A 45,599-nucleotide genomic window follows, 5' to 3' on the forward strand; every position below is an offset into this window, starting at 1 on the left:
AAGGTCTCGCCAAGGAGCTCCGGTGTGGAGTATCCAGAGAATGCCATCGAGCACTTGGCGCGGTTCACGGGTAGGGCGCCCGATCAGGCTTCGAGAAGGAAACTGGGGCTCGATAAGCCCCCATTGTGCATCAGTCAGCTGATAACGGCGGGACACGGAATGGATCTTAAGCTGTTGAGAAGATGTGAGATTATATCCTCATCACTTTAAGAACACAGCCTAATGTGAGGTCATCATGAATACCCGACCCGCCCTATGCCTCCTCTGCAGCCTGGGTGGCATCGCCTCTCCGCTGCTGGCAGCACCGGACCCGCTGGCCCATCTGTCAGACCACTTTGCGCCCGAACTGGCGGACGGGGAGCTGGCCCACCTGCGCGGCCGCTATGTCAGCAGCCATGGCATCAGCTACTTCGGCATCGAGTTCATCTCGTCACTGACCACGGCCCAGGCCCAGCAGACGGCGGCCATGAACCTGGCGCTGAGCATTGTGCAAAACAAACCCAAGCTGGATGTGCGCGTCAAGGATGAGGTCAAGCCCGCGGCCACACCCGCCAAGGAGGCCCAGGTGCAGGGGGCCGGGCTGGTGCAGGTCGTTCAACTGGAGGGGAGCGGCAACAGCTCGGTCAACCAGACCGGTATTGAACTGACCACCCCGACCATGACGGGACACCTGGTTCAGGCGGGCAGCTACGAGCACCAGGGCGATCTTGGCACCGCCACTTATCGGGTCTCGGGGAATTATGCCGGCTTGCAACTACACTCTTCCGACGGCCGGGTCCTGCTGGAGCAGAGCCTGCGCGGTACCGACTTCAGCCGAGGGCTGCTGCAGTTCAACAAGGTCAGGGGGGACGGTTTGCAGACGCTCAATCAGACCCGCATCTGGTTTTCGCGCTGAGCACCGGTGAGCCCGGGGGCTGAACCATCAGAAAGGATGATAAACAACAAGGACGTATCCCGATGAAACAGTCTCGCATGCTGTTGATTGCCCTCGCCCCCTTCGCCTGCTGGGGGGCCACGGCCGAGGAGGAGGCCCTGCAACAACAGCTGGATCTCCTGCGCCAGCAACTGATCCAGCAAAATCAGGCCCTTCATCAGCTCCAGGCCCGCCTGGAGGCCGTCAAGGCCGCCGGTGCCACGACGGCAACCGCCGGGGTCGGAGCCGGGGCCGCCGTCGCCTCCACCCAGCAGGACGCCTCACGGCGCACGCCGGAAGTCGGCCGCAGTACCGAAGACCTGATGATCGAACAGCACAATGTGTTCGACCGCGCCCTGACCGTCGATGTGGGCCTCTCCTACCAGCACTACAACCGCAAGGATCTCGCCCTGCGCGGCTTCCTCGCCCTGGACGCCATCTTCCTTGGCGAAATCAACCTGGATCGGGTGCGCTCCGATCAGTGGACGGCGGATGTCATCACCCGCTACACCCTCAACGATCGCTGGCAACTGGAGCTGGCCCTCCCCTACATGTTCCGCAACACCAACTACCAGAGCACCGGCAAGGAGAACTCCAGCCGCGACTTCGAGGAGCAGAGCGTCAGCGATGGCGGTCTGGGGGATCTCAGCCTCGCCATCTACTACAGGGTCATGGCAGAGAGCGAGGATTGGCCGGATCTGGTGTGGAACTTCCGGGCCAAGGCGCCGACCGGCAAGGATCCTTACGGCATCGAGATCAACACCTCGGAATCGGGCAACCTGGTGACCCCCAAGGAGCTCGCCACCGGCAACGGGCTCTGGCAGCTCTCTACCGGCTTCTCCCTGGTCAAGACCATGGATCCCGCCATCCTGTTTGCCAGCCTCAACTATGGCCACAGCCTCAAGCAGGACTTTGACGATATCTCCTACCAGCCCGGCAACCAGCCCGGCAGTATCCAGCTGGGGGACTGGTATGAATATGGCCTGGGGGTCGCATTCGCCCTCAACGAACGCTTCAGCCTCTCCTTCAACATCAACCAGCGCGTCACCATGGAGTCCGAGCAGGGGTCCGAAGGCTTTTCCATGGAGAAGGTCACCGGCTCCGATGCCAACGCCGCCAGCTTTGGCATGGGGTCGACCTGGGCCATTACCGACAACCTCTCCATGGCGGTCAACTGGTCTGCCGGGCTCACCACGGACGCACCGGACTACACCATCGGGATCCGCTTCCCCTACCGCTTCTAGCCCCGTCAGGGCCCGGGCAGGTTGACGACAAAAAAACGAGGGAGGCATAACGCCTCCCTCTTCTTGTTGTCGCAGTCGACCTGGCTCGCCCCCTTGAACCCTACTTGCCGCCGCGCTCATGGGACGATGGCATCGGAGGGCGCCCCGCACCATACCACCCTGGCGGGCCACCGGTGTCATCACACCCCCAGGCGATCGCGCAGGGTGTACCAGGCGGCGCCGGCGGCGGTGAAGGGGATGCGCAGCAGGCGGCCCCCCGGGAAGGGGTAGTGCGGCAGCCTGGCGAACGCATCGAAGCGCTCCGCCTGACCGCTCAGCACCTCGGAGAGCAGCTTGCCCGCCAGATGGGTACAGGTGACGCCGTGGCCGCTGTAGCCCTGCATGTAGTAGATGTTGTGACCGATGCGGCCAAACTGCGGCAGCCGCGACAGGGTGAGCAGGAAGTTGCCGGTCCAGGTGTACTCCACCTTGACGTCTTTGAGCTGGGGGAAGGTCTTGAGCATCTTGGGGATGATCAGCCGCTCGATGTCCGCCGGATCTCGCGCCCCGTAGACCACGCCGCCGCCATAGATGAGCCGGTGATCGCCGGAGGTGCGGTAGTAGTCGAGCAGGTAGTTGCAATCCTCCAGGCAGTAGTTTTGCGGCAGCAGCGAGCGGGCCCGCTCCTCCCCCAGCACCTCGGTGGCGATCACCTGGGTGCCGCAGGGCATGCTCTTGCCGGCGAGCTCGGGCACCAGGTTGCCGAGATAGGCGTTGCCCGCCACCACCACGAAGCGCGCCTTCACCGCCCCCTTGGCGGTCTTGACCAGGGCGGGTTGACCCGGCGTGATGCTGGTGACGGCGGACTGCTCGAAGATAAGCCCCCCCTGCATGCGGATGGCTTCCGCCTCCCCCAGCGCCAGGTTGAGGGGATGGATATGGCCGCCGCTCTTGTCCAGCAGGGCGCCGACGTAACGATCGCTCGCGACCACCTCGCGCACCCCGTCGGCATCGAGCAGCTCCAGCTGGTCGTTGCCCCACTTCTCCCAGCGCGCCTTCTGCGCCTTGAGTTCGTGAAGCTGCTTCTCGGTCTCGGCGGCAAAGACCCCGCCCTCCTGCAGATCGCACTGGATGTTGTAGCGTTTGATCCGCTCGCGGTTGATCTGGCCCCCCTCAAACAACATGGAGCCGAGCAGCCTGGCCTGATCCGGCGGGCAGTTCGCTTCGATGGTGTCGATGTCGCGGCTGTAGGAGTTGACGATCTGGCCGCCGTTGCGGCCGCTGGCGCCAAAGCCGACTCGCGCGGCCTCCAGCACCACCACCTTGTACCCCTTCTCCACCAGATGCAGCGCACTGGAGAGGCCGGTGTAGCCTGCGCCTATGACGCAGACGTCGCACTCCAGCTGCTCGGTGAGCGTGGGATAGGGCGCGTGTTTGTTGGCACTGGCTGCGTAGTAACTCTTTACATGTTCGGTCATGATCCCTGTTTCCTTACCGGTTCGTTTCCAACACAACGGGTTGTTCACATTAAAAGCTGGCCGGGGTGTGGGCGCTGACGATGCGGCAGACCTGCCCCGAGGGATTGCTGAAACTGTGGGGCTCGCCGGTGTCGATGACATAACTGTCCCCGGCGCACAGTTCATAGGTCTGGCCGGCCAGGGTCAGCAACACCGACCCTTCCAGCACGGTGCCCACCTCCTCCCCCTGATGCTTCACCACGCCGCCGGTGTCGGTGCCGGGGGCATAGGTCTCCAGCATGAAGCCGAGCTGGCGCCGATTGTTGCCGTTGTGCACCAGCTTCATGGAGACCCCCTGGCTGCCAAGCTCGATGAGCTGCTCCGCCTTGATCACCACGCTGGGCGTGCTCGCCACCTCCTCTTCGGCGAAGAAGCGCGACAACGGCAGCTCGTAGACGCTCAGCAGCTTTTGCAGGGAGGCCACCGAGGGGCTCACCTTGTTCTGCTCTATCATGCAGATGGCGCCGTGGGTCAGGCCGCTCAGCTCCGCCACCCGGCGCTGGGAAAGCCCGAGCTCCCTGCGGATCCGGGCGAGCCGCTCCCCCATGTTTCTCTCGTGCTCCGCCAGGGGGTTGTCCGTCATGGTCCGCCACCGGACCTCGCCACGGGATTGCTCCATCGCCCACCTCCTTCCATGGTCATTCGAATACCTGGGGCCGACTGGTCAATATAGTAAGTCAGGCACGTCAGCCCCGTTCACTATCCTGCACAACCCAGGGCGTTCATTATTTTGCACACCCTGCGCAATGAAAACCGCTACAATCGCGCTCGCAGCCCCATTTCTAGCATGTAACGCCCAGTTCACTCAAATATATTTAACACTTGAAAAACATTTCGGCTCATTTTATGGTCGTTACGTGCTTATTATTCTATACGGCGGTGCCCACATAAACGCGCCACCCAGACCCACTATCGAGGCCCCTTACTTATGTCAGCATCACAACCTGCTCTCTCCCTGATCAAATCCCTGGCCTATGTCGACGGCCGCTGGTGCGAGTCCCTGGGCGGGCGCCGGTTCGAGGTCCTGAACCCGGCCACCGGCCAGATCATCACCCAGGTGCCCGACATGGACGGGGAGGATACCCGCCTCGCCATCGCGGCGGCCCACGCGGCGCAACCCGCCTGGGCGGCCCTCACCGCCAAGGAGCGCAGCAGCAAACTCTACGCCTGGTTCGAGCGCATCATGGCCAACCAGGAGGAGCTCGCCCGTATCATGACCTGCGAGCAGGGCAAGCCGCTGGCGGAAGCCAAAGGAGAGGTGGCCTACGGCGCCAGCTTCATCCAGTGGTTCGCGGAAGAGGGCAAGCGTGCCTATGGCCGCACCATCCCCGGCTTCTCCGCCGATCGGCGCCTGGCCACCATCAAGCAGCCGGTGGGGGTCGTGGCCGCCATCACCCCCTGGAACTTCCCCATCGCCATGATCACCCGCAAAGCGGGTCCGGCGCTGGCCGCCGGTTGCACCATCGTCATCAAGCCCGCCGCCGAAACGCCCCTCTGCGCCCTGGCGCTGGCGGTACTGGCGGAGCAGGCGGGCATTCCCGCTGGGGTCATCAACATCGTCACCTCCCATCAGGCGAGCGCGGTGGGCAACGAGCTGTGCAGCAACCCCGTGGTGCGCAAGCTCTCCTTCACCGGCTCCACCCGCATCGGCAAACTGCTGATGCGCCAGTGCGCCGACACCATGAAGCGCCTCTCCCTGGAGCTTGGCGGCAACGCGCCCTTCATCGTCTTTGACGACGCCGACCTCGACGCCGCCGTGGCCGGGGCCCTGGCGTCCAAATACCGCAACGCCGGCCAGACCTGCGTCTGCGCCAACCGCATCCTGGTGCAGGCCAGCGTCTATGACGCCTTCGCCGAGAAGCTCGCCGCCGCGGTCAAAGCCTTCAAGGTCGGGGACGGCATGGGCGAGGGCGTCCAGATCGGGCCCCTCATCAACCCGGCCGCCGCCAGCAAGGTGGCCGAGCTGGTGCAGCAATCGGTCGCCGCCGGTGCCCGGGTGCTGGTGGGGGGCGACGCCCACCCCGCCGGTCCCCTCTTCTATCACCCCACCATCCTGACCGGGGTCACCCGGGGCAACCCCATTCTGGACGAGGAGATCTTCGGGCCCGTCGCCCCTCTGGTGCGCTTCGAGACGGAAGCCGAGGCCATTGCGCTTGCCAACGACACCCCCTATGGCCTGGCCGCCTACTTCTATGGCCGCGACATCGCCCGGGTGTGGCGGGTGGCCGAGGGGCTCGAATACGGCATGGTGGGGATCAACGAGGGGATCATCTCCACCGAACTGGCCCCCTTTGGCGGGATCAAGGAGTCGGGACTGGGCCGGGAAGGGGCGGCCGAAGGGCTGGAGGAGTACCTGGAGACCAAATACCTCTGCTTTGGCGGCATTCGCTGAGGGGAGTGAAGGGGCAATCGCATCGTTAAAACAGATGCGTTATGACACAGCCCATCGCTTTTACAGATAGAAAGAGGGGGCCGCCGGTCACGACCGAGCGCCTTGTGGGCCCTGAGGGCACATCGGGGGCCCCCTTTTGCGAACAGGCCGCCCTGCCCGAGGGCAGTTGGCGGCACACATATGGCCAGATGGCACAGGAACAGCGGGGGCCCATGCCCCTCAGGGAGGAAAGATGAGTCATTCAAGCAACAACCAGCAGTGGCAGGCCCGCCGCGAAGCGGCCGTGGTCCAGGGGGTCGGCACCCTGCTGCCGGTCTTCATCGACCGGGCGCACAACGCCGAGCTGTGGGACGTGGAGGGCAACCGCTACATCGACTTTGCCTCCGGCATCGCCGTGCTCAACACCGGCCACAACCACCCCAAGGTGGTGGCGGCGGTGCGCGAGCAGCTCGAGAAGTTCAGCCACACCTGCTTCCAGGTCACCCCCTACTCCGGCTATATCGAGCTGGCGGAAAAATTGAATGCCCTGGTGCCCGGCCCCACCCCCAAGCGCACCCTCTTCCTCTCCACCGGCGCCGAGGCGGTGGAGAACGCCATCAAGATCGCCCGCGCCCACACCGGTCGCAGCGGCACCATCGCCTTCAAGGGGGGCTTCCACGGCCGCACCATGATGGGCATGGCCCTCACCGGCAAGGTGGTGCCCTACAAGACCGGCTTCGGCCCCTTCCCGGGGGAGGTATATCACCTCCCCTTCCCCGCCGACTACCTGGGAGTGAGTGAAGACGATGCCCTGGCCGCGCTGGACCTCTGCTTCAGCGCCGACATCGAACCCACCCGGGTGGCCGCCATCATCATCGAGCCGGTGCAGGGGGAAGGGGGCTTCTACCCCGCCTCCGCCAGCTTCATGCAGCGCCTGCGCCAGGTGTGCGACCAGCACGGCATCCTGCTCATCTGCGACGAGATCCAGACCGGTTTCTGTCGCACCGGCAAGACCTTCGCCACCGAATACAGCGGTGTCGAACCCGACATCATGACGCTGGCCAAGAGCCTGGCCGGCGGCTTCCCGCTCTCTGCCGTGGTGGGCAAGAGCGAAGTGATGAACGCCGCCAAGCCCGGTGGCCTGGGGGGCACCTACGCCGGCTCCCCCATCGCCTGCGCCGCCGCCCTGGCGGTGCTGGAGGTGATCGAGGAGGAGCGCCTGAACCAGAAGGCCCTGGCCCAGGGGGAGCAGATCAAGGCTCGCCTGCACCAGCTGGCGACACGGTTTGACTGCATCGGCAACATCCGCGGCCCCGGCGCCATGGTGGCCATGGAGCTGGTGAAGGAGGGAGATGCCGCCAGACCGGACCCGGATCTCACCAAGCGGCTGGTGGCCGAGGCGGGCAAGCGGGGGCTGGTGCTGCTGGCCTGCGGCGTGCGTGGCAACGTGATCCGTTTCCTCGCTCCCCTGACCGCCCCGGCAGCCATCGTCGACGAGGGACTCGACCTGCTGGAGCAGGCCCTGTCCGCCTCCCTGGCCTGATCCGGAAGACCGCGTTCGCCCACGTGCAAAAAAATGCGTTTTTGCTCCCTTGATATGCTTGTCAAGGGGGCATCACGAATGCACAATGCGCCGCCGTATTCAAGGACCGTCCGCTCATCGGAGCCCGGTTCTTTTTTTGCGCCAAACAAATCCATAACGAGGCCGGAACAGACCGGAAATGATAACGAGGTGGCACGCCATCTCACGACACCCGCTTCTTAGTGAGGAACTCCATGGGGCATATCATCGCTTTCCTGCCGGCCCGCGCCGGTCTGCGCCATCCGTCCGCATCCCGGACTGGCGCCCCCACCGTGCAGGATGACCTCACCGTCAGCCTGATCCCGTCAGCCTGCCTGCGGGGGATCGCCTGATGCACCCGCACCCCGCCGGTCTGAAAAAAAGCCTGAAACTCTGGCACGTGGTCATCATGGGGCTGGCCTATCTCACCCCCATGGCGGTGTTCGACACCTTCGGCATCGTCACCGAAATCACCGAAGGCCATGTGCCGACCGCCTACCTGCTCGCCCTCATCGGCATGCTGTTCACCGCCATGAGCTACGGCCACCTGGTGCGCAAGTTCCCCTCGGCAGGCTCCGCCTACACCTATGCCCAGAAGGTGTTCCACCCCTATGTGGGTTTCATGGTGGGCTGGGTCTCCCTGCTCGACTACATGTTCATGCCCATGATCAACATGCTGCTGGCCAAGATCTACATGGAGGCTCTCTTCCCCGGCGTGGCCCCCTGGACCTACATCCTGGCCCTGGCCGCCGTCATGACCTTCCTGAACCTGCGGGGCATCAAGCTGGTGGCGAACTTCAACAGCCTGATCGTCATCATGCAGTTCAGCATCATCGCCGTCTTCATCGGCCTCATCGCCTGGGGCGTGAGCCACGGCGAGGGCCTCGGCACGGTGGCGAGCAGCCGCCCCTTCTTCTCCGAGCAGATGCACATCCATCCCCTGCTGACCGGCGCCTCCATCCTCTGCCTGTCGTTCCTCGGGTTTGACGCCATCACCACCCTGTCGGAGGAGACCCCGAACGCGGATCGGGTGATCCCCCGGGCCATCGTGCTCACCGCCCTCATCGGCGGCGTGCTCTTCATCTCGGTCTCTTACTTCCTGCAGCTCTTCTTCCCGGACATCTCCCGCTTCCAGCAGCCGGATGCGGTGCTGCCGGAGATCGCTCTCTATGTGGGTGGCAAGCTGTTCCAGGCGGTGGTGCTGGTCTGCACCACGGTGGCGGTGCTCGCCTCGGGGCTCGCCTCCCACGCCGGGGTGTCGCGCCTGCTCTACGTGATGGGCCGGGATCGCGCCCTGCCGAGCCGCGTCTTCGGCTACATCCACCCCACCTGGCAGACCCCGGCTCTCAACGTGCTGCTGGTGGGCATGCTGGCCCTCTCGGCGGTGGTCTTCGATCTGGAGATGGCGCTGGCGCTGATCAACTTCGGCGCCCTGGTGGCCTTCACCTTCGTCAACCTGGCGGTGATTGCCCACTTCTATCTCAGGCTGGGTCACAACAAGACCCTGAAGGATCACCTGCTGTTCCTCGCCTTGCCCCTGTGCGGCGCCGCCTGCATCGGGGTGCTCTGGCTCAACCTGGAGCCCGCCTCCTTCGAGCTGGGGCTGATCTGGGCCGCCCTCGGCGCCATCTACCTGCTGCTGCGCCTCACCGTGTTCCGGGTCCGCCTCGGCCGCCCCGAGCAGGACGCCTCCTGAGCGAAACCGGCGCCCCCAGGGCGCCGGTTTCACATGGCGGCAAAGCAGGGTCCCGCCTGATGACAAGGTTGTCATCGACTTTCCGGCAGCGGTGGCGAAGTGATCGCTCACGGGGGGAACAAATTCCCCGCTGGCGGCCTTTTTCGCTTGTCTCCTCCCCCCCCCTGAGGGCACAATACGGCGCCCCTTGAGAGCCGATGTTTCAACAACATCGGTTCTTTGCTTTTCTGGGGCACACCACCATTCACCAAGAGGCCGGCCATGTGCCGGAATTGATACCCAGATTGCCAAGCAATCTCCCGACGTTGTGAGGAAAAACATGGGGCATTTCACTGCTTTCCTGCCGGTCCCCGCCGGCGTGCGCCACGCATCTGTGCCACAGATGGGCGCCCCCTGTGTCCAGCGACGCGTTTCCGCGTCCCTGATCCCGTCCCATCTCGCCCACGGGGCCTGTGCAGAGGAGAAAGCGTGATGGCCGGTGCCAAGCTGCTCAAGACCCTCACCCTGTTCCAGGTCGTGGTGATGGGTCTGGCTTACCTCACGCCCATGGCGGTATTCGATACCTTCGCCATCGTCGGTGACATCACGGATGGTCGCGTGGCCACCGCCTACCTGCTGGCGCTCGGCGGCATCCTGCTGACCGCGTTCAGCTACGGCCACCTGGTGCGCCGCTTCCCGTCCGCAGGCTCCGCCTATACCTATGCCCAGAAGGTGTTTCACCCCTATGTGGGCTTCATGGTGGGCTGGTCTTCCCTGCTGGACTACATGTTCATGCCGATGATCAACATCCTGCTGGCCAAGATCTACCTGACCGCCATGTTCCCCACCGTGGAGCCCTGGATCTTCATCTTCGGTCTGGTGACCGTGATGACCTTCCTGAACCTGCGCGGCATCAAGCTGGTGGCGAACCTCAACGGCTTCATCGTCTTCATCCAGATCGCCATCATCGTCACCTTCCTCGGCCTCATCGCCTGGGGCCTGAGTCACGGTGAAGGGGCCGGCACCCTGATGAGCAGCCGTCCGTTCCATGTGGAGTCTGCCAGCATGCTGCCGCTGTTTACCGGCGCCACCATCCTCTGCTTCTCGTTCCTGGGCTTCGACGGCCTGAGCTCCCTCTCCGAAGAGACCCCGAATGCCGGCAAGGTGATCCCCCGCGCCATCGTGCTGACGGCCCTCATCGGCGGCATCATCTTCGTCACCGTCTCCTACAGCCTGCAGCTGTTCTTCCCGGATCTGGCCCGCTTCAAGGAGCCGGACGCCGTGCTGCCGGAGATCGCCCTCTACGTGGGTGGCACCCTGTTCCAGAGCGTGGTGCTGGTGTGCACCACCGCGGCCGTGCTCGCCTCCGGCATGGCGGCCCACGCCGGCGTGTCGCGCATCCTCTACGTGATGGGGCGCGATCGCATGATCCCGGAGCGGGTGTTCGGCTATATCCACCCCACCTGGCGCACCCCGGCCATCAACGTGCTGCTGGTGGGGGCCCTGGCCCTCTCCGCGGTCTCCTTCGATCTGGACATGGCCCTGGCCCTGGTGAACTTCGGCGCCCTGGTGGCCTTCACCTTCGTCAACCTCTCGGTGATCGGCCAGTTCTGGGTGCGCGAGAAGCGCAACAAGAGCCTCAAGGAGCACCTGCTGTTCCTGGTGCTGCCGCTGCTGGGGGCCGCCACCATCGGCGCCCTCTGGATCAACCTGGAGCAGAGCTCCCTGGAGCTTGGCCTCATCTGGGCGGGGATCGGGGTCACCTACCTCTTCCTGCGCCTCGCCGTGTTCCGCATCCCCTTCCGTCAGTACGAGGAAGCGGCCGACGGCCAGTAAGGCGGCACACACGCCCAAACAGAAGGGGAGCCCATGGCTCCCCTTCTTGCATTCAGACGTCCGGTGCGCGGACCCTCACCCCTGATTGAGCACGGCCGTGGCGGCCGCCTTGACCGGATCCCTGGTCACGGCGTTGACATCCTTGCGGGTCTGGTTGACCTTGTCCTGCGCCTGCTTCACACCGGCACTCTGCTTGTTCAGGGCCGCATTGGTGTGCTGCCTGGTCTCTTTCAGTCCCGCCGTCTTCTTGTCCAGCACGTCCGTGGTGTGTTTCTTCACCTCGGCATTGGCCTTCTCCTTCTGCTTGCGCACCAGCTTGTCGGCATCGCAGTTGCCCTTGACCCCCAGGGTGGCGTTCATCGCCTCGTTCCTGACCGCCTTGTCGAGGTTGCACTCGGACTTGAACACGCTGGCCTGCGCACCGGCAGACAGCAGACCCAGGGAGAGGCACAAAACCCATGCACGCATCATCACTTCCTCAGTTTCAAGACAGGAAAGTCCGGCAGCATATAACCCTGGGATCCCAGTGCAAGGGCGGGGGCCGGTGATGAGCCGGATGGCGTCATATCGGCGTTTGCTCCGACACCTTTTGTCTGCGACGCCCCCTGCCGCCCTGTCACCAAAGCATCATAAAAGTGTCACGTTGTCATATTTCTGTCATGGAGCCTTGTTGTAATGCGCCCGTCCATTTTCAACGCAGAACGACCCCAAGAGGCCATATGCACAGCACCGCATCTTCCGCACCCCAGCAGATCCGTCGTCCCGGCCCCCTGTTCAACTGGCTCGCGGTGATCACGCTGATCTACCTGATCCTGGTCGCCGTTGGCGCCGTCTCCCACGGCTTCAAGGGCTTCTCCGGCGGCGCCGAGGGCGCGGCCCAGATCTTCGCCTTTGCCAACAACCCCTTCGTCGCGCTGCTGCTCGGCATCCTGGCCACCGCCCTGGTGCAATCCTCCAGCACCGTCACCTCGGTGATCGTCGGCCTGGTGGCAGGGGGCCTGCCCATGGCCATGGCCATCCCAATGGTGATGGGGGCCAACCTCGGCACCACCATCACCAACACCATCGTCTCCCTGGGGCACATCCGGGACAGAGGCGAGTTTCGCCGCGCCTTCGCCGCCGCCACCGTGCACGACTTCTTCAACCTGCTGGCGGTCTTCATCTTCCTGCCCCTGGAGCTGATGTTCGGTCTGCTGCAAAAGAGTGCGGAAGGGATTGCCAGCCTGCTGCTGGGCTCCGCCGACATGTCGATGAAGGGGATGGATTTCATGAAGCCCCTCATCTCCCCGTCCCTGGAACTCATCGACGGTGCCGTCGCCTTCCTGCCGGGCAAGGGGGGCGCCATCGCCACCATTCTCATCGGGATTCTGCTCATCCTGTTCTGCGTCACCGCCCTTGGCAAGGTGCTGCAACAGGTCATGGTGGGCCGTGCCAAGGAGCTGCTGCACAAGGCCCTGGGCCGTGGCCCGCTCACCGGCATCGCCTCCGGCACCCTGGTCACCGTGATGGTGCAGTCCTCCTCCACCACCACCAGCCTGATGATCCCCCTGGCGGGAGGCGGCGTGTTCAGCACCCGCCAGCTCTATCCCTTCACCCTGGGGGCCAACATCGGCACCACCATCACCGCCCTGCTGGCCGCCACCGCCATCAGCGGTGCCGGTGCCCAGCTCGCCCTGACCATCGCCCTGGTCCACGTGCTGTTCAACCTCTTCGCCGTGGTGCTCATCTACGGGGTGCCCTTCCTGCGGGAGCTGCCCATCAAGGCCGCCGAAGCCCTGGCCCGGGTCGGCAGCGAGAACAAGCTGCTGGCGCTGGGTTACGTGGCCGGGCTCTTCTTCGCCCTGCCCGCCCTGATGATGGTGGCCGTCAAGTAACCCCGCGGCGGGGGCACTCAGCTGCCCCCGCCCCCTTGCCCGCCAGGTCACATCCCGGGGCGCCTCCCCTCGCCCTCTCCCCCTGGCTGGGATAAGATGCCCCCTCACTCGCACTCTGATTTCAAGGAACAGGAAAACCCGATGAAATTCATTCTGATAGCCCTGCTGATCGCCGGCGCCGCCTACTACTTCTACTCCAGCAGCAACAACCGGAAGCTGGCGGAAGAGAACGTGCGCAAGGGGGCCGAGTTCCTCGCCAGCAACCAGGAAAAACCCCTGGTGACCACCACCGCCTCCGGCCTGCAGTACGAAGTGCTGACCCCGGGCACCGGCACCGTTCACCCCACCGCCACCAGCAAGGTGAAGGTGCACTACGAGGGCAAGCTGCTGGACGGCACCGTGTTCGACAGCTCCGTCGCCCGTGGCGAACCCATCGAGTTCGGCCTCAACCAGGTGATCAAGGGTTGGACCGAAGGGGTGCAACTGATGGTGGAAGGGGAGAAGACCCGCTTCTACATCCCCGCCAACCTGGCCTATGGCGATCGCGCCGCCGGCAAGATCCCGCCGGGCTCAGTCCTCATCTTCGACGTGGAGCTGCTGGGCATTCAATAAACCCGCCCTGGGCCCGCGTTGATCTTGGAGGCGGCGCTGCGGGGCATCCCGTCAGAGGCCACGTCCGACGGACCCTGATCACAACGCCGGCGCACTGCGCCGGCGTTGTCGTTTCTGCCCCGGTCTCCCTCGCCCTGATGCCAGACTATCAACCAAAAGTGAAGAGTGCTTATCCTTAAAGCCTGATTGTTAACCCATCAATAGGGGCAGATAATGACCACATCGTCAGCGGCATGTCGCCCTGGCCTCGGGTTGTCGGTGCGCCGCGCGCATCGGCACAACGCATATGGAGTCTGTCATGTCTATCGCCCCTGTCTGGTTCATCTCCCACGGCGCCCCGGATCTGGTCCTGCGCGATCAGCCCGCGACCCGGTTCCTGAAGCAACTGCGCCTCGAGGGTGCCAGAGGGCTGGTGGTGATCTCGGCCCACTGGTTCAGCCGAAGCGAGCTGCAGATCAACGTCGAGCCCAGCCCGGCCCTGATGTACGACTTCTACGGCTTCCCCGAGCCCCTCTACCAGATCCGCTGGCCCGCGACGAGCCCGCAATGGTTGCAGGAAGCGGTGAGCGATCAGCTGCTGCTGGCCGGCCTGCCCGCCACCCCGGTGCGCCGCGAGCTGGATCACGGAGTCTGGTCCCCCCTCTCCCTGATGGATCCGGACAGTGAACTCCCCCTGGTGCAAATCGCCATCCCGGCCAGCTTCACCCCGGCCCAGCTGTGGCAACTGGGGGAGGCATTGCAGGGGCTGCGCGAGCAAGGGATCGGCATCCTCGCCTCCGGCGCCATCACCCACAACCTGCGTGCCCTCGGGCCGGATGGCTCGCCGGTTCCCCAGTGGGCGAGCCAGTTTGCCCGCTGGCTGGAGCAGACCATGGCAGAGGGAGACAGGGGGGCGCTGGAAGAGTACCGGGCCCGGGCGCCGGGCGCGGTGGAATCCCATCCCCATGACGATCACCTGCGCCCCCTGTTTGTGGCGCTCGGCGCGGCGGGGGCCGACAGACCGCGAAAGCTGCACGACAGCTGGGATTACGGCAGCCTCTACATGGGGGCCTACCAGTTCGGTTGAGGGCGGGGCGGCCAGGCCGCCCTGCTTGCCGTGCTACCGCCGACGCGCGTGGAGAAATAGCGGACTCGTTATAGCCATTTTCCGGTAGAATGGCGGCCATTGGATGAGGCTTGGCAGGGATGGCTGTCGCGTCGGGTGGCTAGATGAACCTATATCGAACACTGATCCTGCTCTGTCTGCTCTGCCTTCAACCTGTGCAGGCCCTGACCCTGCACAGCCGCTACGATCCCGCCCCGCTGCCTCCCCGCTGGTCGGAGGCGGAGCTCGGATGGCTGCGCCAGCAGTCCCAACTGCGGGTCGGCATCCTGCAAGAGGACTACCGCCCCTTCACCATGATCGCTCGCCAGCGCGTCGAGGGGCTCAGTGCCGACTACATCGACCTGCTGGCCCGGATGCTGGACAAACCCGTTGCCCTGAGCGCCTTCCCCGACAAGGCGCACCTGCTCCGTGCCCTGGCACGGGGGGAGATACACCTCGCCAGCCTCGGCAATCTCACCCTGGCGGACAGTGACACCCGGGCCATCCGCCTGAGCAACCCCTATTTCAGCAGCCCCCTCGTCTTCTCCGTGCCCAGACGTTATCGGGGGGCACTGCTCACACCGGGACAGCGGGTAGCCGCCGTCCGGGATCAGATAGACAGGGCACGCTTTGGCCGCTACTACCCCACTCTCACCCTGGTGACCTATCCCTCCAACATGGAGGCGTTCGATGCGGTCTTCTTCGGCCGCGATGACATCCTGCTGGGGGATGCCCACGCCACCCACTACCTCAACAGCGAGCGCTTCGACAACCTTCGCCAGCGGGGCGAGGCCCCGCCCGAGCTTGCGCCTGCCGAGTTCCGCTTTGCCGTCCCGGCCACCGAGCCCGCCCTGCTCAGCCTGGTCAACCGGGGGCTGGCGGCCATCGACGACCGGGCGCGCAATACCCTCTTCACCCAGTGGAACGGGCCCATCCGCGACATGAGCGAGCGAAGCGCCGATCTCTATGATGCCGCCGAGCGGGCCTGGATGCGGCAAGCGCCCCCCATCAGGGTGTGGCTGATGGACAACCTCTACCCCTATGGCGCCCTGGATCATGACGGCCAGCTGGTCGGCATGACGGTGGACATGCTGGACAAGATCCGCACACGCACCGGCCTCACCTTCGAGTTCGTGCGGGCAGACTCCGAGGGTCAGCTGGCAAAAGCCATGCAGTCAGGCGCCATCGACCTCATCGGCGCCATCTCCCAGCAGGTGGCTGAACACTACGGGCTGCGCACCTCGGTGCCCTACGCCACCGACAACATCTATGTGATCCTCACCCGCCAGGAGGAACAAGGGATCGACACCATCCGGCGTCTGGCGGGCAAGGCGGTGGCGATGACGCGCCATGTGCCCCTCGCACAGAGACTGGAGGGCAGCCGCATCACCCAGGTGGAGAGTGCAGCAGAAGCGATGGAGGTGCTCGCCCAGGGACGGGTGGATGCCGCCATCGTGCCCCTCTATTTTGCCCGCCATGCGCTGGACAATGATCCCCAGAGCCCCCTGCGCATCGCCGGCCCCGCCGATGACGAGCCGATCCGGATGGGGTTTGCCAGCCTGCCCGGACAGGGGATGCTGATGGGGATCCTCGACAAGACCATCCTCGCCATCCCCCCCAACGAGCTCGCCATGATGAGTTACGAGTGGCGCAACCGCAAACTGCCGGTGCCCGGCTTCATGGATCGCCACGCCCACATCGTCTACCTGGTGTTCGTGGGGCTCCTCACCCTGGCGCTGGTGCTGCTCTATCGCAACCGCATGTTCAAGCGGATGGCCAGCGCCGAGCAGGCTTCCCGCCAGCAACTGGAGGCCCATGTCAGGTTCATCCGGGCGCTGGGGGAGAGCCTGCCCCACCCCATCGTCGTGCGGGACAAGAGCGGCAAGGTGCTGCTGTGCAACAGCAAATACCTGACCCAGCTCGGCGCCGAGCCAAAGGCCATCCTGGGTCAGCCCTTCGCCCAGGGGCTGTCAGGGGTACTCGATGCAGGCAGCATCGCCGTGCTGGAGCAGGACTTTGCCAGGGTATTGCAGGAGGGGCAGCCCATCTTTGCGGATCGCCTCTTCCATCACAGAGGCACCCAGAGCGACATCTATCACTGGATGGTGCCCTATTTCGACGGGGAGGGGGCCATCAGCGGGGTGATCGACGGCTGGATAGACATCACGGACCGCAAACGGCTGGAAGAGGCGCTGCGCGAGGCCAAACAGCAGGCCGACAGCGCCAGCCGAGCCAAAAGCGACTTCCTCGCCACCATGAGCCACGAGATCCGCACCCCCATGAACGCCATCCTCGGCATGCTGGAGCTGGCCACCGAGGATCCCGCTCTCAGCCGTCACAGCGGCGAGCTGCTGCGCATCGCCGCCGACTCCGCCAACGGCCTGCTGGATCTGCTGGGGGACAGCCTGGATATCGCCTCCATAGAGGCGGGCCAGATGACCCTGACTCCCACCCCCTGCGATCTCGCTCCCCTGCTCTCGTCCGTCACCCGGGTCTTTGCGGGCATGGCCGAGCAGAAGGGGCTGATCTATGAGGTCAGGCTGCCCGACACCCCCATGCCGAGGGTGCTGATCGATCCCCTTCGCCTGCGCCAGATCCTCTTCAATCTCATCGGCAACGCCATCAAGTTCACCGAGCAGGGCCGGGTCGCCATCACCGCCACCCTGACCGGGGGCGAGCAGCCTCCTGTGCTGCACCTCACCATCACCGACACCGGAGCCGGCATTCCCGCGGACAAGCTGCCCAGGCTCTTCACCCCCTTCTATCGCGCCCACGGCCAGGGCCAGTTCCCCGGCAGCGGGCTGGGCCTCAATATCGCCCGCATCCTGTGTCAGATGATGGGGGGGGAGATAGCCGTTCACAGTCAGGTCGGCGAAGGCACCCGCCTCGAGATAAGGCTGCCCCTCACGCTCGCCCAGCAACCCCCCGCCCCGATCACGGCAATCCCGGCGCCCCAGCCCCAGCCCCAGCCCCACCAGGCTCAACCCCTCCCCCATCGGCTGCATATCCTGGTGGTCGATGACAATAACGCCAACCAGATCCTGCTGCGCCAGCAGATCAAGCACCTGGGACACGACGTCAGTGTACGCAGCAATGGCCTGGAGGCCCTGCGCGCCCTCGCCAGCCACCCCTTCGATCTGGTCATCACCGACTGCCAGATGCCGGTGATGGACTGCTTCGAGCTGACCCGCAACCTGCGTGCCCTCGGCCATGACCTGCCCGTCTGGGGCTTCACCGCCCATGCCCAGCCTCGCGAGCGGGAGCTTTGCCTCGCCGCCGGCATGAACGACTGCCTGTTCAAGCCCATCGGCCTCGCTCGTCTGCGCGCGGCGCTGGCCACCCTGGGGCCTGCGCCCTGAATACCGCCAGCCCTTCCTCCCGTCATGTCACACGGGCGCGGATGAGAATGCGTTGGCATTTGCGGCATAAAGGGTCGCCCACAGGGACAAGAGACAACGTGGACCAGCCATGGATACAAGGCCGGTGGCGGTTCGAGCCCCATAAAAAAACCGACACCAGGGTGTCGGTTTTTTTATATCGGGAGGTACGCCCTGCCTGTCACGCCAGTCTGGCGCCGGGTGAAACGGGCGTCACGGGGAGGATCAGTAGAAGATCCGCTCCCCTCGCTCGCTCATCTTGAGCCAGACCGGCTTGGTGCTGGTCTTGCTCCAGATGCGGTGCAGGTAACTGTAGAAACGGGCGCGATCCCGGCGAAACAGCATCACCGGGAAGGCGAGCAAACCCGCCATCAGGACGAAGATGCGGCGAAGGATTATCTGAGTCAGGGAGAAGGGATGAAACATGATGTAACGCCTCACTGGTAAGACCACTGAACAAAGATTACGCCAATCATTGTAGGATTACTACACCGACAGCGCCATTTTTTGATAAAAAATGGGGCTAAAAGCCTAAAAATGAAACCGGGTTACATTCTTTAACTAAAAAACAACAAAGGTGGAAAAACGCGGCCCCTGTTCCAGAGTTAACGAGGACTGGACCAGAACGGGAGAACACAGGATGAAACTTGTGGATGCAGTGCTGCTGGGGGCATTGGGCGTGCTCGCCTGGAGCCAGTGGCAGGAGTGGCGGCTCAATCGTGACGTCGCCATCGACATCCCCTATCACGGGGTCCCCACCGCCAGCCTGTGGCAATGCGGTTTGCTGATAAAGGAGATGGCCGCGCTGGCAGAACAGGGGGGCGAAGAGAGGTCCGGATCCAGGGGCGAGGCATTGGCCGAGATGGATCAGCATCTGCACAAGACGTGGCAACGGGAGGGTTGTTCACGGCTGACTGACATGCAATGAAGCATCATCCTAGGCCGCCATGGCGGATGGACAACGTCAGTGATGTGGAAAACAGGGAGAAGATGGAGGCACGTTCCGGAGTCGAACCGGACTAAACGGATTTGCAATCCGCTGCATAACCGCTTTGCTAACGCGCCATGCTGACAAGGCATTGCCTTGAGAGTGATGTCCATGGTTGGTGCCATGGAGTATTGGAGCGGGAAACGAGACTCGAACTCGCGACCCCGACCTTGGCAAGGTCGTGCTCTACCAACTGAGCTATTCCCGCATGACTGCTTGCGTGCCAGTTGCCTGACAACGAGGCGCATTATACGTACCCCGAGCCCGGGCACAACCCTTTTTTCTCACTTTGAGCCCTTTCCCGTGCTGTTTGCTCACCCTTTAGACGCCTTGGTCGAAAATCCCCCCGCTCCCTGTGACCCGACGAGCGAATTTAAGATAAAGCCATTGAAATAGTTAGCCTTTAGTCAGAAACTCATCGCGCTTAGTAACTGGATTCTCAATTGAAAATCATGCGATGAAATGGAACTTCAGGCCTCGGGGGCTCAGACCGCAGCTGATGCTGGCTTTTTTCATGTTGGGCCTGGTGCCCTTCCTGGTCGTCACCCTGTTTTTCCTCTATAGCCACGGCAAGGATCTCACCACCCAGACCTCCAACCATCTGGTCTCGGTGCGCAACATCAAGAAAAACCAGCTGCAAGACTACTTCGGCAACCTCAAGGAGCAGATCATCAACTTCTCCCAGCAGGACTTTGCCGGCAACAGTATCGGTCGCTTCTACGGTTTCACCGGTGCCTTCGAGAAGCTCGGCACCACGCCGCAGGAGGCCCGCGCCCGCGCCCAGGCCCGCTATGTGCCGGGCTCCTGGGACAAGCTGCAACAACCTGACAGTCAGGTGGAGATAGAGCCCTCCATCAGCGCCCTCATCCTGGCGGACGAGATGTATGGCCGCGTCCACCAGCGCTTCCATCGCGGCTACGCCGACATGGTGCGCAAGTCCAACTACAGCGACATCTTCCTGGTCGACCTCAACGGTGACGTGGTCTACTCGGTCACCAAGCAGGCCAACTTCGCCACCAACCTGCTCTCGGGACCCTACCAGTCCAGCGGTCTTGGCAACACCTTCGCCAAGATCAAGCGCCGCCTCGATGGCGGCCAGAAGCCCCAGCAGATCTTCGAGTTCACCGATTTTGGCCGCAACGAGCTGACCGGCCAGGTGGTCGCCTACCTCGCCGCTCCCGTGATGCAGTACGACTATGTGCGCGGCGTGGTCATCTTCGAGCTGCTGCCGGACAAGCTCAACCAGATCATGGCGGAGCGGGAGGGGCTCGGCGCAACCGGCGAGACCATTCTCATCGGCCCGGACAAGCGGATGCGCGCCAACGCCTGGCTCGCCCCCGAATTCAGCGTGGAGAACAGCTTCAGCCCCGACTTCCGACCGCTGCAGACCCCCCTTATCATCAAGGCCCTCTCCGGGGAGCAGGGGGTCGGCCCCTTCCTCTCCTACCACGATGACGAGGTGCTGGCCGCCTATACCCAGGTGAAGGTGTTCGATACCGAGTGGGCCTTCATCGCCGAGATCTCCACCAGCGAGGCCTATGCCCCCATCCGCCAGCTCGAGACCCTGGTGATCCTGCTGGGGGCAGGCTCACTGCTGCTGCTGATCCTCTTCTCCCGCTGGCTCTCCCACTCCATCACGGCGCCCCTGCGCTCCCTCACCGCCGCCGCCGAACAGGTGGCGGACGGCGCTCTGGATCACCCCATCACCATCCCCCGCACCGACGATGACATCGACCGGCTGGCCCAGGCGTTTCGCCACATGCAGCGTTCGGTGAAGGACAAGATCGAGCTCATCGAACGCCAGACCCAGGAGCTGCAACAGCAGGTCAAGCTGACCCACAAGCAGAACCTCAGTCTGCAACAGGCGGACAAGCTCAAAGACGAGCTTCTGGCCAACACCTCCCACGAGCTGCGCACCCCCATCCACGGCATCAAGGGGATGGCCGAGTCCATGCTCGCCAGCCAGCAGGACCTGACCGAAGGGCAGCAGAAACAACTCGGCCTCATCATCAAGAGCGCCGACGGTCTGGCGCGCCTCGTAGACGACTTGCTCGACTACCACCAGATGCGCTACGGCCAGCTGGAGATCCACCCCCAGCCGGTCTCCTCCAAGGGGGTCATCCGGCTGGTGCTGGATCTCTGCCAGCACCTGGTACAGGCCAAGCCCCTCACCCTGGTGGACAAGAGCCCCGCCGAGCTGCCCCCTGTGCTGGCGGACGAGCAGCGCCTCGAACAGGTGCTCTACAACCTGGTGGGCAACGCCATCAAGTACACCCCCCAGGGCAAGGTGGTGCTGAGCGCCCTGGTGGAGGGCAACTTCCTGCGCATCAAGGTGACCGACACCGGCATCGGCATCGCCAGGGACCATCTGGATCACATCTTCGAGCCCCTGGTGCAGATGAGCCCGGAGGTGAGCAAGCAGGGAGCGGGCCTCGGTCTCTCCATCACCCGCCAGCTGGTGCACCTGATGGGGGGGGAGCTGTTCGTGGAGAGCGAGCCGAGCGTCGGCTCCACCTTCGCCTTCACCCTGCCGCTGGCCAGCGGCAAGGCGGGCAGCCTGACCCTCGACAGCCGCCAGATAGAGCACCAGCTGGTGCGCCAGCAGCCCGTCATCCTGCCGGACTGGGAGAGCGAGGATCTGCCGCCCCCGCCGCAAGATGCCCCCGTCATCCTGGTGGTGGACGACGAGCCCATCAATTTGCACATACTGCGCCACCTGCTGCAGCCCTGCGGTTATCGCATCCTGCCCAGCAGCGACGGCCACGACGCCCTGACCAAGCTGGCTCAGGAGCCGGTGGATCTCATCTTGCTTGACGTGATGATGCCCACCCTCTCGGGCTTCGACGTCTGCCGCCGTCTGCGCCAGCAGCACCCCAAGGAGAAGCTGCCGGTGCTGCTGCTCACCGCCCTCAACCAGCCCAAGGAGATTGAAGAGGGTTTCAACGCCGGGGCCAACGACTATCTGGTGAAACCCTTCTGCAAGGAGGAGCTGTTCGCCCGGGTGAGAGCCCTGCTGGAGGCCAGCGCCGGGCGCGCCTCCCTGGTGGAGAACCGCCTGCTCAAACAGGAGATAGAGCACCGTCTGCTGCTCCAGGAGCAACTGCACCAGGATCAGGAGCGGCTCCTCGCCCTGCTTGGCGAGGGGGCCGATCCCATGGTCTTCCTCGATGAGCAAGGAGGGGTGCTGTTTGCCTCCCGGGCCCTGGCGCGCCTGCTGGGTCAGGAGCCGGAAGCCATGGAGGGGCAGAGGCTGGACGAGTGGCTGGCCGCCCCGCTGGCAGGCCAGTGGCCCGACATGACCGCGCAGCCGGAGCGGGAGCTGGACTTCCTGGTGGCGGGCCAGCGAGACACCCTCAACGCCCGCGCCCTGCCCATCAACCTGGGGGGGCAGCACGCCTATGCGCTGACCCTGGGCACAGAACCGCGTCAGGACGACAATCGCATGGCTGCACTGGAGAACGCCCTCAAGAGCCTCTCTCGCCAGGCCATCATCGAGGATGGCCAGTTGCTGGGGGAACTGAGCCGGCTGGGAGGGGAGTTCAGGTCGCTGGCGGACGATCTCATTCGCCAGCAGGATGACGAACCTCTGCGCCGCGCCCTGGTGGACACCATGCGTCTCACCCTGGAGACCTGGCAGCAGAGCACCGGCAAGGGCAAGATAGTGCTGGCGGAGAAGAGCAAGCTGTGGCGGGTCTACATGGACCGCTCCAGTCCCCAGACCCGCACCCTCGACAAGTACCTGAACCTCGACACCCTGCCCAAGGCACCACGCTGGAAGACGGTGGTGGCCAGCGCCGAGTACGTGCTCAAGCACTGCGCCCTGAACGAGGTGCAGCACCAGAGTCTGCACCAGAGCACCCAGCGCCTTCGCCAGCTCGCCAGCCGCAAGGCATGAGTCTCCAACCCGCAGCCACGTTGCTCTGATGATGGCTGCGGGGTAGAAAACCAAGCACCAATAGCGAGCTCTGGACACATCGACTCGCAGGCTTTCTGCGCCTATCAGGGGGATCGCGATGGCTGAGCTCGCGGGGGCGGCCAGATGACCCTGCAGGTTCGGGCCCATGCCCCATCACCATGTTGGTGATGACCCCGGGAGAACAGTCTGGGCTGGCAAGTGGCTAATCAGGTGAATAGACATTCGAGAGAATGGGTGAGGCTTCGCGACCCCGTGACCACAGGCCCCAAATCGGAAAAGACATTGGGAGATGGCTGAGGCGGGGGATGGACAGAGATGAGATAGAAATGACAAACCCGCGACGGACGCGGGCTTGAGGGGAATAAATGGCGGAGAGACAGGGATTCGAACCCTGGGTGGCATTGCTGCCACAATTGATTTCGAGTCAATCCCGTTCGGCCACTCCGGCATCTCTCCACGGGCACTCATATTGACCCAACCCTAGCCGGGAAATCAATGTAAATCTCGTTGCAGATCAGACGACTGGCGATAAAACCGCCATCCGGCGATCCCGCCCCTCCCAACGCCAGTGACGTTCACCCGGCAGCGCCTCCTCGCTCACTGTCTCCACCCTGTACCCGGTTCCGGGCGGGTGAATACGGCGAGCCTGATGGGCCGGTGACACCCGGTGACGCTCTCGCCACCGCCCTCCCGGCAGTCATGGTGCCGGACTGGTAATCCCCGCGGGATTCGTTGACAATCTCTGCTCATTTTTTGGAAGGGAACCCGTCCCTCGCCCCAGCCGATAGGAACAACCATGCTCAACACTCGTATCGTCTCACTGCTGCTGGCCGCCGCCAGCCTCTGGGCCGCACCTGTCTGGTCCAACACCTATCCCCTGCCGCCAGCGGACAGTCGTCTCATCGGCGCCCTGGAAGATTACATCGTACAACCTGGCGATCATCTGGAACTGGTCGGCAAGCATACCCGGACAGGCTTTCTGGCACTGCTCGAAGCCAATCCCGGCGTAGACCCCTATCTGCCCACCCCGGGCACCCGGCTCACTCTGCCGACCCAGATGCTGCTGCCCGACGTGCCGCGAGAAGGCATCGTCATCAACCTGCCTGAACTTCGCCTCTACTACTTCCCCAAGGGCAAGCAGGAGGTGATGGTGCTGCCCATCGGGATCGGTGACATCGGCCGCGAGACGCCGGAGATGACCACCACCGTCATTGCGAAAAATCCCAACCCGACCTGGGTGCCCGGCCCCATGGTCCGCAAGTCCTGGCTGGAGCAGAAGGGGATCGATCTGCCCGCCGTGGTCCCCCCCGGCCCCGACAATCCCCTCGGCAAGTTCGCCATGCGTCTTGGCTATGGCAACAAGGACTACCTCATCCACGGCACCAACAAGGATTTCGGGGTCGGTCTGCGAGTCAGCGCGGGTTGTATCCGGCTGCGCCCGGATGACATCGAAACCCTGTTTGGTCTTGTTCCCGTCGGCACCCCGGTCCGGGTCATCAACCAGCCGGTCAAGATGGCGGTGGAACCCGACGGTCGTCGCTGGCTGGAGGTACACTCCCCCCTCTCCCGCACCGAAGCGGAGATGGCACAGGGGGCGCCGCTGGTGCTCTCCCCCGAAGCCGAGCAGTTCATCGCTGCCCCCGACATCGACAGTGCCCGGGTGACCGCCCTGCTCGAGCGCAAGAGCGGGCTGCCCAAGCCCGTGAGCGGCTGAAGGCCTGACCAACATGAACAGAACGGGTCATGTGGTTTGCCTGTTGCTTCTGCTGCCTGGCTCCGCGGCGATGGCGGACATCCTCTGGATGCGCAACGGCGATCGAGTGAGCGGGACCATAGAGGAGATCACGGACGAGCAGATCCGCATCAAGCCCGCCTACAGTCAGGCCATGACGGTCCCGCGCCACGCCATCAAACGATGGCGTCTGGACAAGCAGGAAAAACCCAAGCCGCTCACCAAGACGGGGATCCCCCTGCTGGACTCTCCTGACGAGGCCAATGCCTGGCTGCTGACAGGGAACGGGGATCTCAACATCAAGCTGAAGGAGAACACCAAGAAGACCAACAACGTCAATCTCAAGGTCTCCACCGAGTTTGCCAATCTGGACTGGCGTTACAGCCTGGATGGCGAGTACATCTACGAAACGGCGAACAACATCACCGACAGCCACGAATACAAGCTCAAACCCAAGCTCGACTTCTTCTTCGACGATCACTGGTTCCTGCGATCTTCCGTCGACATCGATTACAACATGATCGATGCCGGCTATCTGGAGATTGACTATGCTTCCGGCCCCGGCTACCGCTTCTGGAATGACAGGCAACGCCGGCTGGAGCTCATTACACAGCTCGGTCTGGAGCGGGCCTATTTCAGGCCGGAGGTGTGGAGCAATTCCGACCTGTTTGACGACAGGATCATCAATTACCCCTTCGTCAGCCTGGGGTGGGACTACCGGCAGCCCTGGACCCTCTGGGAAGAAAAATTCGAGCTGTTTGGCCAGGGCAGTTATGAAAAATTCGTCGATCAACCCTCCCCCTACCTGACCAGAAAGCAGTCCGTCAGCGGCAGCCTGGGCCTCAGGTACTATTTCAACGATCACCTGCGCCTCTCCTGGTCAAGCGAACTGGATTGGGACGATGCCTGGCTCGACTACCACGGCCTGCACAGGGATGTGAGCGAGAAGGAGTGGCGTCACCTCATCACCCTGGGAGCGAGTTTCTGACCCGCCAGAAACGACACAGGCCCACCGAAGTGGGCCTGTGTTCATGGACGCAAGACGAGCGCGTCAGAAATAGATCCGGGTGACCGACTCGATGACGCAGCCAGGGCGGCGGATCCCCTCGATCTCTATCTTGATTTCCTTGAGGAGCTCGATGCCCCCCTTGATGGGCGTGACACGCGACAGCTTGGTACGGGCGCGGATATTGCTGTCCACCTTGATGGGGTAAGGGAAGCGGACCTGCTCCAGGCCGAAATTCACCACCATGCGAGCTGTCGGGAACTCCGGCGTGCTCTCGTCCACCGAACCGGTCAACTGGGGCAGCAGGGCCAGAGTCAGGAAGCCGTGGGCAATGGTGGTCTTGAAAGGAGACTCGGCTGCCGCACGCTCGGGATCGGTGTGGATCCACTGATGATCGCCGGTCACGGTCGCGAACTGGTTGATCAACGCCTGGGTGACCTGCAACCACTCGCCCACATGGGTCTCTTCACCGATGCGGGTCTGCAACTCGGCATAGAGTGCCGCCGCTTCGCCTTCGAGCTCTACCACGGGATCCTGCGCCAGGGCAGGCTGGCCATTCGCGACCTGGGTGACTCTGGCAGCCTCTTGCTGGCGGGCATCCTGGGACTCCCCCTGCAGATCCAGCACTCTTCCCAGCAAGGGGTGAAGGTGTGCCTTTTGCTGAAACTCACGCCAGTAGTCGCGGATCGCCGGAGAGAGCCAATCCTTGAGCTCAAAGGGGTGTTGCGCCAGAATTTCGCGCTTGTGCTTCAGAAAATCGACAACTTTCATTTACCGATCCCTATTCGATTCAAAGCCTGTAAAGAGGTCTAACCAGTCCTATTTTATGAAAGTTTCATCAGCAAGTACAAAAAAATCTCGGCGTACACCTGTACCAGGCGCGAAAGTGGTCACTAACATGCGAGCAAACACGGGCAGGAAAACGATTGAATGTAAGGCTGCAAACGAATCAACATCTGAGCTGAAAAAGAGACGGGGCCCGTGTCGCCACTGAGCCCCGTCCTCGATCATCTCCCCTGGGCGGTCCACCAGCTCTTGCGCTGCTCATCGTCCAGGAAACTCCAGGCGAGGATCCGGCTCACCTTGTTGCCTTGCGCCATGTCGAGCACGCGAACCTCCCGCGCCCCCACCCGAGCCAGCGCCTTTCGTGCGGCAGGCAGATTTTCCTTTTTCGACACCAGCGAGCTGAACCAGAGGCATTGGCTGGCAAACTCCTTGCTCTGCTCTATCATGGCCGCCAGAAACGCCGCCTCGCCCCCCTCGCACCAGAGCTCAGCCTTCTGACCGCCGAAATTGAGCACGGGCGCCCCGGCCACTGCCTGGCCCTTGCCCAGGTTGCGCAGCTTGCGCTCCGTCCCCTTGCTCGCTTCCGCCAGAGAAGCATGAAACGGCGGGTTGCACAGAGTCAGGGCAAAGTGCTCCTTCGGCCCCAGGATCCCGCGAAAGACATGCTTGGGGTTACCCTGATGACGGCATGTGATCTGGTTGCCCAATCCATTGCTGGTGGCCAGCAGGGTCGCCGCCTTCACCGACACAGGATCGATGTCTGAGCCCACGAAGCGCCAGCCATACTCCCGGGCGCCCAGCAAGGGATAGATGCAGTTGGCCCCGACACCGACATCCAGCACTCGAACCTGCTTGCCCGTCGGTACGCATCCCGCGCTCTCCGCCAGCAGATCCGCGACGCGGTGCAGATAATCGACCCGCCCCGGGATGGGCGGGCAGAGGTAGCCAGGCGGCAGATCCCAGTGTTCGATGCCATAGTGCAGCGCCAGCAGCGCCCGGTTGAGCGCCTTGACGGCGGCCGGATCGGCGAAATCCAGGGTCCGGGTGCCGTGCTCGTTGACGAACACGAAAGGCGACAGCGCCGGGGTACGCAGGCAGAGCGCGTCAAAGTCGTAGGGGGCCTGATGGCGATTGCGCGGGTGCAATCCGGTTTTCTGCTGGGGTGTCATGCTGGACCTGCCGAGGATCAAGGGGGCCACACTATAGAGAGTCGGCCAGGGAAAGTCTAAAAGAGGGCCATAAAAAAACCGGACCCTGAGGGTCCGGTTCAAGTGAGGTTGGAAAAACAGTCCGTACTGCGAGCCGTTTGTCCAGCCTGACTCAGATATCGATCCGGCGTGCCTGCCAGAACTTGTTGCGCCAATACACATTGTCGAGCTTGGAGCGCGTGACGCCGGCACGGAAGGAGACATGGATGAATTCACCGTTGCCGACATAGATGCCGACATGGTTCAGACGCGGGTTGATCTTGAAGAAGACCAGGTCCCCCTCGACCAGATCCTGCTTGGAGACGCGAGAGCCTTCGTGGACCTGGGAGCGGGTATCGCGGGGCAATTCGATGCCGATGGCATTGCGGAACACTTCACGGGTAAACGCCGAGCAATCGATACCTCGTTCTGTGGTACCGCCATAACGATAGGGGGTACCACGCCACTCTTTGTATACGGTCAGGATTTCGTTGACATCCGGGGTAGGCGAAACTTCGGGTTCAATCACGGGTTCCATCATGGAAACCTCGATCTTGCTCGCGACCTCGGGTTGGGGTGCCGAAGCACAACCTACCATTCCGAGCGCGACCAGCAGTAGCATCAGGTGGCGCAATCCTTTATCCCCGCAAAAAAGAGTGAAACTTGTTAAAATGCAGCCCGACAGGGCAATTTATAAGGCAACAGCACCCGACTATATCCAAGAATTCTATCGAGGCAAGCGAAAATCCCAATCGACCTCACATTTTTGCAAGGAAATGCTCTGTTTAGCGCAATTTATGTGATCATGGCCAAACAATATACAATCTTGAAAGCATCGGTTTCGGCCTCTCCAAACGGATTGTTATCGCTACTTCGACCCCATTTTTAAGTGAAATATTATGCTTTCTGCGGATCTCTATTTGTTAAATACCGCGCTCGTCGATACTGAACAGCTGATCGGGCTGTCATCCGGGCTCTCCCCGGAGGAATACCGCCACTGGCACGAGATCCGCCAACCCGGCCGCCAGCGCGAGTATCTGCTGGGACGCGTGTTGCTTCGCCGCCTGCTGGCCGAACGCCTCCACTGCCCTGCCGGCTCTCTGGCCTTTCACATCGGCGAGCATGGCAAGCCGATGCTGTGCAACCACCACTGGCAGTTCAACCTCAGCCACAGCGGTGACTGGTTGGTGCTCGCCCTCTGTCGGGAGGGTCCCCTCGGCGTGGATATCGAAATGGGCCTGCGCCGCCGCCCCATACTGCCGCTGGCCAAACGCTTCTATGCGCCAAGCGAATACCAATGGTTAAACGCCCTGCCCCGAGAGGAGCAACATTCGGCCTTCTATCGGCTATGGTCTCGCAAGGAAGCTGTGCTCAAGGCGCATGGCGACGGTATTTCCGCAGGACTCGACAAGATCTGCTTCCTTCCGGAGCAGGCATGGCAGCTCAATAATCACCTCGACAATCGCCACTATGAAATCCGCGACTGGCCCGCGGGCAGCGGATGGCTCAGCCTGGCTGCCCCGACTCGCAGGGTCGATGCCCATCTGCTGGATGCGCGCTTGAATTCCACCCCGCTGGACCCCATGTTGATCCACACCATTTTTCGAGAGTCAGCCTCATGATCGTCGACATCACTCCCCAGAACTTCCACGCAGAATTGCTCGATGCGTCCATGAAAAAGCCGGTCGTCATCTATTTCCACGCGCCCCAGATGCCGGAGTGCCAGGCCATGACCCCGCAAGTGGAAGCGCTGGTCGGCCCGGCCAATGCGGCGGTGACCCTGGCCAAAGTCGACATGAACGACCCCCAGTTGCAGCCTCTGGCCAGCCAGCTTGCCTTGCGCGCACTGCCCGCGCTGGTGCTGTTCCATCAGGGGCGCCCGGATGAACAGGCCATTCTGGAAGGGCCGCAGGATGAAGCCACATTGCGCCAGTATTTCGCCGCCTTTGCCCCCAAAGAGGAGGAGTTGCTGCTCGATCAGGCAAAGCAGGCGCTGGAGAACGGGCAAGCCGATGTGGCGCACACCCATCTTGGCCAGGCCCATCGCCTCGCCCCCGAGCGTCACGACATCACGCTCTGGCTGATACAGGCCGCGCTGGATCTCAATCTCCTTGACGAGGCGCAGAGCCTGCTTTCGACCATCCCCATGGTGGCACAGGATGACCATTACCAGACCCTGAGCTCCCGCCTCTCGCTGGCGCTGCAGGCCAGCGACAGTCCTGAGCTGCGCGCCCTGGAGCTGCGCCACGCTGAACAGTCTGATGACCATGCCCTCGCTCAGGAGCTGGCGGTGCTCTACAGCCAGGTTGGTAGACAGGAGGAGGCGTTGGCTCTGTTGTTCACCATCCTCAAACGTGATCTCGCCTTTGGCGATGCCAAGAAGATCTATCTCGATGTGCTGGCAACCATGGGCGCACACCCGGCGGCGCAGAGTTATCGTCGCAAGCTCTACAGCCTGCTCTATTGAGCGACAGGAAAATCAGAAGAGGGGATGCCGATTCGTCGGCATTGCCTTGTCAGGCGGGTTTCAGCGGGGAAACGCGGTAATTTGATGAATTTCAGGCAAAAAAAAATGGCGCATTGAAATGCGCCATTTTTTCGCATGGATTACTTCTTGTAGGAAGTAGCCATGTTGTCGATGCGCTGGTTAGCACGCATAGCTTCTTGCTTGGCTTCTGCAACATCAGCAGCGATCTTGGACTGATCAGCACGAACAGCGCTAACATCTTGAGCCAGTTGGTCAACTTTGTTAGACAGATTCTGAACGGAAGTTTCCAGTTCGCTGGTGTTTGCACAACCGCCCAGCAGAGCGGACAGACCAACAACACCTACCAACAACATTTTTTTCATTTTTAAAAGCTCCCTTTAACTCGCCAGACGTTTAGCAAGCGGCGTGATTATGGCACAAAAAAATCATAGTTTGGATAGGCCTCATCACAGATAAATGCGTTAAAACCCTCATTTTTTTTTAGCTGCACACTTTCCGTACAAACTTTAAGCAAAAATGAGTGTCCCTGGATGAGGTTCGCACAAAGCGTAACCAAAATTTGGGCTTATTACAATTTCGTATGAGGCTCAGGCTGAACGTTCTGACAGCAATTGACGATATTGCACCAGATCTTCGATGGTCAGGACCGGCATCCGGTGCTGACGACCGAAGGCCACCAGGTCCGGCAACCTGGCCATGGAGCCATCTTCCTTGGTCAACTCGCACAAAACTCCATAAGGTTTGAGCCCGGCGAGCTGCATCAGATCGACGGTCGCTTCGGTGTGACCACGGCGGGTCAGTACCCCACCCGTACGGGCGCGCAGCGGGAAGACATGGCCGGGTCGATGCAAATCGGAGGGCCGGGCTCCGTCGGCGATGGCCGCGCGGATGGTGGTGATGCGATCGGCGGCGGACACCCCGGTGGTCACCCCCTGCGCCGCTTCGATGGTCACGGTGAAGGCAGTCTGATAGTGGCTGGAGTTGGCCTCCACCATCATCGGCAGCTCGAGCTGGCGAACCCGCTCGTCGGTCAGACAGAGGCAGACGATGCCGGAGCACTCGCGGATCATCATGGCCATCTGCTCGTTGGTCATGGTTTCTGCGGCAAAGATGAGATCGCCTTCGTTCTCACGATCTTCATCATCGGCCACCAGCACACCCTGACCGGCACGCAGGGCGGCCAGCGCGGCTTCGACGCGAGCAATGGGATCACCGAATTCACTGAGTAGAGACTGATTCATGGTAAGACTCCTAAAAAAGACAAGGACCAGAATCAGGGCATGGAAAGGCAGACAGAAGTAGCCATGCGGCGGCCAACCCGGCAGGGTCTGGCCAGCAATATCTGTCTTATCCTCTTTCATCCGGACTATGACCGTCGGCTCCGGCATCTCACCGGATCTGCTGACCCCGTCCCGGATGAATGCCGGGTCGGGCGCTCGCGGGCTCCCCGAGTCACATCGGGATACCGCCGGTGGGGAATTTCGCCCCGCCCTGAGAATAAGCGCAGACAGCCTAAAGAAAAAAGACGCAGGATGCCAGCCAAAAACCCATCAAAGACAAACCGGGAGCTGGCTGCACTGCAATTTTCGCGCGAGCACCACCCGATACACGGCGCGCTGTCCTTTCTGATTTCGTTTGTGGCATAGTGCCAGCAAAAACGCGCGCGCCCGCGCAGACCGGGTGCCAACATCACAAACGGAATCATGACAGAGATGGAAAAGAAAATACTGCTGACCGATTGCCCCGATGCCAAGGGTCTCATCGCCAAGATCACCAACATCTGCTACAAGCACCAGCTCAACATCAACAAGAACGACGAGTTCGTGGATCACGAAAACGGCCGCTTCTTCATGCGCACCGAGCTGGAAGGGCGCTTCAACGACGAGACCCTGCTGGCCGACCTCGATGATGCCCTGCCTGCCGGCGCCCAGCGTCGTCTCGTCAAGGCGGGCAAGAAGCGCATCGTCATCCTGGTGACCAAGGAGACTCACTGCCTCGGCGACATCCTGATGAAAAACTATGCCGGCGCCCTGGACATGGACATCGTCGCGGTCATCGGCAACTACGACACCCTCGCCGAGCTGACCGGCAAGTTCGACATCCCCTTCCACTGCGTGAGCCACGAGGATCTCAGCCGCACCGAGCATGAGGAGCAAGTGCGCACGCTCATCGATGGCTACCAGCCGGATTACGTCATCCTGGCCAAATACATGCGTGTGCTGACCCCAAGCTTCGTGGAAGCCTATCCGCGCAAGATCATCAATATCCACCACTCCTTCCTGCCTGCCTTCATCGGCGCCCGCCCCTATCGTCAAGCCTTCGACCGCGGGGTCAAGCTGATTGGTGCCACCGCCCACTTCGTCACCGACGATCTGGATGAAGGCCCCATCGTCGAGCAGGACGTGATCCACGTCGATCACACCTTCAGTGCCGATGACATGGCCAAGGCCGGACGCGACGTGGAGAAATCCGTGCTGAGCCGGGCGCTGGAACTGGTGCTGAACGAGCGGGTCTTCGTCTACGGCAACAAGACCGTCGTGTTCAAGTAAGCGGCTGCGCGCACCCCAGCAAAAAGGCTCCCGAGGGAGCCTTTTCATTGCGCGGCACTCACGGGTGCAGCGGCAGACCATTGACGGTCACGGCCCCTTTGTCGAGCTTGAGCTCGGCCTGAAGCTGTGACTCCTGCGCCTTCAGATATCCCATGGCAGTGAATTGCTCCAGCATGGGGGCCAACTGGGGTACGGCCTGGCCCAGCTTCTCCCCAAGGTGGGCATGCAGCAGACCGGAGAGTGCCTGCATCCCCTCCTCGCTGCCCATCAACTGTGCCAGGGTGGTGGGCGCCAGCTTGGCCTCCCCTTGCAGGCTGACAAGCTCACCGTTCAATCGCGCACTCAGATCCGCCAGTTCCAGTGTGGCCCCTCTCTGGAGCATCTTGTCCAGCGCTTCCTGGATGGCCGCTTCGTCCACCCGTTTGCTGCTGGCCTCTTGCAGCGTCTGATACCCCTCGAGATCCAGCCCCTTGAGGGAGAGATCCAGATTTCCCTGGGTCAGCGCGAGCCGGTCTTCCTCGCTCTCCATGTTGAGGGTCGCCACCTTCATCTGATAGCGAGTGGAGAGCGTCTGAAGATCGTCCCCCGCCAGCTCGGTGGCCGTGGTCAGCCCCTCCAGCGTGATCTTGACGTTCCCCGGCTGGGTCAGGGTGAAGGCCGTGAGGGTCGCATCGCTGCGGGGAGAGAGCCAGAGCCCGCTGATCTCGGCCATATCGGCACTGCCCTTGAGATCGGCCAGGGCCAGATCTGTCTTGCTCTGGGCATCGTGGACCGTCATCCCCAACCAGTGGGCGGTGAGATGACCATTGCCGTCGAGATCCCCACGATAGTCGCCGTTCAAGGGCAGGAAGGTGAACTCGTTGAGCCCCTCCTTGACCTTGAAGTCACTCACCCAGAAGCGGGAACTGTTGCTCATGGTCCAGAGGCTGCTCGCCGATTCTGCCCCCAGTTGCCACTGCTGCATCCCCAGAGAGGTCAGGATGGGCGCCAGCGTGCCCTGTGCGGTATCAAGCTGGAGGTGACTCTTGATATAGAGCGGCAACAGGCGGCTGTTGAACGCGAACTGCATCTCGATGGGTTCGCTTCCCGCCAGCTGGGGATCAAAACTCGCCAGCGTCTGGGGCGGCACCACCACCTTGAGTACGCCGTCGCGGGTAAACAGATTCTCCGTCTCTGGGCTCCAGGTGACTTCGATCCCGCTCTCCTGCTGCGCCCTGGCGATCTGCTCGGCCAGGATCCGGTCGAACGTATTGCCCGTGTACCAGCAGGCGCCAAGCCCTCCCACCACCAACACGGCTCCGACGGCCAAGGCCACTTTTTTCTTCATCAGTTCTGTTTCTCCACAATAGTTCAATGGCGGGTGCATGGGCGCACTCTACGGGGAGGATGGGCATCAACACAAGCCAGACAACGGCTTGGGGTCCACGCTCTGGTTGTCACAGCAGGGGGCTGAACAGGTAGAAGATGTTCTCAAGCAATTTTTTGTACCAGGGGCGGGCACGCCACCTGGTCAGTGACATGGGGGTAGCCTCCAGCATGTAGCCCTGCACCAGCTGGTTCATCTCGGCGACAAACACCGGGTTGTCGATGAGCAGGGTGATCTCGAAATTGAGCCAGAGACTGCGCCGGTCGAGGTTGACCGTGCCCACCAGGGCGAAATCATCGTCCACCAGCACGCTCTTGGTGTGCAGCAGTCCGGCATCATAGCGGTATATCTCCACTCCTGCCGCCAGCAGATCCTCCATGAAGGAGTTGCTGGCGTGGTTGGCCATCAGGGAGTCGTTGCGCGCAGGCAGAACTAACTGCACCAGCACGCCGCGGGCCGCCGCCGAAGAGAGGGCCGCAGCCAGCGGATCGTCCGGCACGAAATAGGGGGTGGTCAGCACCAGATGATGACGAGCCTGGTAGATGGCGAGCAGCAGGCTCTGCTGGATGCAGTCACCGCCGACGAAGGGGCCGGAGGGAATGAGCTGGGCCCGATAGTTGGTCTGTGGCCAGGCTTCCGGCTCATGTTGCAGACTGTCGAGCAGCCGTTCGCCGGTCTCCATCTCCCAGTCCCAGACGAAGGTGGACCACATCAACGGCACCACGGGGCCCTGCACCCGGATCATGATGTCGACCCATTGGCCGACCCCGGCATCCTGCTTGAAGAAACGGGGATCCACCATGTTCATGGAGCCGGTGTAACCAACCTTGTCATCGATCACCACCAGCTTGCGGTGCATGCGCAAGTCCTGACGCTGGAAGGGGATTCGCCAGGCGCCGACCGGCAACACTTCCACGACTTTGACACCAGCGGCACGCAAGGTTTTGGGCCAGGAGGAGCGGAAGAAGGTCTTGCTGCCGATGGAGTCGAGCAAGACACGACAATCCACGCCGCGTGCCGCCACCTCCATCAACGCCTCGCACACCTCGTCCACATCCCCGCCGGGGTGCCAGATGTAGAACTCCAGATAACAGGATTGGGAGGAGCCCCGGATGTCGCGCACTATCTCCTCTACGATGCTCTTGGGCTTGTGCAGCAGGGTCATCCGGTTGCCCGAGAGCATGGGCATGGCCAAGCGCCCCTGGATCAGATCGTGGAGCGGGCGTGCCTTGCTGCCCACCTCGCAGCAGTGCTGGGGGAAGAGGCGCGCGAGCTGGCGGATCCAGATGGCGTAAGGACGGTACATGGCCTGGGCCCGCTCCGCCCGCTTGCGACCGAGGCGTATCTCGCCAAACAGCACGTAGAAACCGACCCCGGCGAAGGGGATGGCATAGATGAGGGCCAACCAGGCGAGGGATACCCCGATGGGACGTCGCTTCATCACCACCCGCAGGGAGATCCCTGCCACGATCACGGTGTGAAACAACAGCAACAACCAGCCGAGAAAGCGGGAAAACAGCAACTGAATGTCGTATTCCAGACCGTCGAGCAAGGCGACTCCTTGGTGTATTGGACAGATGGCACGGGCAGACCCCACAGGGTCGGGATGGTATGCTATGGGGCACACCCATTCTATCAGGTCGTTAGCATGATCCTGCAATCTATGCTGCTGAGTCTGGCCATGCTAGGTCAAGGCTCATATGACATCAATGAGCAGCAGATAAATCAGTACCTGCAATCCCAGGTGCAAGTGGACAAACAGCTGGAATTGCCCGGCATCATCAAGGCCCATGTGCTACTCGAGCAGAGCGATGTGCAGATTGGTCGCCAGAGCCCGGATACCGCCAGGGTGTTTGGCAAAGGCAAGTTGAAAATCGCGCTCCCGGATCAGACCGAGTACGACGCGCGCCTCAACATGACCTATGAGGCGAGGCCCCGCTACGACAAGGCCAAGAGTGCGCTCTTCCTCGACAACATGAAGCTCATCGATTACAAGCTGGAGCCTGCCGCGGCGGAACAGAAGTTTGGTTTCATGCTGAGGATGCTGCTGCAGAGCATGGAGAAACGGCTGGAGACCCAGCCTGTCTACAAGCTGGATGACAGGGACCCCAATCAGGCCTGGCTCAAGGAAAATCTGCTGGGGCTGGAGCTGTCACCAGGCAAGATCCACCTGCTGACCAAACCCCAATAAGATCTCAGTTGAAAACAGGCGCCTTCGCCTGGCGCACCAGCAGCTCGATCTGGTAACCCTGTTCGTGCTGCTGGTGATAGAGGGAGTGAAGGGGTCCGTCGAGTTCATGCAGGGGAAGGTGGTCAAATCCCGCCTTGAGGTAGAAGGGTTTCTCGAATGGCAGGGCGTGACAGATCACGGGCTTGTCGGAAAGATCGCGGCAGGCATGCTGCAGCAGGCGGGACCCCAGCCCCAGAGACTGGTAGTGAGGGAGCAGACGAAAGCCGCACAAGTGGTAGTAATCCTGTTCATCGCGCAGGCGCACCGCCCCCACCAGCCAGTGCGCATCACGAACCACAAAAATCCGTTCTGCCAAATCCGGCACATAGTGGGAAAACGTCGTCTCGTAATAGTCTCTGATGAGGGAAAGATCCGCATCACAGTACTCTTCGAATGTGAGCTCCATCGCTCGCCTGCTTGTCATGCCCATTTCGCTCTGGCCATACCGGCCCTCTCCTGCTCGCTCTCTGGCTCCACGAAGAGATCTGACCAGAGTGGAGCAACAGCAAGATAACACGCCTTTAACTTACAAAAAAGCCAATAACTAGATGGAAAAGACGAGGTTGCGATCATGCGTCCCTTGACGCCATGAGCCGCGCCCCTTGTCCTGAGTGAGCACACAGGTGGGACGTCCCTCTGCCATCACATTTCCAGCCTCCCCTGTTCACGGGCACTTGTTCTGCGCCATCCCGAATGCTTTACTCAACGTGGCTAACGAGGCTTAAGGAGCAAGCCGTTGAAAGCATGGATGTTGCTGGGCATGATGCCGCTGTTTTCCCACGCAGCCCCGGCTCAGATACCGCCGCCGGCAGAGGTGGTGATCCTGACCCCGGAGACGGCTGTCTCCTCCCCGGTTCCCACGCCGCGTACCGTGGCACTCACCACGGCGCCGCTCCCCTCCCCTGAACCCGCTAAGCCTGCAAGCCGTCAGATCCAGGTCTACAAGTCGGTACAAAAGAACGGGGTCATACGCTATTCCGACATGATGCCGGAGCAGGGTCACTACGAACTGCTGCTGTTCAACGACTGCTATGCCTGCGATCCGGCGTCCAAGGTCAACTGGCGCACGACAGGCCTCTTCCTCTATGACTACGCCAGCACCATACAGGCGGCAGCCAAGGCTTATCAGGTCGAGCCTGCCCTCATCCGGGCACTTATCCATGCCGAGTCCGCTTTCAATCCTCTGGCCGTCTCCCGCAAGGGCGCCATGGGACTGACCCAACTGATGCCCGCCACGGCGCACGAGCTCGGGGTCGGCAACGCCCTGCTGGCGGAGCAGAACATCTTTGGCGGGGTGAAATACCTGGCGGGTCTGCTCAAGCAGTATGACGGCAATGTGGCCCTGGCCACCGCCGCCTACAATGCAGGCGCCGGTGCGGTGCAAAAACACGGCGGCATACCGCCCTATGCCGAAACCCGGGCATATGTGGAACGGGTCAAGCTGCTTCATCAGCGCTACAAAGAGATGCTGAGCGCCAAGGGACTGTGATCATGCCGCACCCTATCGTCAGCATGGCGCCCTGCCCGGTATTCCTTCAGACATAAAAAACACGCCCGGGGGCGTGTCGATACCACACGTTAACTAGCAACACATCACTCTTTCGTGGCGATCACACGATAGGCCAATGCACCCAGAATGGCACCGACAATGGGGGCAACCCAGAACAGCCAGAGCTGGCCCACGGCCCAGTCACCGACAAAAAGCGCCACCCCAGTGCTGCGCGCCGGGTTGACCGAGGTGTTGGTCACCGGAATGCTGATGAGGTGAATGAGGGTCAGGCACAGACCGATGGCGATGGGAGCAAACCCGGCCGGCGCACGGCTGTCGGTGGCACCCATGATGACAAACAGGAAGAAACCGGTCATCACCACTTCACACACCAGTGCGGCCAGCAGGCTGTAACCGCCGGGGGAATGCTCGCCATAGCCGTTGGAAGCAAAGCCGGCGCTCACATCAAAACCCGCCTGTCCGCTGGCAATGACATAGAGCACGCCACCTGCCACGATCCCACCAAGCACCTGGGCCACGATGTAGGGCAGCACGTTGGAGACCGGGAAGCGACCACCAGCCCAGAGCCCGACTGTCACGGCCGGGTTCAGCTGGCAACCCGAGATATGACCGATGGCATAGGCCATGGTCAGCACAGTCAGGCCGAACGCCAGGGCGACGCCCAGCAGGCCGATCCCCACATTGGGGAAGGCGGCAGCCAGCACGGCGCTCCCGCAGCCCCCCAGCACCAGCCAGAAGGTTCCCATAAATTCAGCAGCAAAAGGTTTCACTCTTGTCTCTCCCATGATGACTAACACGCGAACCTGAAAGGCTCATACGGAGACTGTTATTGAACAGGCGCCATATTATGGGAGTGTGGCGGAGCAAGACGAAACCGACCCGGCTCATCGCGGATATGTGATGACGGTCACAAGTTATTGATAAAGTAGAAAGATATTCACCCGCCCGGTGCGCTTCTCCACGGGAGTCCTATGGAGGGACGCGACAGATTGTGACCCGACCAGCGATTCTGTCAGCAGCTCCGGCACCCGGCGCTCCCCTGCCAACACCGGGTAGCCCTCCTCCAGGGATCAGCGATAACGGCCGCGCACCGATCCGCTGGCCCGCCCGGCCATGCGAATGAGGCTCTGACGGGTATGGAAGTGGCAGAGCGCCACCCCGAGGGCATCCGCCGCATCCGCCTGGGGGGTGGCAGAGAGCTTGAGCAGATGGGTCACCATGTGCTGCACCTGCTCCTTGGCGGCGCCACCGGTGCCCACCACCGCCTGCTTGATCTGGGTGGCCGAATACTCGCTCACCGGCAGCAGGGCGTTGACCGCCGCGACGATGGCACTTCCCCTGGCCTGGCCGAGCTTCAGGGCCGAGTCCGCGTTGCGCGCCATAAAAACCCGCTCGATGGCGAACTCGTCCGGCTTGAACTGGGTGATGATCTCGCTCACCCCGTCATAGACCTGCTTCAGGCGAGACGGCAGCTCCCCCAGATCGGTGCGGATGCAGCCCGATCCCAGATATTCCGCCTTGCCCGCGACGATGCGAATGACCCCGTAACCGGTGATGCGCGAACCGGGATCAATCCCCAGAATGATGCTCATGAACGGAATACCCCGCCTACTGCGGTCAGCCATCTCATCTCCGACACCTTCTTCATTGCGATCTCTGCCCTGCTGCTCTTGATGGCCGCCAAGATAACAAACCCGCCTTCGCTTGGCTCGCTCGCTGGCACCTTTCCCGGCTGACTGCGCAAGGAGCCACCATCTCATACAGTGCTCTGCCGCTTCTCTGACCAGTGATGCCTGTCGGTGTCACCCAGCCCCTTGCCTCCGGGTCATCCCTTTGCCAGGGCGACGAGGCGCTCCGCCAGTCGATGGCTTTTCAGGTAGCTCTCGACCAGCGCCCCGTCTGCCCGCCCGACGTCAATCTGCCCATACCAGTGCTCGAGCATGGCGACAAAGCCTCGGCTCGCCAGCACGGGCTGCCAGTCGCCCGGAGCCAGAGTCTGCACTGTGTTGTCTCGCGCAAGCAGGCCACGAGTGCAGTTCTCGATATGCAATGAGAGGTTGTCGCCATAGGCATCGATGCGCTCCTCGGTCATGCCGGCGCTGCGATTCATGCTGCCGCTTACCGCCATCTGCCCGCTCTGCCAGGCGACGCTCACCCCGGCCAGCAGCTCGGGCTGCTCACTGCTGCGTCGCAGCACCGCATGCAGCTCCCCGTCCGGCTCGCCGCCATAACAGCAGAGGCTGTCGAGCACATGGATACAGTCGTCGAACAGGAACTGGCGAGGCGCCCCCGGCAGGGCGTGCCTGTGCTTTTGCCAATGGAGCTCGGTCAGCGGCTGGCCGCGTGCGGCGGCCATGGCGGGCAGATAGCGACGGTTGAAGCCCACAAACAGCGGGCAGTCTCTGGCGATGGCGAGATTGGCGAGCGCCTCCACCTCTCCTGCGTTGTCACACAGCGGCTTGTCCACAAAGGTGGGAATGCCGGCACGCAGGCACAGCTCCGCCAGTTTGCCGTGCACGGCGGTGGCAGCGTGGATCATCACCGCATCAGGTCGGCTCGCCAGCAGCGCATCGACCTCGGTAAAACACTCGCCAATCCGGTACTGGCGCGCCAGTTTGCCGAGCACCGAGGGACTCCGGGTACAGAGCAGCGGGGTGACTCGCTCGTCGTTTGCCAGCAGCGGCAGATAGGCCTTCCGGGCGATATCGCCAAGGCCAATCAGGGCAATGCGCATGGGCACTCCTCTCAAGGGGATAACCAGATAACTGCCTGCACGATCTCAGGATTTCCCTCGCAGATCCAGCCTTGGCGCCATCTCGCTCCAGGCGCCTTCTGATGCAATGCGGCATCACCCCGCGACACCCTGGCCACCTTCCTCCATCGAAGCGCCCCCCGGCGGCGCGGCGCTTGAGCGGCACACCGCGATAGCAAAACAGGCAGGGCAACAAATGTCGCCCTGCCTGTTACACCCGCACACACCGCCGCACTCGGGCGATTGGCGCTCTTCTCACGTCGAGTTACTCTGCCGACCTGGCCTGCTCTTTGGCATCCCGCCACTTGCCAATCCTGGCGCCCAGCTCGGCGCAAAGCATGGCGCTGACCATGGCACCTATCATCCGGGTCATATCCGACATCTCTGTTGCAACCGGAAGCAGGGGTACAATCAGGTTAAAGGCGATGAGCCCCATCACCAGCCCGAGCCCGCTGCCTACCTTCTCTCTTCGGGATCGCGTTTTTATCGCCATCTGATTGCTCCTGACTTGAACGTTCCACGTGACTCGCCCTTGCCAACGTATCCAGCAAGATAACAAAGCTTTCCTTCATTTGGGACAGCCATCTTTGTGTACGGATTGTTCCATTGGAGGAACCATATCACCCACTCTGTTTCACTGATGCAAAAATCACCTGCTCAAGCAACACCCACGGTGTCGCAGCGTTGTGAAAAAGGGCCTGATAACAAAGGGCCGATAGCCCCTCTTCCCCAACCCGCCTTATCAGGACAGCCATCCTTTGGAGAAAGCCCTCATCCAGCGCCCAGCACAACTCGTCATCCTGCATTTGCGATGGCATTTGTGAAACTCGGGGGATTAAAGAGAATGTCTTGGCATTGATGACGCCAATTCAGATGCGATCACACAGGCGGGGAGCTGGCGCGATACCGGACGTTGTTATGATGCGAGCATTCATCACTCAAAGGGATGGTTGATGACACCGTCGCTGGCCACAGTGCCAGGCAAACTGCTGACAATGCTCTTTGTCACCCACCACTCTGATGCCCTGGCGCCGAAACAGCGTCACTTGCTTGAGCCAGCGCACCTCGTCCACCCCCAGCCGCGTCAGGATGGGGGCAAGACAAACTGGGATATGGCCCCGTTTGTCCACTCGGATGGCGCGGCCTGTCCAGTCCACCAGCATCAGGTAATCCGCAAAGGTATATAGCAGGCTATCGGGTCGCGCTTCGTGCGCGAATGGCAACAGCAACGGCGGCAATGGGGCGGCGGACTGCTCGCCATCGAGACGCTGCTTGAGGCTGGTGTAATCGCTCTGCTCGGGCCGGTCGGACAATCCCGCTCGTATCGGATTGAGATCAACATAGGCCATGCAGGCCAGCAGGGCTGATTCGGTGAGCAAGGCCTGGCTCTTGAAGCGCCCTTCCCAGAAATGGCCCTTACAACCATCTTCCCGATTGGCCTGCCGAGCCAGGTTTTCGTTGAGCAACCGCACAAACCAGCTGATGGAATGTAACCGCTCCCGCCACTGCCCTATCAGTTGTTGCACCACGGCCAGTTCGGGCTCAATCAGGGATTCCCCCTGATACCAGCGTCGTACCAGCAGCGGCCACTGGAACAGCGCAGCCCAACGCTCGGCCACCTCCCGCTCGCTCCAATTGGCAGCGGTATCCGACTCGACCTTGAGCACCAGGTGATAGTGATTGCTCATCACCGCATAGGCACAAACAACGATGGCAAACAGTCGCGACAATTGGCCTAACTTGTCCACCACCCACTGGCGCCGATGCTCGTAACTCTGGCCGGTGTGGGCATCTTCCCCGCACAGAAACGCCCGCCGCACACAACGACTGACCACATGATAGTAAGGCGTATCCTGCAAACTGATTTGACGTGAACGGGCAATAGTCATGGCTCACCCCCTGGGCAGTGACACCTCAAGCCAAGTACAGGACTACGCCGCTGTCAAAAAGGTGGGTGTCCCAGATCCCCCGCCTCAAGCCAAGTACAGGGCTACGTCGCTGTCAAAAAGGTGGGTGTCCTAGATTTCCCGATTCGGTGAGCAGGGCCTGGCTCTTGAAGCGCCCTTCCCAAAAATGGCCCTTGCAACCATCTTCCCGATTGGCCTGCCGAGCCAGGTTTTCGTTGAGCAACCGCACAAACCAGCTGATGGAATGCAGGCGCTCCCGCCACTGTCCTATCAGTTGTTGCACCACAGCGAGTTCAGGCTCAATCAGGGATTCCCCCTGATACCAGCGTCGTACCAGCAGCGGCCACAGGAACAGCGCCGCCCAACGCTCGGCCACCTCTCGCTCGCTCCAATTGGCAGCGGTATCCGACTCGACCTTGAGCACCAGGTGATAGTGATTGCTCATCACCGCATAGGCACAAACACCGATGGCAAACAGTCGCGACAATTGGCCCAACTTGTCCACTACCCACTGGCGCCGATGCTCGTAACTCTGGCCGGAGTGGGCATCTTCCCCGCACAGAAACGCCCGCCGCACACAGCGACTGACCACATGATAGTAAGGCGTATCCTGCAAACTGATTTGACGTGAACGGGCAATGGTCATGGCTCACCCCCTGGCAGTGACACCTCAAGCCAAGTACAGGGCTACGTCGCTGTCAAAAAGGTGGGTGTCCCAGATTTCAATGTGATTCTGATGGTTACATCATTTTAAGGCTCGCTTGGGTAGTTTCGTTTGTCTTACAGTGGCTATCTGGAACCTGTTGAACTGCGATGGGTCACTGCCCTCGATAGTCAATGGAGCATATTGGAAGCTGTAATCCATGGGCGGTAGCGTGGGATTTGGTGACATTACGCCCCATACAGAAAGGTGGGTGTCCCAGATTCTTCGATCAGGTTAAAGGCGATGAGCCCCATCACCAGCCCGAGCCCGCTGCCTACCTTCTCTCTTCGGGATCGCGTTGTTATCGCCATCTGATTGCTCCTGACTTGAACGTTCCACGTGACTCGCCCTTGCCAACGTATCCAGCAAGATAACAAAGCCTTTCTTCATTTGGGACAGCCATCTTTGTGTACGAATTGTTCCATTGGAGGAACCATATCACCCACTCTGTTTCACTGATGCAAAAATCACCTGCTCAAGCAACACCCACGGTGTCGCAGCGTTGTGAAAAAACGGCCTGATAACAAAGGGCCGATAGCCCCTTTTCCCCAACCCGCCTTATCAGGACAGCCATCTTTTGGAGAAAGAGTTATCAAGACAGCCATCTTTTAGAGAAAGCTCTCATCCAGCGCCCAGCACAACTCGTCATCCAGCATTTGCGATGGTATTTGTGGAACTCGGGGGGATTAAAGAGAATGTCTTGGCATCGATGACGCCAATTCATGGCGCCTTATCAGGACAGCCATCTTTTGGAGAAAGCCCTCATCCAGCGCCCAGCACAACTTGTCATCCAGCATTTGCGATGGCATTTGTGAAACTCGGGGGATTAAAGAGAATGTCTTGGCATCGATGACGCCAATTCAGATGCGATCACACCGGCGGGGTGATGGCGCGATACCGGACGTTGTTATGATGCGAGCATTCATCACTCAAAGGGATGGTTGATGACACCGTCGCTGGCCACAGTGCCAGGCAAACTGCTGACAATGCTCTTTGTCACCCACCACTCTGATGCCCTGGCGCCGAAACAGCGTCACTTGCTTGAGCCAGCGCACCTCGTCCACCCCCAGCCGCGTCAGGATGGGGGCAAGACAAACTGGGATATGGCCCCGTTTGTCCACTCGGATGGCGCGACCTGTCCAGTCCACCAGCATCAGGTAATCCGCAAAGGTATATGCCAGGCTATCGGGTCGCGCTTCGTGCGCGAATGGCAACAGCAACGGCGGCAATGGGGCGGCGGACTGCTCGCCATCGAGACGCTGCTTGAGGCTGGTGTAATCGCTCTGCTCGGGCCGATCGGACAATCCCGCTCGTATCGGATTGAGATCAACATAGGCCATGCAGGCCAGCAGGGCTGATTCGGTGAGCAAGGCCTGGCTCTTGAAGCGCCCTTCCCAGAAATGGCCCTTACAACCATCTTCCCGATTGGCCTGCCGAGCCAGGTTTTCGTTGAGCAACCGCACAAACCAGCTGATGGAATGCAGGCGATCCCGCCACTGTCCTATCAGTTGTTGCACCACGGCCAGTTCGGGCTCAATCAGGGATTCCCCCTGATACCAGCGTCGTACCAGCAGCGGCCACTGGAACAGCGCCGCCCAACGCTCGGCCACCTCCCGCTCGCTCCAATTGGCAGCGGTATCCGACTCGACCTTGAGCACCAGGTGATAGTGATTGCTCATCACCGCATAGGCACACACACCGATGGCAAACAGTCGCGACAATTGGCCCAACTTGTCCACTACCCACTGACGCCGATGCTCGTAACTCTGGCCGGAGTGGGCATCTTCCCCGCACAGAAACGCCCGCCGCACACAGCGACTGACCACATGGTAGTAAGGCGTATCCTGCAAACTGATTTGACGTGAACGGGCAATGGTCATGGCTCACTCCCTGACAGTGACACCTCAAGCCAAGTACAGGGCTACGCCGCTGTCAAAAAGGTGGGTGTCCCAGATTTCACCTTATATATAACCTTTGGAATAAAGCTAAGGTAGCTAAAAATGAAAGTATAAAAGAACAACTAAATATTGAAGTCATCAGAGAATCAGAAAAAGCTTTGAACCTGATACATACTCGTATCCCATCGTTAGAAAAAGACTATCTAAGTCCGATAGGTTCAGAGCAAGATTATGGATATGATCATAAGGTTGATTCCGCATTAGATTGTTTACTCTCCGAAGTTCAGGTCTTTATTGAGATAGTTCTTTGCAATATTCATTCATCGGCAATAATTGACCCAGATCTCCTTCGAGAGCCGTCGATTGAAGCGCACCGTGAATTCAGATAATAAGTGCAATGCCCATGGTGCATAGGAGGTAAGTATTCACCGGAACAGTATTGACACAGGAAAAATGAGACGATCGTCTCTTGATCCCACTTTCCTGCTTGCTTGATCCTGCTCCTTAGATACGCTCCCCCCATGAGCAAAAACACCAT

General features: G+C 61.6%; 40 protein-coding genes, 3 tRNA genes, 1 pseudogene and 1 riboswitch. Of the genes and pseudogenes, 21 read left to right on the forward strand and 23 right to left on the reverse strand.

The genetic code is table 11. The features are described from left to right. Positions 1-156 (reverse strand): transposase (locus ACNPAA_RS13635; RefSeq protein WP_156133343.1); only part of this gene is annotated, 156 nt, incomplete at its 3' end. 79 nt (positions 157-235) lie between these two features. Between ACNPAA_RS13635 and ACNPAA_RS13640 the strand changes: the two genes are divergently transcribed. Further along, positions 236-895 carry a hypothetical protein gene (locus tag ACNPAA_RS13640; RefSeq protein ID WP_010673556.1) on the forward strand — a complete coding sequence of 220 codons (660 nt, stop codon included), beginning with the start codon at positions 236-238 and terminating at the stop codon, positions 893-895. A gap of 62 nt (positions 896-957) precedes the next feature. Beyond that, complete coding sequence (locus ACNPAA_RS13645) at positions 958-2,157, forward strand: transporter (protein ID WP_417891821.1); 1,200 nt, start codon at positions 958-960, stop codon at positions 2,155-2,157. Between the two features lie 179 nt (positions 2,158-2,336). Here ACNPAA_RS13645 and ACNPAA_RS13650 read toward each other — a convergent pair whose 3' ends face one another. Beyond that, the gene (locus ACNPAA_RS13650; protein WP_417891822.1) at positions 2,337-3,614 is read right to left on the reverse strand and encodes an NAD(P)/FAD-dependent oxidoreductase; all 1,278 of its coding nucleotides are present in this window, start codon (positions 3,612-3,614) and stop codon (positions 2,337-2,339) included. Between the two features lie 49 nt (positions 3,615-3,663). After that, complete coding sequence (puuR, locus tag ACNPAA_RS13655; RefSeq protein WP_029314011.1) at positions 3,664-4,272, reverse strand: HTH-type transcriptional regulator PuuR; 609 nt, start codon at positions 4,270-4,272, stop codon at positions 3,664-3,666. Between the two features lie 309 nt (positions 4,273-4,581). Here puuR and ACNPAA_RS13660 point away from each other — a divergent pair, with 309 nt between their 5' ends. From ACNPAA_RS13660 to ACNPAA_RS13680, 5 genes are all read left to right on the forward strand, one after another. After that, positions 4,582-6,045 carry an NAD-dependent succinate-semialdehyde dehydrogenase gene (locus tag ACNPAA_RS13660; RefSeq protein WP_052815272.1) on the forward strand — a complete coding sequence of 488 codons (1,464 nt, stop codon included), beginning with the start codon at positions 4,582-4,584 and terminating at the stop codon, positions 6,043-6,045. A gap of 232 nt (positions 6,046-6,277) precedes the next feature. Beyond that, the gene (gene gabT / locus ACNPAA_RS13665) at positions 6,278-7,567 is read left to right on the forward strand and encodes a 4-aminobutyrate--2-oxoglutarate transaminase (protein ID WP_042014742.1); all 1,290 of its coding nucleotides are present in this window, start codon (positions 6,278-6,280) and stop codon (positions 7,565-7,567) included. Positions 7,568-7,800: 233 nt separating this feature from the next. Further along, positions 7,801-7,938: a hypothetical protein gene (locus ACNPAA_RS13670; RefSeq protein WP_010673549.1), complete on the forward strand. Its 138-nt coding sequence runs from the start codon at positions 7,801-7,803 to the stop codon at positions 7,936-7,938. Further along, a complete protein-coding gene (locus ACNPAA_RS13675; protein ID WP_053288234.1) occupies positions 7,938-9,281 on the forward strand; it encodes an APC family permease in 1,344 nt (447 codons plus the stop codon). The genes ACNPAA_RS13670 and ACNPAA_RS13675 overlap by 1 nt, the downstream gene beginning before the upstream one ends. Positions 9,282-9,752: 471 nt before the next feature. Beyond that, positions 9,753-11,096: an APC family permease gene (locus tag ACNPAA_RS13680; protein ID WP_039039328.1), complete on the forward strand. Its 1,344-nt coding sequence runs from the start codon at positions 9,753-9,755 to the stop codon at positions 11,094-11,096. 75 nt (positions 11,097-11,171) lie between these two features. Here ACNPAA_RS13680 and ACNPAA_RS13685 read toward each other — a convergent pair whose 3' ends face one another. Beyond that, positions 11,172-11,564 (reverse strand): hypothetical protein, encoded by a 393-nt coding sequence (locus tag ACNPAA_RS13685; RefSeq protein ID WP_029314009.1) that lies wholly within the window; start codon positions 11,562-11,564, stop codon positions 11,172-11,174. Positions 11,565-11,815: 251 nt separating this feature from the next. On the opposite strand from ACNPAA_RS13685, the gene ACNPAA_RS13690 reads away from it, so the two are divergent. The 4 genes from ACNPAA_RS13690 to ACNPAA_RS13705 all read left to right on the forward strand — a co-directional run bounded on the left by ACNPAA_RS13690 (position 11,816) and on the right by ACNPAA_RS13705 (position 18,025). Further along, complete coding sequence (locus tag ACNPAA_RS13690; RefSeq protein ID WP_202042178.1) at positions 11,816-12,970, forward strand: Na/Pi symporter; 1,155 nt, start codon at positions 11,816-11,818, stop codon at positions 12,968-12,970. 141 nt (positions 12,971-13,111) lie between these two features. Then, positions 13,112-13,582 (forward strand): FKBP-type peptidyl-prolyl cis-trans isomerase, encoded by a 471-nt coding sequence (locus ACNPAA_RS13695; RefSeq protein WP_010673545.1) that lies wholly within the window; start codon positions 13,112-13,114, stop codon positions 13,580-13,582. Between the two features lie 298 nt (positions 13,583-13,880). Continuing rightward, positions 13,881-14,648 carry a DODA-type extradiol aromatic ring-opening family dioxygenase gene (locus ACNPAA_RS13700; protein ID WP_010673544.1) on the forward strand — a complete coding sequence of 256 codons (768 nt, stop codon included), beginning with the start codon at positions 13,881-13,883 and terminating at the stop codon, positions 14,646-14,648. A gap of 143 nt (positions 14,649-14,791) precedes the next feature. After that, positions 14,792-18,025 carry an ATP-binding protein gene (locus ACNPAA_RS13705; RefSeq protein WP_417891823.1) on the forward strand — a complete coding sequence of 1,078 codons (3,234 nt, stop codon included), beginning with the start codon at positions 14,792-14,794 and terminating at the stop codon, positions 18,023-18,025. 243 nt (positions 18,026-18,268) lie between these two features. On the opposite strand, the gene ACNPAA_RS13710 is transcribed toward ACNPAA_RS13705, so the two are convergent. After that, positions 18,269-18,469 carry a YbfA family protein gene (locus ACNPAA_RS13710; RefSeq protein ID WP_010673543.1) on the reverse strand — a complete coding sequence of 67 codons (201 nt, stop codon included), beginning with the start codon at positions 18,467-18,469 and terminating at the stop codon, positions 18,269-18,271. Between the two features lie 214 nt (positions 18,470-18,683). Here ACNPAA_RS13710 and ACNPAA_RS13715 point away from each other — a divergent pair, with 214 nt between their 5' ends. Continuing rightward, positions 18,684-18,971 (forward strand): hypothetical protein, encoded by a 288-nt coding sequence (locus ACNPAA_RS13715; protein ID WP_102948758.1) that lies wholly within the window; start codon positions 18,684-18,686, stop codon positions 18,969-18,971. A 63-nt stretch (positions 18,972-19,034) separates the two neighbouring features. Here the strand turns inward: ACNPAA_RS13715 and ACNPAA_RS13720 are convergent. Beyond that, positions 19,035-19,108, reverse strand: a tRNA-Cys gene (locus ACNPAA_RS13720). Positions 19,109-19,163: 55 nt separating this feature from the next. Next, positions 19,164-19,239: transfer RNA gene (locus tag ACNPAA_RS13725), tRNA-Gly, on the reverse strand. A 249-nt stretch (positions 19,240-19,488) separates the two neighbouring features. Here ACNPAA_RS13725 and ACNPAA_RS13730 point away from each other — a divergent pair. Further along, positions 19,489-22,926, forward strand: coding sequence for an ATP-binding protein (locus ACNPAA_RS13730; protein WP_417891824.1), 3,438 nt, complete (start codon positions 19,489-19,491; stop codon positions 22,924-22,926). Between the two features lie 387 nt (positions 22,927-23,313). Here the strand turns inward: ACNPAA_RS13730 and ACNPAA_RS13735 are convergent. Then, positions 23,314-23,403 (reverse strand) — tRNA-Ser (locus ACNPAA_RS13735). Between the two features lie 340 nt (positions 23,404-23,743). On the opposite strand from ACNPAA_RS13735, the gene ACNPAA_RS13740 reads away from it, so the two are divergent. Together ACNPAA_RS13740 and ACNPAA_RS13745 are read left to right on the forward strand one after the other, a co-directional pair. After that, complete coding sequence (locus ACNPAA_RS13740; protein WP_042878776.1) at positions 23,744-24,661, forward strand: L,D-transpeptidase family protein; 918 nt, start codon at positions 23,744-23,746, stop codon at positions 24,659-24,661. Between the two features lie 13 nt (positions 24,662-24,674). Further along, positions 24,675-25,667: a DUF481 domain-containing protein gene (locus tag ACNPAA_RS13745; protein ID WP_417891825.1), complete on the forward strand. Its 993-nt coding sequence runs from the start codon at positions 24,675-24,677 to the stop codon at positions 25,665-25,667. Positions 25,668-25,730: 63 nt separating this feature from the next. Here the strand turns inward: ACNPAA_RS13745 and ACNPAA_RS13750 are convergent, their stop codons facing one another. From ACNPAA_RS13750 to ACNPAA_RS13760, 3 genes are all read right to left on the reverse strand, one after another. Further along, entirely contained in the window at positions 25,731-26,456 is a 726-nt protein-coding gene (locus tag ACNPAA_RS13750; protein ID WP_010673529.1) for a MaoC family dehydratase, read from the reverse strand. Positions 26,457-26,692: 236 nt separating this feature from the next. After that, positions 26,693-27,640: a 23S rRNA (adenine(1618)-N(6))-methyltransferase RlmF gene (gene rlmF, locus ACNPAA_RS13755; protein ID WP_029313997.1), complete on the reverse strand. Its 948-nt coding sequence runs from the start codon at positions 27,638-27,640 to the stop codon at positions 26,693-26,695. A gap of 151 nt (positions 27,641-27,791) precedes the next feature. Beyond that, complete coding sequence (locus tag ACNPAA_RS13760) at positions 27,792-28,280, reverse strand: C40 family peptidase (RefSeq protein ID WP_010673526.1); 489 nt, start codon at positions 28,278-28,280, stop codon at positions 27,792-27,794. Between ACNPAA_RS13760 and ACNPAA_RS13765 the strand changes: the two genes are divergently transcribed. From ACNPAA_RS13765 to ACNPAA_RS13775, 3 genes are all read left to right on the forward strand, one after another. Further along, positions 28,198-28,461: a hypothetical protein gene (locus ACNPAA_RS13765; protein ID WP_164882945.1), complete on the forward strand. Its 264-nt coding sequence runs from the start codon at positions 28,198-28,200 to the stop codon at positions 28,459-28,461. The two genes, ACNPAA_RS13760 and ACNPAA_RS13765, sit on opposite strands and share 83 nt — an antisense overlap. 96 nt (positions 28,462-28,557) lie before the next feature. Further along, complete coding sequence (locus tag ACNPAA_RS13770) at positions 28,558-29,280, forward strand: 4'-phosphopantetheinyl transferase family protein (protein WP_417891826.1); 723 nt, start codon at positions 28,558-28,560, stop codon at positions 29,278-29,280. Next, on the forward strand, positions 29,277-30,125 hold the full coding sequence (locus tag ACNPAA_RS13775; RefSeq protein ID WP_042017306.1) for a tetratricopeptide repeat protein: 849 nt from the start codon (positions 29,277-29,279) through the stop codon (positions 30,123-30,125). The genes ACNPAA_RS13770 and ACNPAA_RS13775 overlap by 4 nt, the downstream gene beginning before the upstream one ends. Positions 30,126-30,265: 140 nt before the next feature. Here ACNPAA_RS13775 and ACNPAA_RS13780 read toward each other — a convergent pair whose 3' ends face one another. Together ACNPAA_RS13780 and ribB are read right to left on the reverse strand one after the other, a co-directional pair. After that, complete coding sequence (locus tag ACNPAA_RS13780) at positions 30,266-30,508, reverse strand: Lpp/OprI family alanine-zipper lipoprotein (RefSeq protein ID WP_010634682.1); 243 nt, start codon at positions 30,506-30,508, stop codon at positions 30,266-30,268. A gap of 225 nt (positions 30,509-30,733) precedes the next feature. Then, complete coding sequence (gene ribB, locus ACNPAA_RS13785; RefSeq protein ID WP_010673523.1) at positions 30,734-31,387, reverse strand: 3,4-dihydroxy-2-butanone-4-phosphate synthase; 654 nt, start codon at positions 31,385-31,387, stop codon at positions 30,734-30,736. Between the two features lie 104 nt (positions 31,388-31,491). Further along, a riboswitch (FMN riboswitch) is annotated at positions 31,492-31,649 on the reverse strand. 209 nt (positions 31,650-31,858) lie between these two features. Between ribB and purU the strand changes: the two genes are divergently transcribed. Next, complete coding sequence (gene purU / locus ACNPAA_RS13790) at positions 31,859-32,695, forward strand: formyltetrahydrofolate deformylase (protein ID WP_029313992.1); 837 nt, start codon at positions 31,859-31,861, stop codon at positions 32,693-32,695. Positions 32,696-32,753: 58 nt separating this feature from the next. On the opposite strand, the gene ACNPAA_RS13795 is transcribed toward purU, so the two are convergent. Continuing rightward, positions 32,754-34,022: a DUF945 family protein gene (locus ACNPAA_RS13795; RefSeq protein WP_417891827.1), complete on the reverse strand. Its 1,269-nt coding sequence runs from the start codon at positions 34,020-34,022 to the stop codon at positions 32,754-32,756. A gap of 109 nt (positions 34,023-34,131) precedes the next feature. Continuing rightward, a complete protein-coding gene (gene cls, locus ACNPAA_RS13800; protein ID WP_010673520.1) occupies positions 34,132-35,613 on the reverse strand; it encodes a cardiolipin synthase in 1,482 nt (493 codons plus the stop codon). A 96-nt stretch (positions 35,614-35,709) separates the two neighbouring features. On the opposite strand from cls, the gene ACNPAA_RS13805 reads away from it, so the two are divergent. Continuing rightward, positions 35,710-36,252, forward strand: a complete 543-nt coding sequence (locus tag ACNPAA_RS13805; protein ID WP_266141702.1) for a DUF1439 domain-containing protein — start codon at positions 35,710-35,712, stop codon at positions 36,250-36,252. Positions 36,253-36,256: 4 nt separating this feature from the next. Here ACNPAA_RS13805 and ACNPAA_RS13810 read toward each other — a convergent pair whose 3' ends face one another. Continuing rightward, a complete protein-coding gene (locus ACNPAA_RS13810) occupies positions 36,257-36,697 on the reverse strand; it encodes a GNAT family N-acetyltransferase (RefSeq protein WP_412674117.1) in 441 nt (146 codons plus the stop codon). A gap of 342 nt (positions 36,698-37,039) precedes the next feature. Here ACNPAA_RS13810 and ACNPAA_RS13815 point away from each other — a divergent pair, with 342 nt between their 5' ends. Next, positions 37,040-37,780, forward strand: coding sequence for a lytic transglycosylase domain-containing protein (locus ACNPAA_RS13815; protein WP_053288174.1), 741 nt, complete (start codon positions 37,040-37,042; stop codon positions 37,778-37,780). Positions 37,781-37,884: 104 nt separating this feature from the next. Here ACNPAA_RS13815 and aqpZ read toward each other — a convergent pair whose 3' ends face one another. The 7 genes and pseudogenes from aqpZ to ACNPAA_RS13850 form a co-directional block, all read right to left on the reverse strand. After that, on the reverse strand, positions 37,885-38,571 hold the full coding sequence (gene aqpZ / locus ACNPAA_RS13820; RefSeq protein ID WP_417891828.1) for an aquaporin Z: 687 nt from the start codon (positions 38,569-38,571) through the stop codon (positions 37,885-37,887). Positions 38,572-38,871: 300 nt separating this feature from the next. After that, on the reverse strand, positions 38,872-39,393 hold the full coding sequence (gene ruvC, locus ACNPAA_RS13825) for a crossover junction endodeoxyribonuclease RuvC (protein WP_010673515.1): 522 nt from the start codon (positions 39,391-39,393) through the stop codon (positions 38,872-38,874). 233 nt (positions 39,394-39,626) lie between these two features. After that, positions 39,627-40,535 (reverse strand): Gfo/Idh/MocA family protein, encoded by a 909-nt coding sequence (locus tag ACNPAA_RS13830; RefSeq protein WP_041214737.1) that lies wholly within the window; start codon positions 40,533-40,535, stop codon positions 39,627-39,629. Positions 40,536-40,818: 283 nt separating this feature from the next. Next, complete coding sequence (locus tag ACNPAA_RS13835; protein WP_270836158.1) at positions 40,819-41,046, reverse strand: hypothetical protein; 228 nt, start codon at positions 41,044-41,046, stop codon at positions 40,819-40,821. 445 nt (positions 41,047-41,491) lie between these two features. Further along, positions 41,492-42,442: a transposase gene (locus tag ACNPAA_RS13840; RefSeq protein WP_039039311.1), complete on the reverse strand. Its 951-nt coding sequence runs from the start codon at positions 42,440-42,442 to the stop codon at positions 41,492-41,494. 130 nt (positions 42,443-42,572) lie between these two features. Continuing rightward, positions 42,573-43,106: pseudogene (locus tag ACNPAA_RS13845) on the reverse strand (alpha-amylase family glycosyl hydrolase); the annotation flags it as partial. A 986-nt stretch (positions 43,107-44,092) separates the two neighbouring features. Next, complete coding sequence (locus tag ACNPAA_RS13850; protein ID WP_053288170.1) at positions 44,093-45,043, reverse strand: transposase; 951 nt, start codon at positions 45,041-45,043, stop codon at positions 44,093-44,095. Between the last annotated feature and the right edge of the window lie 556 nt (positions 45,044-45,599).

This window comes from Aeromonas sp. PS2Canimalfood6, from assembly GCF_048276795.1.
Taxonomy (GTDB): domain Bacteria; phylum Pseudomonadota; class Gammaproteobacteria; order Enterobacterales; family Aeromonadaceae; genus Aeromonas; species Aeromonas caviae.

Excerpts from the sequence above, each read along its gene's own strand:
- ACNPAA_RS13640 (WP_010673556.1), top strand. The coding sequence starts at position 236 with ATGAATACCCGACCCGCCCTATGCCTCCTCTGCAGCCTGGGTGGCATC.
- ACNPAA_RS13645 (WP_417891821.1), top strand. The coding sequence starts at position 958 with ATGAAACAGTCTCGCATGCTGTTGATTGCCCTCGCCCCCTTCGCCTGC.
- ACNPAA_RS13650 (WP_417891822.1), bottom strand. The coding sequence starts at position 3,614 with ATGACCGAACATGTAAAGAGTTACTACGCAGCCAGTGCCAACAAACAC.
- puuR (WP_029314011.1), bottom strand. The coding sequence starts at position 4,272 with ATGGAGCAATCCCGTGGCGAGGTCCGGTGGCGGACCATGACGGACAAC.
- ACNPAA_RS13660 (WP_052815272.1), top strand. The coding sequence starts at position 4,582 with ATGTCAGCATCACAACCTGCTCTCTCCCTGATCAAATCCCTGGCCTAT.
- gabT (WP_042014742.1), top strand. The coding sequence starts at position 6,278 with ATGAGTCATTCAAGCAACAACCAGCAGTGGCAGGCCCGCCGCGAAGCG.
- ACNPAA_RS13670 (WP_010673549.1), top strand. The coding sequence starts at position 7,801 with ATGGGGCATATCATCGCTTTCCTGCCGGCCCGCGCCGGTCTGCGCCAT.
- ACNPAA_RS13675 (WP_053288234.1), top strand. The coding sequence starts at position 7,938 with ATGCACCCGCACCCCGCCGGTCTGAAAAAAAGCCTGAAACTCTGGCAC.
- ACNPAA_RS13680 (WP_039039328.1), top strand. The coding sequence starts at position 9,753 with ATGGCCGGTGCCAAGCTGCTCAAGACCCTCACCCTGTTCCAGGTCGTG.
- ACNPAA_RS13685 (WP_029314009.1), bottom strand. The coding sequence starts at position 11,564 with ATGCGTGCATGGGTTTTGTGCCTCTCCCTGGGTCTGCTGTCTGCCGGT.
- ACNPAA_RS13690 (WP_202042178.1), top strand. The coding sequence starts at position 11,816 with ATGCACAGCACCGCATCTTCCGCACCCCAGCAGATCCGTCGTCCCGGC.
- ACNPAA_RS13695 (WP_010673545.1), top strand. The coding sequence starts at position 13,112 with ATGAAATTCATTCTGATAGCCCTGCTGATCGCCGGCGCCGCCTACTAC.
- ACNPAA_RS13700 (WP_010673544.1), top strand. The coding sequence starts at position 13,881 with ATGTCTATCGCCCCTGTCTGGTTCATCTCCCACGGCGCCCCGGATCTG.
- ACNPAA_RS13705 (WP_417891823.1), top strand. The coding sequence starts at position 14,792 with ATGAACCTATATCGAACACTGATCCTGCTCTGTCTGCTCTGCCTTCAA.
- ACNPAA_RS13710 (WP_010673543.1), bottom strand. The coding sequence starts at position 18,469 with ATGTTTCATCCCTTCTCCCTGACTCAGATAATCCTTCGCCGCATCTTC.
- ACNPAA_RS13715 (WP_102948758.1), top strand. The coding sequence starts at position 18,684 with ATGAAACTTGTGGATGCAGTGCTGCTGGGGGCATTGGGCGTGCTCGCC.
- ACNPAA_RS13730 (WP_417891824.1), top strand. The coding sequence starts at position 19,489 with ATGAAATGGAACTTCAGGCCTCGGGGGCTCAGACCGCAGCTGATGCTG.
- ACNPAA_RS13740 (WP_042878776.1), top strand. The coding sequence starts at position 23,744 with ATGCTCAACACTCGTATCGTCTCACTGCTGCTGGCCGCCGCCAGCCTC.
- ACNPAA_RS13745 (WP_417891825.1), top strand. The coding sequence starts at position 24,675 with ATGAACAGAACGGGTCATGTGGTTTGCCTGTTGCTTCTGCTGCCTGGC.
- ACNPAA_RS13750 (WP_010673529.1), bottom strand. The coding sequence starts at position 26,456 with ATGAAAGTTGTCGATTTTCTGAAGCACAAGCGCGAAATTCTGGCGCAA.
- rlmF (WP_029313997.1), bottom strand. The coding sequence starts at position 27,640 with ATGACACCCCAGCAGAAAACCGGATTGCACCCGCGCAATCGCCATCAG.
- ACNPAA_RS13765 (WP_164882945.1), top strand. The coding sequence starts at position 28,198 with ATGGAAACCTCGATCTTGCTCGCGACCTCGGGTTGGGGTGCCGAAGCA.
- ACNPAA_RS13760 (WP_010673526.1), bottom strand. The coding sequence starts at position 28,280 with ATGCTACTGCTGGTCGCGCTCGGAATGGTAGGTTGTGCTTCGGCACCC.
- ACNPAA_RS13770 (WP_417891826.1), top strand. The coding sequence starts at position 28,558 with ATGCTTTCTGCGGATCTCTATTTGTTAAATACCGCGCTCGTCGATACT.
- ACNPAA_RS13775 (WP_042017306.1), top strand. The coding sequence starts at position 29,277 with ATGATCGTCGACATCACTCCCCAGAACTTCCACGCAGAATTGCTCGAT.
- ACNPAA_RS13780 (WP_010634682.1), bottom strand. The coding sequence starts at position 30,508 with ATGAAAAAAATGTTGTTGGTAGGTGTTGTTGGTCTGTCCGCTCTGCTG.
- ribB (WP_010673523.1), bottom strand. The coding sequence starts at position 31,387 with ATGAATCAGTCTCTACTCAGTGAATTCGGTGATCCCATTGCTCGCGTC.
- purU (WP_029313992.1), top strand. The coding sequence starts at position 31,859 with ATGGAAAAGAAAATACTGCTGACCGATTGCCCCGATGCCAAGGGTCTC.
- ACNPAA_RS13795 (WP_417891827.1), bottom strand. The coding sequence starts at position 34,022 with ATGAAGAAAAAAGTGGCCTTGGCCGTCGGAGCCGTGTTGGTGGTGGGA.
- ACNPAA_RS13805 (WP_266141702.1), top strand. The coding sequence starts at position 35,710 with ATGATCCTGCAATCTATGCTGCTGAGTCTGGCCATGCTAGGTCAAGGC.
- ACNPAA_RS13810 (WP_412674117.1), bottom strand. The coding sequence starts at position 36,697 with ATGGAGCTCACATTCGAAGAGTACTGTGATGCGGATCTTTCCCTCATC.
- ACNPAA_RS13815 (WP_053288174.1), top strand. The coding sequence starts at position 37,040 with ATGTTGCTGGGCATGATGCCGCTGTTTTCCCACGCAGCCCCGGCTCAG.
- ruvC (WP_010673515.1), bottom strand. The coding sequence starts at position 39,393 with ATGAGCATCATTCTGGGGATTGATCCCGGTTCGCGCATCACCGGTTAC.
- ACNPAA_RS13830 (WP_041214737.1), bottom strand. The coding sequence starts at position 40,535 with ATGCGCATTGCCCTGATTGGCCTTGGCGATATCGCCCGGAAGGCCTAT.
- ACNPAA_RS13835 (WP_270836158.1), bottom strand. The coding sequence starts at position 41,046 with ATGGCGATAAAAACGCGATCCCGAAGAGAGAAGGTAGGCAGCGGGCTC.
- ACNPAA_RS13840 (WP_039039311.1), bottom strand. The coding sequence starts at position 42,442 with ATGACTATTGCCCGTTCACGTCAAATCAGTTTGCAGGATACGCCTTAC.
- ACNPAA_RS13850 (WP_053288170.1), bottom strand. The coding sequence starts at position 45,043 with ATGACCATTGCCCGTTCACGTCAAATCAGTTTGCAGGATACGCCTTAC.